This is a genomic window from Streptomyces humidus (assembly GCF_014649655.1).
Taxonomy (GTDB): Bacteria; Actinomycetota; Actinomycetes; order Streptomycetales; family Streptomycetaceae; genus Streptomyces; species Streptomyces humidus.
The window spans coordinates 1-55,974 of sequence record NZ_BMTL01000005.1; the positions used below are offsets into that span (position 1 = coordinate 1).

General features: G+C 71.8%; 50 protein-coding genes and 5 pseudogenes. 25 read left to right on the forward strand and 30 right to left on the reverse strand.

Translation table 11 applies throughout. The annotated features are described in order from the left end of the window. A pseudogene (locus tag IE239_RS06695) lies at positions 1-122 on the forward strand (LacI family transcriptional regulator); the annotation flags it as partial. Positions 123-194: 72 nt separating this feature from the next. Continuing rightward, entirely contained in the window at positions 195-1,064 is an 870-nt protein-coding gene (locus IE239_RS06700; RefSeq protein WP_190148336.1) for an SCO6745 family protein, read from the forward strand. Positions 1,065-1,151: 87 nt separating this feature from the next. Here IE239_RS06700 and meaB read toward each other — a convergent pair whose 3' ends face one another. Genes meaB through IE239_RS06715 form a run of 3 tightly spaced genes read right to left on the reverse strand, consistent with a single transcriptional unit; the run spans position 1,152 to position 6,156 of the window. Next, positions 1,152-2,165, reverse strand: coding sequence for a methylmalonyl Co-A mutase-associated GTPase MeaB (gene meaB, locus IE239_RS06705; RefSeq protein ID WP_190148337.1), 1,014 nt, complete (start codon positions 2,163-2,165; stop codon positions 1,152-1,154). 5 nt (positions 2,166-2,170) lie between these two features. Next, positions 2,171-4,345, reverse strand: coding sequence for a methylmalonyl-CoA mutase (scpA, locus tag IE239_RS06710; protein ID WP_190148338.1), 2,175 nt, complete (start codon positions 4,343-4,345; stop codon positions 2,171-2,173). Then, positions 4,345-6,156, reverse strand: coding sequence for a methylmalonyl-CoA mutase subunit beta (locus IE239_RS06715; protein WP_190148339.1), 1,812 nt, complete (start codon positions 6,154-6,156; stop codon positions 4,345-4,347). The genes scpA and IE239_RS06715 overlap by 1 nt, the downstream gene beginning before the upstream one ends. Positions 6,157-6,295: 139 nt before the next feature. Here IE239_RS06715 and IE239_RS06720 point away from each other — a divergent pair, with 139 nt between their 5' ends. Beyond that, a complete protein-coding gene (locus IE239_RS06720) occupies positions 6,296-6,526 on the forward strand; it encodes a VOC family protein (RefSeq protein ID WP_190148340.1) in 231 nt (76 codons plus the stop codon). A 69-nt stretch (positions 6,527-6,595) separates the two neighbouring features. Here IE239_RS06720 and IE239_RS06725 read toward each other — a convergent pair whose 3' ends face one another. The 8 genes from IE239_RS06725 to IE239_RS06760 form a co-directional block, all read right to left on the reverse strand. After that, entirely contained in the window at positions 6,596-7,345 is a 750-nt protein-coding gene (locus tag IE239_RS06725) for a BlaI/MecI/CopY family transcriptional regulator (protein ID WP_190148341.1), read from the reverse strand. 217 nt (positions 7,346-7,562) lie between these two features. Continuing rightward, a complete protein-coding gene (locus tag IE239_RS06730; RefSeq protein WP_190148342.1) occupies positions 7,563-7,991 on the reverse strand; it encodes a GvpU-like protein in 429 nt (142 codons plus the stop codon). Between the two features lie 99 nt (positions 7,992-8,090). After that, positions 8,091-8,540: a response regulator gene (locus tag IE239_RS06735; RefSeq protein ID WP_190148343.1), complete on the reverse strand. Its 450-nt coding sequence runs from the start codon at positions 8,538-8,540 to the stop codon at positions 8,091-8,093. 1 nt (position 8,541) lies between these two features. Then, positions 8,542-10,179: a sensor histidine kinase gene (locus IE239_RS06740; RefSeq protein ID WP_229877918.1), complete on the reverse strand. Its 1,638-nt coding sequence runs from the start codon at positions 10,177-10,179 to the stop codon at positions 8,542-8,544. Between the two features lie 109 nt (positions 10,180-10,288). Then, positions 10,289-11,524, reverse strand: a complete 1,236-nt coding sequence (locus IE239_RS06745; protein WP_229877861.1) for a PP2C family protein-serine/threonine phosphatase — start codon at positions 11,522-11,524, stop codon at positions 10,289-10,291. A 231-nt stretch (positions 11,525-11,755) separates the two neighbouring features. Next, complete coding sequence (locus IE239_RS06750; protein WP_229877920.1) at positions 11,756-12,934, reverse strand: sugar ABC transporter permease; 1,179 nt, start codon at positions 12,932-12,934, stop codon at positions 11,756-11,758. Positions 12,935-13,095: 161 nt separating this feature from the next. Next, a complete protein-coding gene (locus IE239_RS06755; RefSeq protein ID WP_190148346.1) occupies positions 13,096-13,875 on the reverse strand; it encodes an ATP-binding cassette domain-containing protein in 780 nt (259 codons plus the stop codon). Between the two features lie 34 nt (positions 13,876-13,909). Continuing rightward, the gene (locus IE239_RS06760; protein ID WP_190148347.1) at positions 13,910-15,043 is read right to left on the reverse strand and encodes a sugar ABC transporter substrate-binding protein; all 1,134 of its coding nucleotides are present in this window, start codon (positions 15,041-15,043) and stop codon (positions 13,910-13,912) included. Between the two features lie 252 nt (positions 15,044-15,295). Here IE239_RS06760 and IE239_RS06765 point away from each other — a divergent pair. From IE239_RS06765 to IE239_RS41860, 3 genes and pseudogenes are all read left to right on the forward strand, one after another. Further along, a pseudogene (locus tag IE239_RS06765) lies at positions 15,296-15,853 on the forward strand (alcohol dehydrogenase catalytic domain-containing protein); the annotation flags it as partial. Positions 15,854-15,987: 134 nt separating this feature from the next. After that, positions 15,988-16,350 carry a bifunctional 3-phenylpropionate/cinnamic acid dioxygenase ferredoxin subunit gene (locus tag IE239_RS06770; protein WP_190148348.1) on the forward strand — a complete coding sequence of 121 codons (363 nt, stop codon included), beginning with the start codon at positions 15,988-15,990 and terminating at the stop codon, positions 16,348-16,350. Between the two features lie 226 nt (positions 16,351-16,576). Continuing rightward, positions 16,577-16,845, forward strand: a pseudogene (locus IE239_RS41860) (SRPBCC family protein); the annotation flags it as partial. Between the two features lie 12 nt (positions 16,846-16,857). On the opposite strand, the gene IE239_RS06775 reads toward IE239_RS41860, so the two are convergent. Beyond that, positions 16,858-17,604 carry an IclR family transcriptional regulator gene (locus tag IE239_RS06775; RefSeq protein ID WP_190148553.1) on the reverse strand — a complete coding sequence of 249 codons (747 nt, stop codon included), beginning with the start codon at positions 17,602-17,604 and terminating at the stop codon, positions 16,858-16,860. A gap of 154 nt (positions 17,605-17,758) precedes the next feature. On the opposite strand from IE239_RS06775, the pseudogene IE239_RS06780 reads away from it, so the two are divergent. Further along, positions 17,759-17,979: pseudogene (locus IE239_RS06780) on the forward strand (sarcosine oxidase subunit gamma); the annotation flags it as partial. A 196-nt stretch (positions 17,980-18,175) separates the two neighbouring features. Here IE239_RS06780 and IE239_RS06785 read toward each other — a convergent pair. Both IE239_RS06785 and IE239_RS06790 read right to left on the reverse strand, forming a co-directional pair. After that, positions 18,176-18,538 carry a GntR family transcriptional regulator gene (locus IE239_RS06785; RefSeq protein ID WP_190148349.1) on the reverse strand — a complete coding sequence of 121 codons (363 nt, stop codon included), beginning with the start codon at positions 18,536-18,538 and terminating at the stop codon, positions 18,176-18,178. 1 nt (position 18,539) lies between these two features. Next, a complete protein-coding gene (locus tag IE239_RS06790; RefSeq protein WP_190148350.1) occupies positions 18,540-19,490 on the reverse strand; it encodes a DUF1648 domain-containing protein in 951 nt (316 codons plus the stop codon). 135 nt (positions 19,491-19,625) lie between these two features. On the opposite strand from IE239_RS06790, the gene IE239_RS06795 reads away from it, so the two are divergent. Next, complete coding sequence (locus IE239_RS06795; RefSeq protein ID WP_190148351.1) at positions 19,626-20,072, forward strand: winged helix DNA-binding protein; 447 nt, start codon at positions 19,626-19,628, stop codon at positions 20,070-20,072. A gap of 84 nt (positions 20,073-20,156) precedes the next feature. Here the strand turns inward: IE239_RS06795 and IE239_RS06800 are convergent, their stop codons facing one another. The 4 genes from IE239_RS06800 to IE239_RS06815 all read right to left on the reverse strand — a co-directional run bounded on the left by IE239_RS06800 (position 20,157) and on the right by IE239_RS06815 (position 23,880). Next, entirely contained in the window at positions 20,157-21,188 is a 1,032-nt protein-coding gene (locus tag IE239_RS06800) for an ABC transporter ATP-binding protein (RefSeq protein ID WP_229877922.1), read from the reverse strand. Positions 21,189-21,371: 183 nt separating this feature from the next. Next, positions 21,372-22,247, reverse strand: coding sequence for a molybdate ABC transporter permease subunit (gene modB / locus IE239_RS06805; RefSeq protein WP_190148353.1), 876 nt, complete (start codon positions 22,245-22,247; stop codon positions 21,372-21,374). Next, on the reverse strand, positions 22,244-23,071 hold the full coding sequence (gene modA, locus IE239_RS06810; RefSeq protein WP_190148354.1) for a molybdate ABC transporter substrate-binding protein: 828 nt from the start codon (positions 23,069-23,071) through the stop codon (positions 22,244-22,246). Before modA ends, modB begins: the two co-directional genes overlap by 4 nt. A gap of 410 nt (positions 23,072-23,481) precedes the next feature. Beyond that, positions 23,482-23,880, reverse strand: a complete 399-nt coding sequence (locus tag IE239_RS06815; RefSeq protein WP_190148355.1) for a TOBE domain-containing protein — start codon at positions 23,878-23,880, stop codon at positions 23,482-23,484. Positions 23,881-24,006: 126 nt separating this feature from the next. Between IE239_RS06815 and ligA the strand changes: the two genes are divergently transcribed. Then, positions 24,007-26,130, forward strand: coding sequence for an NAD-dependent DNA ligase LigA (ligA, locus tag IE239_RS06820; protein ID WP_229877864.1), 2,124 nt, complete (start codon positions 24,007-24,009; stop codon positions 26,128-26,130). Between the two features lie 198 nt (positions 26,131-26,328). Here the strand turns inward: ligA and IE239_RS06825 are convergent, their stop codons facing one another. After that, a complete protein-coding gene (locus IE239_RS06825) occupies positions 26,329-26,682 on the reverse strand; it encodes a cytochrome C oxidase subunit I (RefSeq protein ID WP_190148357.1) in 354 nt (117 codons plus the stop codon). A 19-nt stretch (positions 26,683-26,701) separates the two neighbouring features. Then, entirely contained in the window at positions 26,702-28,387 is a 1,686-nt protein-coding gene (gene ctaD / locus IE239_RS06830; RefSeq protein WP_190148554.1) for an aa3-type cytochrome oxidase subunit I, read from the reverse strand. Between the two features lie 229 nt (positions 28,388-28,616). Between ctaD and IE239_RS06835 the strand changes: the two genes are divergently transcribed. Beyond that, positions 28,617-29,378: a ZIP family metal transporter gene (locus tag IE239_RS06835; RefSeq protein WP_190148358.1), complete on the forward strand. Its 762-nt coding sequence runs from the start codon at positions 28,617-28,619 to the stop codon at positions 29,376-29,378. 73 nt (positions 29,379-29,451) lie between these two features. Here the strand turns inward: IE239_RS06835 and IE239_RS06840 are convergent, their stop codons facing one another. Further along, positions 29,452-30,012, reverse strand: coding sequence for a hypothetical protein (locus IE239_RS06840; RefSeq protein WP_229877865.1), 561 nt, complete (start codon positions 30,010-30,012; stop codon positions 29,452-29,454). Positions 30,013-30,390: 378 nt separating this feature from the next. Between IE239_RS06840 and IE239_RS06845 the strand changes: the two genes are divergently transcribed. Then, positions 30,391-30,882: a hemerythrin domain-containing protein gene (locus tag IE239_RS06845; RefSeq protein WP_190148359.1), complete on the forward strand. Its 492-nt coding sequence runs from the start codon at positions 30,391-30,393 to the stop codon at positions 30,880-30,882. 155 nt (positions 30,883-31,037) lie between these two features. On the opposite strand, the gene IE239_RS06850 is transcribed toward IE239_RS06845, so the two are convergent. Continuing rightward, positions 31,038-32,756 (reverse strand): SpoIIE family protein phosphatase, encoded by a 1,719-nt coding sequence (locus IE239_RS06850; RefSeq protein WP_190148360.1) that lies wholly within the window; start codon positions 32,754-32,756, stop codon positions 31,038-31,040. A 339-nt stretch (positions 32,757-33,095) separates the two neighbouring features. On the opposite strand from IE239_RS06850, the gene IE239_RS06855 reads away from it, so the two are divergent. Beyond that, positions 33,096-33,947, forward strand: a complete 852-nt coding sequence (locus tag IE239_RS06855; protein WP_190148361.1) for a restriction endonuclease — start codon at positions 33,096-33,098, stop codon at positions 33,945-33,947. Positions 33,948-34,290: 343 nt separating this feature from the next. After that, positions 34,291-35,823 carry an MFS transporter gene (locus IE239_RS06860; RefSeq protein ID WP_190148362.1) on the forward strand — a complete coding sequence of 511 codons (1,533 nt, stop codon included), beginning with the start codon at positions 34,291-34,293 and terminating at the stop codon, positions 35,821-35,823. 341 nt (positions 35,824-36,164) lie between these two features. On the opposite strand, the gene IE239_RS06865 is transcribed toward IE239_RS06860, so the two are convergent. Then, entirely contained in the window at positions 36,165-37,205 is a 1,041-nt protein-coding gene (locus tag IE239_RS06865; RefSeq protein WP_190148363.1) for a glycoside hydrolase family 10 protein, read from the reverse strand. A 66-nt stretch (positions 37,206-37,271) separates the two neighbouring features. Next, on the reverse strand, positions 37,272-38,876 hold the full coding sequence (locus tag IE239_RS06870) for a glycoside hydrolase family 43 protein (RefSeq protein WP_190148556.1): 1,605 nt from the start codon (positions 38,874-38,876) through the stop codon (positions 37,272-37,274). 491 nt (positions 38,877-39,367) lie between these two features. Between IE239_RS06870 and IE239_RS06875 the strand changes: the two genes are divergently transcribed. Then, a complete protein-coding gene (locus tag IE239_RS06875; protein ID WP_373308070.1) occupies positions 39,368-40,633 on the forward strand; it encodes a CE1 family esterase in 1,266 nt (421 codons plus the stop codon). A gap of 465 nt (positions 40,634-41,098) precedes the next feature. Beyond that, a complete protein-coding gene (gene msrA, locus IE239_RS06880) occupies positions 41,099-41,611 on the forward strand; it encodes a peptide-methionine (S)-S-oxide reductase MsrA (RefSeq protein WP_190148365.1) in 513 nt (170 codons plus the stop codon). A gap of 345 nt (positions 41,612-41,956) precedes the next feature. On the opposite strand, the gene IE239_RS06885 is transcribed toward msrA, so the two are convergent. The 5 genes from IE239_RS06885 to IE239_RS06905 all read right to left on the reverse strand — a co-directional run bounded on the left by IE239_RS06885 (position 41,957) and on the right by IE239_RS06905 (position 46,923). Next, positions 41,957-42,592 carry an RraA family protein gene (locus IE239_RS06885; protein ID WP_190148366.1) on the reverse strand — a complete coding sequence of 212 codons (636 nt, stop codon included), beginning with the start codon at positions 42,590-42,592 and terminating at the stop codon, positions 41,957-41,959. Between the two features lie 219 nt (positions 42,593-42,811). Next, positions 42,812-43,843 carry a LacI family DNA-binding transcriptional regulator gene (locus IE239_RS06890; RefSeq protein ID WP_190148367.1) on the reverse strand — a complete coding sequence of 344 codons (1,032 nt, stop codon included), beginning with the start codon at positions 43,841-43,843 and terminating at the stop codon, positions 42,812-42,814. Positions 43,844-43,918: 75 nt separating this feature from the next. Beyond that, entirely contained in the window at positions 43,919-44,755 is an 837-nt protein-coding gene (locus IE239_RS06895; RefSeq protein ID WP_190148368.1) for an ATP-binding cassette domain-containing protein, read from the reverse strand. Continuing rightward, the gene (locus tag IE239_RS06900; RefSeq protein ID WP_190148369.1) at positions 44,752-45,747 is read right to left on the reverse strand and encodes an ABC transporter permease; all 996 of its coding nucleotides are present in this window, start codon (positions 45,745-45,747) and stop codon (positions 44,752-44,754) included. The genes IE239_RS06895 and IE239_RS06900 overlap by 4 nt, the downstream gene beginning before the upstream one ends. A gap of 153 nt (positions 45,748-45,900) precedes the next feature. Then, positions 45,901-46,923 (reverse strand): sugar ABC transporter substrate-binding protein, encoded by a 1,023-nt coding sequence (locus IE239_RS06905; RefSeq protein ID WP_190148370.1) that lies wholly within the window; start codon positions 46,921-46,923, stop codon positions 45,901-45,903. Positions 46,924-47,181: 258 nt separating this feature from the next. Here IE239_RS06905 and IE239_RS06910 point away from each other — a divergent pair, with 258 nt between their 5' ends. The 10 genes and pseudogenes from IE239_RS06910 to IE239_RS06955 all read left to right on the forward strand — a co-directional run. Beyond that, on the forward strand, positions 47,182-48,144 hold the full coding sequence (locus tag IE239_RS06910) for a carbohydrate kinase family protein (RefSeq protein ID WP_190148371.1): 963 nt from the start codon (positions 47,182-47,184) through the stop codon (positions 48,142-48,144). A gap of 273 nt (positions 48,145-48,417) precedes the next feature. Beyond that, a complete protein-coding gene (locus IE239_RS06915; protein WP_190148372.1) occupies positions 48,418-48,720 on the forward strand; it encodes a putative quinol monooxygenase in 303 nt (100 codons plus the stop codon). A 200-nt stretch (positions 48,721-48,920) separates the two neighbouring features. Further along, positions 48,921-49,232, forward strand: coding sequence for a hypothetical protein (locus IE239_RS06920; RefSeq protein WP_190148557.1), 312 nt, complete (start codon positions 48,921-48,923; stop codon positions 49,230-49,232). A gap of 72 nt (positions 49,233-49,304) precedes the next feature. Further along, a complete protein-coding gene (locus IE239_RS06925; RefSeq protein WP_190148558.1) occupies positions 49,305-49,889 on the forward strand; it encodes an ArsR/SmtB family transcription factor in 585 nt (194 codons plus the stop codon). A 14-nt stretch (positions 49,890-49,903) separates the two neighbouring features. Then, entirely contained in the window at positions 49,904-50,110 is a 207-nt protein-coding gene (locus IE239_RS06930; RefSeq protein WP_190148373.1) for a hypothetical protein, read from the forward strand. Between the two features lie 760 nt (positions 50,111-50,870). Continuing rightward, complete coding sequence (locus IE239_RS06935; protein ID WP_037751662.1) at positions 50,871-51,074, forward strand: cold-shock protein; 204 nt, start codon at positions 50,871-50,873, stop codon at positions 51,072-51,074. A gap of 721 nt (positions 51,075-51,795) precedes the next feature. Further along, complete coding sequence (locus IE239_RS06940) at positions 51,796-52,323, forward strand: GtrA domain-containing protein (RefSeq protein ID WP_190148374.1); 528 nt, start codon at positions 51,796-51,798, stop codon at positions 52,321-52,323. A 94-nt stretch (positions 52,324-52,417) separates the two neighbouring features. Further along, positions 52,418-53,035, forward strand: a complete 618-nt coding sequence (locus IE239_RS06945) for a TOPRIM nucleotidyl transferase/hydrolase domain-containing protein (RefSeq protein ID WP_190148375.1) — start codon at positions 52,418-52,420, stop codon at positions 53,033-53,035. Positions 53,036-53,224: 189 nt separating this feature from the next. Continuing rightward, positions 53,225-53,986, forward strand: coding sequence for a LamG domain-containing protein (locus tag IE239_RS06950; RefSeq protein WP_190148376.1), 762 nt, complete (start codon positions 53,225-53,227; stop codon positions 53,984-53,986). A gap of 300 nt (positions 53,987-54,286) precedes the next feature. Continuing rightward, a pseudogene (locus IE239_RS06955) lies at positions 54,287-54,862 on the forward strand (dehydroquinate synthase/iron-containing alcohol dehydrogenase family protein); the annotation flags it as partial. Positions 54,863-54,887: 25 nt separating this feature from the next. On the opposite strand, the gene IE239_RS06960 reads toward IE239_RS06955, so the two are convergent. Then, complete coding sequence (locus IE239_RS06960) at positions 54,888-55,793, reverse strand: NAD-dependent protein deacetylase (RefSeq protein ID WP_190148377.1); 906 nt, start codon at positions 55,791-55,793, stop codon at positions 54,888-54,890. Positions 55,794-55,974: the final 181 nt, after the last annotated feature.

Here is a 55,974-nt window from a genome sequence, read left to right on the forward strand (position 1 = left end):
TCGACCTCCTCGTCGAGCGGCTCGAGCACCCCGACGCCCCGCCCCGGCACCACCTCCTCACCCCACCCGTCTCCCTGCGCGCCAGCACCGGCCCCGCCTCCGCGTCCGCGGCCGGCGACTGACATCAGCGCCCGCCGTCGGACAGGCGAGCCCCGGGAACACAGACATAACGACCGGTCGGTAATCTGCCGGGCATGACTACTTCCGCCCTCGGACCGCGCGCCGGTCGACGCTGTCACAACCCGCTCAACTCCCTGCACGCAGCGCACTACTTCTCACCCGACCTGGGGCGCGAGCTGGGCGTGCTGGGGATCACCCGTCCGCGGGCCGTCAACCTCGCCGTGCGGGCGGCCGCGCTGGGGCCGGTCGGGGCGGGCGCCGTGACGGCGACCTTCTTCAACTACAAGCACGAGCTCGTGGCCCGGCACGTGCCCGCGGTGTGGTCGATCGCCGGCCCCGCCGACGTGCTCGCCGCCCGGCTGCGCGCCGTCGACGCGACGCTGCGACGGCTGCTGGGGGAGGAGGCCGTGGCGTCCGCGGAGATGGCGGAGGCGGCACAGCTGGCGTTGCGCGCCGCCGAGGCCTGCGGGCGCGGCGCCCGGCCGCTGTACTCGGCGCACGCCGATCTTCCCGTCCCCGAGGAGCCGCACCTCGCGTACTGGCACGCCGCGACCCTGCTGCGCGAGCACCGGGGCGACGGGCACCTGGCCGTGCTGACGTCCGCGGGCCTCGACGGGCTGGAGGCGGTGGTCACCCACACCTCCACCGGCCGGGGCATGACGCCGAAGTGGGTGCTGGCCACGCGCGGTTGGACCGAGGACGACTGGAACGCGGCGGCCGGTCGCCTGCGGGAGCGCGGACTGCTGGACGCCGAGGGCGAGCTCACCGGGCGGGGCGTCGCGCTCCGCGAGGACGTAGAGCACGAGACCGACCGCCTCGACCTGGCCCCCTACGAGCACCTCGGCGCGGAGGGCGTGGCACGTCTGACGGCCCTCGCCTCGGAGTTCGCCGCAGCCGCCGCGGCCGCCGGGGCCTTTCCGGCGGATCTCGTCGGCAAGCACTGACACGTCCGGGCGGCCGGGTGGGGCGACGCCGCGACCCCCGCCCGCCCGGGCCGGCAGGCGACGAACACCCTTACGGCGTCGCCGCCTTCACCGCCGGTCCCGGTCGGCGCGCCGGTCGTCGCCGGGCGTGCTGAAGGCCTCCAGGATGCGCTCGGCGGCCAGCGTCGCCGTGAGCTCCCCGTCCCGCACCCGCTGTTCGAGGTCCGGGGCGAGAGCCCGCACCGACGGATCGGCGTGCAGACGGCCGAGGAGTTCGTCGCGGACCATGGACCACGTCCAGTCGACCTGCTGCTCGCGCCGCTTGGCGGCGAGGCGGCCGCTGGAGTCCAGCAGCGTGCGGTGCTGCTCCAGACGCTCCCACACGGTGTCCAGGCCCGCGGACTCCCGGGCGCTGCAGCTCAGCACCGGCGGCGACCACGCCGCGTCCCTGCCGTGCATCAGGCGCAGCGCGCCCGCCAGTTCCCGCGCGGCGGCGCGCGCGTCCCGCTCGTGCGGGCCGTCCGCCTTGTTGACGGCGATGACGTCGGCCAGTTCCAGGACGCCCTTCTTGATGCCCTGAAGCTGGTCGCCGGTGCGGGCGAGGGTGAGCAGCAGGAAGGAGTCGACCATGTCGGCCACCGCCGTCTCGGACTGGCCGACGCCGACCGTCTCGACGAGGACGACGTCGTAGCCGGCCGCCTCCATCACCACGATCGACTCCCGTGTCGCCTTGGCGACCCCGCCGAGGGTGCCGGCGGTGGGGGAGGGCCGTACGAAGGCCGCCGGATCGACGGCGAGGCGCTCCATCCGCGTCTTGTCGCCGAGGATCGAACCGCCCGTGCGGCTCGACGACGGGTCCACCGCGAGCACCGCCACGCGATGCCCGAGCGAGGTCAGCATCGTGCCGAACGCGTCGATGAACGTCGACTTGCCCACGCCCGGCACCCCGCTCACACCGATCCGCCTGGCCCGGCCGCTGTGCGGCAGCAGTGCGGTCAGCAACTCCTGCGCCAGCGCCCGGTGCTGGGGGCGGGTGGACTCCACGAGGGTGATCGCGCGGGCGACCGTCGCCCGCTTGCCGTCGAGCACGCCCTTCACATAGGTGTCGAGGTCGATCGCCATGGGCTTCAGCGGTCGTGCCCGAGGTCGTCCGACAGCCGCTTCACGAGGTCGTAGGCCGCGTCCGGGATGACCGTGCCCGGCGGGAAGACGGCCGCCGCACCCATCTCCAGGAGCGTGGGCACGTCCTGCGGCGGGATGACGCCCCCGACGACGATCATGATGTCCTCGCGGCCCTCCTCGGCCAGCTGCTCGCGCAGCGCCGGTACGAGGGTGAGGTGTCCGGCGGCCAGCGAGGACACCCCGACGATGTGCACGTCGGCCTCGACGGCCTGCCGGGCCACCTCGCCCGGGGTCTGGAACAGCGGGCCGACGTCCACGTCGAAGCCGAGGTCGGCGAAGGCGGTCGCGATCACCTTCTGGCCGCGGTCGTGTCCGTCCTGGCCCATCTTGGCGACCAGGATGCGCGGGCGCCGGCCCTCGGCCTCCTCGAAGGCGGAGACCAGCTCGCGGGTGCGGTCCACGGACGGGGACTCGCCTGCTTCGTTGCGGTACACGCCGGAGATGGTACGGATCTGGCTCGCGTGGCGCCCGTACACCTTCTCCAGGGCGTCCGAGATCTCGCCGACGGTGGCCTTCGCCCGGGCCGCGTTCACGGCCAGCTCCAGCAGGTTGCCCTCGCCCCCGGCGGCCCGGGTCAGCGCCTCGAGCGCGTCCCGGCACGCGGCGTCGTCCCGCTCCTCGCGCAGCCGCCGCAGCTTCTCGATCTGCTGCGTGCGCACCGAGGAGTTGTCGACCTTGAGGACGTCGATCTGCTCGTCGCTGTCCACCCGGTACTTGTTGACGCCGATCACCGGCTGACGGCCCGAGTCGATACGGGCCTGCGTACGGGCCGCGGCCTCCTCGATGCGCAGCTTGGGGATGCCCGCGTCGATGGCCTTGGCCATGCCGCCCGCCTGCTCGACCTCCTGGATGTGCTGCCAGGCCCGGCGGGCCAGGTCGTACGTCAGCTTCTCCACGTAGGCGCTGCCGCCCCAGGGGTCGATGGCCCGGGTGGTGCCGGACTCCTGCTGGATCAGCAGCTGGGTGTTGCGGGCGATGCGCGCCGAGAAGTCGGTCGGCAGCGCCAGGGCCTCGTCGAGGGCGTTGGTGTGCAGCGACTGGGTGTGCCCCTGGGTCGCCGCCATCGCCTCGACACAGGTGCGCGTGACGTTGTTGAAGACGTCCTGCGCGGTCAGCGACCAGCCAGAGGTCTGTGAATGGGTGCGCAGAGAAAGGGACTTGGCGTTCTGCGGGTCGAACTGCCGCACCAGCTTGGCCCACAGCAGCCGCGCCGCGCGCAGCTTGGCGACCTCCATGAAGAAGTTCATGCCGATCGCCCAGAAGAACGACAGCCGCGGCGCGAACGCGTCCACGTCCAGGCCCGCCTCACGGCCCGCGCGGATGTACTCCACACCGTCGGCGAGGGTGTACGCCAGCTCCAGGTCGGCCGTCGCACCCGCCTCCTGGATGTGATAGCCGGAGATGGAGATGGAGTTGTAGCGCGGCATCCGCTGCGAGGTGAAGGCGAAGATGTCGGAGATGATCCGCATCGACGGCTTCGGCGGATAGATGTAGGTGTTGCGGACCATGAACTCCTTGAGGATGTCGTTCTGGATGGTCCCGGCCAGCTTCTCGGGCGGCACACCCTGTTCCTCGGCGGCGACGATGTAGAGCGCCAGCACCGGCAGCACGGCGCCGTTCATCGTCATCGACACGGTCATCCGGTCGAGCGGGATCCCGTCGAACAGCTGCCGCATGTCGTAGATCGAGTCGATCGCCACGCCCGCCATGCCGACGTCACCGGTCACCCGGGGGTGGTCGCTGTCGTAGCCGCGGTGCGTCGGCAGGTCGAAGGCGACCGACAGGCCCTTCTGTCCGGCCGCGAGGTTGCGCCGGTAGAAGGCGTTGGACTCCTCGGCGGTGGAGAATCCGGCGTACTGGCGGATCGTCCAGGGCTGGTTGACGTACATCGTCGGGTAAGGGCCGCGCAGATACGGCGCGACGCCCGGGTAGGTGCCCAGGAAGTCCAGGCCCTCCAGGTCCTGTCCCGTGTACAGCGGCTTGACCCGGATGCCCTCCGGGGTCTCCCAGAGCAGGTCGTCCCCGCCCGCCGCCTTCTTCACGGCCGTGCGCCATGCGTCGGCGCCGCCCTCGGCGACCGGGGTCCCCAGCTCGATCCCGGAGAAGTCGGGGATACCCATCAGGACTCAACTCCCATGCGGTCGAGGGTGGCGGACAGCACGGCGACGGCGTCACAGCCCGCGAACACGTACGCGTCGACGCCCGAGTACGACGCCGGACGCCCGGCGAGGAACACGTGCGCGGCGCCGGCGGCCCGCAACCGCGCGGCCTCCGCCTCGGCCTGCTCCTCGTACAGCGCGTCGCTGGAGCACAGGCACACCTCGGTGGCGCCGCTGTCCTCGAAGGCGCCCTCGGTGACGGGCTCGACACCGCCCGCCTGGAACAGGTTGGCGGCGAACGTCAGCCGCGCGGTGTGCGCGGCGGCCGGGCCGATCGTCGCCAGATAGATCCGCGGGCGGGAACCGGTCGCCGCGAGATGCGCGTCGGAGCGTGCCCGCAGCGCCTCGTAGGCCTCGTCCCGACGCACTCTCGGCAGACCGCCGGACGGCGGCTCGGGCTTGCTCTCGCGCACCACCGGCTTCTCGGCGAGGAACGGGAACTCGCTGACGCCGGTGACGGGTTCGCGCCTCTTGGCGAGCCTGGCGCTGCGGGTCTGCCAGGTGTCGGCCAGGGCCTGCCGCAGACGGCCCGAACGCAGGACGGCCGCCTGTCCGCCGTCGCGCTCGATCCACTGGAAGAACTCCCAGCCCGCACGGGCCAGTTCGTCCGTCAGCCGTTCCACGTACCAGGAGCCGCCGGCCGGGTCGATCACCCGGGCCAGGTGGGACTCCTCGATGAGGATCGTGGAGGTGTTGCGGGCGATGCGCCGCGCGAACGCGTCCGGCAGCCCGAGCGCGTCGTCGAAGGGCAGCACGGTGACCGCGTCCGCCCCGCCCGCCCCCGCCGCCAGCGTGGCGATGGTGGTGCGCAGCATGTTCACCCAGGGGTCGCGGCGCGACATCATCACCGCAGAGGTCACCGCGTGCTGGAGCTGCGCGCCGGCGCTCGGCGCCCCGCACACCTCGGCGACCCGGGACCACAGCCGGCGCGCGGCCCGCAGCTTGGCGATCGTCAGGAACTGGTCCGCGGTCGCGGCGTAACGGAACTCCAGTTGCTGACAGGCCTGTTCGACGCTCAGTCCGGCCGCGGTCAGCTCCCGCAGATACGCCACACCGGTCGCCAGCGAGGCGCCCAGCTCCTGCGCCGCCGAGCCGCCCGCCTCGTGGTAGGGCAGCGCGTCCACCGTCAGCGCCCGCAGCCCCGGATACTCCTCGGCGCATCGCCGGGCGAGACCGGCCGCCGGAGCGAAGTCGCCCGCCCGGCCCGTGCGGGCCTCGTGACCGAGCGGATCCGCGCCCAGGTTGCCGCGCGCCGCATCCGCGGCGACGCCCCGCTGCGCGTACAGCCGCAGCAACTCCCGTGCGGCTTCCTCTACTTCGGCGCCCGCGTCCAGCACGACGGGCGCCAGGTCGAGAAGGACGCCGTCGAGGACCTGTTCGAGTGAGGCCGCGGGGACGCCGCCCCGGCCGACGACCAGCCAGAGGGAGGTGACGCCGTTCTCCAGGTCGGCGAGCACGGCGCCGCCGTCGGCCGCCGCGTGCCGCTGCCGTACGTCCCACCCTCCGGCGGTGTTGCCCTCCGGCCTGCCGCCCCGCACGTACGGAGCGAACCCGGGGTAGCCCGGCTCGGGCGCGCTGTCGTGCGCGGTGTAGAGGGGACGGGTGCGCAGCCCGTCCTCCAGCGCGGTGGACAGGGCTTCCTCGGCCTGAGCTCCCTCGACGTCCTTGCCCGACTTGCGCAGCACGCCCGCGATGAGGCGCTGCCACTGCTCGTGGGTGGCGTCAGGGAACTCGCCGGCCAGCTCAAGCCCGTCGTCAGGCAGGACCGTCATGCTCGGATGCTAGGGCAGATACGGAGAGGAACAGGAGAGGGCATGGCTGTGACCTTTCCCTCCCGGACATTGTGACCTGCCCCTCGCCGCGCCGTCCTGGCCGGAAAACGGGCCCGGCGCGGCATCCATGGAGAGTCCCGTGGACACCGCGCGCTCCCTGGAGTCCTCGATGAACGCCCGCCGTGTCGTGCCCGTCCTGCGGTCGGACGCGGTGCCGGAGAGCCGGGAGTTCCACGGCCTGCCGGGCTTCGAGGCGGTGATGAACGACGGCTGGATCACGACGCTCGCCCCGCCCTCGGCTCCGGCGGGCCGGCGGTCCGGATCAGCCTCGTCACGGACGACCGGACCGCGCCCGCCACACCGGGCCTGAGCGTCGCCGTGGACGCCGTCCGGGCGGCCGGAGACCCAAGGGCGTGCCGCTGTCATCGACCGGCGGACGTCATGCGTCGGCGGTGGCGGGCTCCTTCTCGGCCTGCGCGGGCGCCGTCGCCTCCGATGCGTCGGCTGCCGTGTAGAAGACGGAAGAGCCCTGCTTGGTGCGCTGCACCAGGGCTTTGGCGACGAGGCCTTCCAGGGTGGTGCGGACCACGGTGGTCTTGACGGTGCGCTCGGGGTGCGTCTCGCCGAGGGCGGTGGCGATCTCGGCGGCCGAACGGGGTTCGCTCTGCTGGGCGAGATGGTCGCGGACCAGGCCGACCAGGGTCGGCTGCGCGGTCGCCGCCGCTTCCTCGTGTGCCGTTTCCCTGCGCGCCGTGTCGGTGGCGGCGGTGTCCTTCTTCGGGGCGGTGTCGTTCTTCACGGCGGCGCGCTTGCGGGCGGCGGGCTTCTGCGCCGAACGGGCGGGCGGCTGCGAGGCGGACTTCTTCGGCTGCGCCCGCTTACGGCTGCCCGACGCGGCAGAGGACTTCTTGCGGGGGGCGGGCACCGCGACGCTCCCGGCGGGCCCGGCCGCCTCGAGGGGCTCGACCGCTTCGAGGGGCTCGGCCGTCCTGACCGGCGTCGGCGCCGAGCCGATGGCCTGCCGAATGCTGACGAGCACGCCGTGGTCCCGTTCGAGTGCCGCCAACTGCTCTTGCAGGGCGGCGATTTCGGCGCTCACGCGGTCCTGTTCCTTGGCGTTGCGTTCGAGATCGGCGGTCACCTGAGCGGTGTAGTGGGAGGTGAGTTCGGTGGAAGCGTTCTCGGACATGAAGCACACGACCTTTCCTCGATGGGAGGCGGCAGACGAACGGGCCTGCCCCAGTTGCCGCCGGCGGCATGCCGTCGCCCCGGCGAGCCGTTGCCCACCGGTCGGGCGGCGACAGTTCCCCGAGTACGGCACTGCTGGAGAGATAGTACGGACAACTGGAGTAAATGGTTCCTCGAGCGTGCCGCTGTGACGCTCGCTCCGACGGCCGCCGCGTCACTCAGGCCGGCCTGCCCAGCGACCAGCCCGTCACGTCCGCGAGCCGGCCGCGCCACAGAGGCATGACGACGGGCCTGCCCGGGCCGGCGACGGTGGCGTCGCGCAGATGGATCCACTGGGGAAGCCGCTGCGGGCCGGGGCGCCCCTGCCTGTCGGCGACGGCCTGGTCCACCTCTTCGGGGAAGTGCTTCAGGAGCTGTGCGCCGGGCCCGTCGAAGCCGCGCAGGCTGTGCGCCCACTCCGCCGTCCAGGCCTCGTGCGAGATCAGTTCTCCGTGGAGGAAGCCGCCTCCGACGGTCAGCGTGATCGGCAGGGCGGCCTCCGGGTCCTGCCCGATCAGCCGTACCAGCATCTGGAGTTGGACGTCCGGCGCCGGTTCGGTCACGACCGGGGCGGCGGGCTGGTGAAGGGGATCGTGCTCGGTGGTCATGGCCGGCGGTCCTTCGACGTCGGGGGCGGGACGAACGTCTCCTGCCCGCGCCGTGCGCGGGCATGTCCGCCCCGACGGCGTGGCGCGGCAGTGCTGAACTCAGGCCCCGCTGCGCGGGAGGCGTACGACCTGGACGAAGAAGTCGTCGATCTGGCGGACCGCGGCGATGAACTGGTCGAGGTCGACGGGCTTGGTCACGTAGGCGTTGGCGTGCAGCCGGTAGCTGCGCAGGATGTCCTCCTCGGCCGCCGAGGTGGTGAGGACGACCACGGGGATGTGCGAGAGGTCCGGGTCCGACTTGATCTTCTCCAGCACCTGACGGCCGTCGTACTTGGGCAGGTTGAGGTCGAGGAGGATGAGGTCGGGCCGAGGCGCGTCCGGGTGGCCGGCGCGCCGGTAGAGGAAGTCGAGCGCCTCCTCGCCGTCCCGCACCACATGCAGGGTGTTGCCGATCTTGTTGTCCTCGAACGCCTCGCGGGTCATCAGCTCGTCGCCGGGGTCGTCCTCGACGAGGAGCACGTCGATGGGGGTGGCGGAGGGGAGGGACATGTCAGGCCTTCTTCTCGTTGTGCGTGCGGGTGGCGGCCGTCGCGACGGCGGCCGTGACGGAAGGGGCCGTCGTGCCGGCGGCCGTGGTGGATGACGCGGCCGTGGTGGCGGTGGTCGCGGTGGCGGTCGTGGTGACGGTGGTGGCGATGGTGGACGGGAGGGTGAAGCAGAACCGGGCGCCCTCGGTGTGATCGGTGTCGAGCCAGATCCGGCCGCCGTGGTACTCGACGATCTTCTTGCACAGGGCCAGGCCGATGCCGGTGCCTCCGTACGCGTCCCGGCTGTGCAGCCGCTGGAAGATGACGAAGACCTTCTCCGCGAACTGTGCCGGGACGCCGATGCCGTTGTCGGTGACGGACAGCCGCCAGGCGTCCGGGTTCCCGGGGTCGGGTTCGCAGGTGACACGCACGTGCGGGGCGCGGTCCGGGTGGCGGAACTTGAGCGCGTTGCCGGCCAGGTTCTGCCACAGCATGGTGAGCAGCGTCGGGTCGCCGACGACCTCGGGCAGGTGTTCCGGCCGGTCGACGCGAGCGCCGGACTCCTCGACGGCCGTCGTGAGGTTGGTCAGCGCCTTGTCGAGCGTCTGCTCGAGGGCGACGGGCAGCTGGGCGTCGTTGACGCGCCCCACCCGGGAGAAGGTGAGCAGGTCGTTGATGAGGACCTGCATGCGTTTGGCGCCGTCGACGGCGAAGTCGACGTACTGCAGGCCCCGTTCGTCGAGCTTGTCCCCGTACCGCTTCTCCAGGAGCTGGCAGAAGGAGGCGACCTTGCGCAGCGGCTCCTGCAGGTCGTGCGAGGCGACGTAGGCGAACTGCTCCAACTCGGCGTTGGAGCGCCGCAGTTCGACGGCCTGGGCGTCCAGGTCGGCGGCCTGCCGGGTGAGGGCGTCCCGCTGGCGGCGGGAGGCGTCCAGCTCGGCGACGATCTGCTGGCGCATGCCCTCGACGTCCGCGGCCACCGCGGCCAGGTCCGTCGGGCCGTCGGCGCTGATGACATGGCCGAAGTCGCCGCCGGCCACCTGCCGGGACGCCCTGCGCAGCGCTTCCAGCGGGCGGGTCACGAGCATGCGGACGAGTACCGCGAGGACGAGGCCCGTCACCAGGAAGACGGCGACCATGCCGCTCAGGACCGCGTTGCGCAGCTTGCGCTCGTGCGACAACTTGGCCCGGCCGTCGCGGACGGCCTCCGCCAGGTCCGTGTTCTGGTGCGTCCACAGGGCGCGGAGGTGGTCGAAGGACTCCTTGCCGCGGTCCGCGGTGCGCTGGTCGACCGGCTGAGGACGGCCCGGGGTGACCGAGGCGGCGAGCGGTTCGGCGTAGGCGCTCCGCCAGTCCGCGGCGCTCTGCTCGACCGCCTCCAGGTCGGCGAGGAGCGCGGGACGGTCGGCGACGAGGGCGCGCAGCCGGCCGGCCGCCACCGCCTCGTCGTGCTTGCCCCTGGTGTACGGCTCCAGGAACTGCCGGTCCGCGGCGCTCGCGTACCCCCGGACCCCGGTCTCCTGGTTCACCAGGGCCGCCTGCAGGCGGTACGCCTCGGTCTGCGCCGGCTGCATCCGCCGGAGGAGCTGGTCGCTCACCTGCGCCGTCCGGTCCAGCATGTTCGCCCCGACCACGGTGCCGACCACCACCACCAGCATCATCAGCGCCAGGACCAGGTAGAACCAGCTCTGCACCGTGAGCCGGCGGCCCGTCCAGGTCCTGCGCGTCACGTCCGTCATCCTTCGTTCCGACACCGCTCGCCCCGCTCGTTCAGTTCCAGCTCAGGTGGACCAGGGCCACGTCGTCGGCCAGGCCGCCCTGCGACTCGGCCAGGCCCCCGACCCGCTCGATCAGCCGGTCGACGAACGGCTCCGGCGCCAGACCGGCTCCCTCCCGGGCCAGGGCCAGCAGTCCGGCCTCGCCGAGTCGCTCGGCGCCGCGGCCGACGTGCCCCTCGAACAGGCCGTCGGTGAAGAGCACCACGCCTGCTCCCGCGGGCACCTCCAACTCCGCCACCGGCCGGCGCGCACCGCCGGGCACGACGCCCAGCGCGGGGCCGCCGGGCGGCTCCGCCCACTCGATCCCGCGGCCGGTGCGCAGCAGCAGCCCGTGGTGGCCCGCCCGGACGAGCCGGGCGCGTTCCTCTCCCGGCACTGCGGTGAGACTGACGAGCGTCGCGAAGACGTCGCTCCGGGCGCGCTCCGCCAGCAGGATCTCCTCCAGCCGCTCCACCTGCTCGGCGCCGGTGACGTCGCAGAACACCAGGGTGCGCCAGGCGATCCGCAGCGCGACGCCGAGGGCGGCCTCGTCCGGACCGTGCCCGGAGACGTCCCCGACCAGCGCGTGCACCGTGCCGTCGCGGCTCTGCACGATGTCGTAGAAGTCGCCGCCGAGCAGAGCCTGCGCCCGCCCGGGAAGATAGCGGGCCACGACCTCGACGTCGTCGCCGCGCAGGAGGGGGCGCGGCAGCAGCCCGCGTTCCAGGCGGGCGTTCTCCTGTGCCTGCATCTGGCTCGCCTGGAGGGCCACGGCGGCCTGCTCGCCCTGCTTGCGCTGGATCGCGTAGCGCACCGCCCGCCCGAACAGCTCGGGCTCGACCCGCCCCTTGACCAGGTAGTCCTGCGCGCCCCCGGCGACCGCCGCCAGCCCGGTCAGCTCCTCGGCCAGTCCGGTGAGCACCACGATCGCCACCTGGTCGGCATGGGCCTTGATCCGGGAAACCGCCTCGAGGCCCTGGGCGTCCGGCAGGTGCAGGTCGAGCAGCACGCAGTCGGGTATCTCGGTCCCGAGCACCTCGGCGGCCTCCGCCATCGAGCGCACCCACCGCAGGCGCATCTTCAGCGCGCTGTCGGCGACCAGCTCCTCCACCAGCAGGGCGTCGCCCGGGTCGTCCTCGACCAGGAGGACGGACGGTTCCCACCACTCCCACTCGGCGACGCCGTCCCACGGCGCGTCCGACGGCGCATCCGACGGTGGTGCCGCATCCCCGGCGTGCGACGACATCATGGTCCCGACCTTCCCGCCCGAACGCGCCGCAGTTCTCAACGATGTTGTCGAATGACAACAGTCGAGAGGATACCCGTACGGGTGGGTAGCTCCGCTGCGGGCGCACGAGGGGTGCGGCGTCCTACGGTCGGACGCCCTGGGCTGAGCGGTAACTCCCTTGATTCCCATGGTAGTTCGCTGGGAAAGAAAGCGTGCCGGGCCGGACGCCCGCATCTCGCTCCGGCGTTCGGGTCAGGGGCGCCCGCGCGCGACCGCCGCCCGCCGTGCCAGCGAGTCGAGGACGACCGCGACGTACAGCACCCCGCCGGTCACGATGAACTGGATCGGAGGCTCGACGCCCAGCAGCGCCATGCCCGAGGCGATCGACTGGATGATGAGCACTCCCAGCAACGCGGACCAGGGCGAGCCCCGCCCGCCGAACAGGCTGGTGCCGCCGATGACGGCGGCCGCGATGGCGTTGATCAGCAGCATGCCGGAGCCCGGAACCTGGCTCGCCGAGGTGAGCCGTGAGGCGACGAACAGACCGCCGACCGCCGCCAGTGTTCCTGACGCCATGAACACCGCGATCCGCACCCGCGTCACGTCCACGCCCGCCCGCCGGGCCGCCTCCGGGCCGCCGCCCAGCGCGAGGACCCGCCGGCCGTAGGGCGTGCGGCGCAGAAAGAGGTCCGAGGCGACGATGACCGCGAGGAAGATCAGAAGCGCCAGCGGCACGCCTGCGAACCGCCGCAGGACGTGGACGGCGGTGAACGCGGCCACCGCCAGGAGCGCGGTGCGCACCCAGATCCGGGTCATCGGCCCGTACGGCATCCCGGCCGCGGCGCGCCGTCTGCGGTCGCGGCAGGAGACGAGGAGGTACGCGGCCGTGGCGAGCGCGGCCACACCGTAGGTGGCGACGACGGTGTCGAAGTAGCGGCTGGTCAGCGTGGCCACCAGCCCGGTCTCGCTGAAGTTGATGGAGGTCTCCGTCCCCAGCAGGTAGAGCATCACACCGTTCCAGGCCAGCAGGCCCGCGAGGGTGACGACGAACGCCGGCACGCCGATCTTGGCGAACGAGAACCCGTGCAGGCACCCGGCGGCCGCGCCGCAGGCCACCGCGACCAGCACGGCGAGCCACTCGGGCATCCCGAGATTCACGTTCAGCGACGCGAACACCGCGCCCGCCAGACCGGCGAGCGAGCCCACCGACAGGTCGATCTCGCCGATCAGCAGCACGAAGACGATGCCGACGGCGATGATGCCGGTCCCGACGATGTCCACGCTGAGGACGGAGAGGTTGCGCGGCGAGAGGAAGCGGGGGTTGAGGCCCTGGAAGACCGCCCAGGTCACCGCGAGGGCGAGGAGGACGGGGACCGGGCCGAGATCGCCTTCGCCCAGTCTGCGGCGCACCGCCCGGGCGTGTGCCCCCAGCTGCTCGGTGAGGCTTCGGCGGCCGGCGGACTCCCGGGAGTCGGACCGGCCGGAGTCCGGCGGGTCGGACGAGTCGGACTGTCGCGAGTCGGACCGTGGCGAGTCGGTGGGCGGTGTGTCGGCGGCGCGGGTCCGGGTCGGCCGCCCCCACCCTCGGCCCCTCACGGCCAGGTCTCTTCGGGGTGGGTGGTGCGCTGGGCCACGGAGTTGTCCGCCGCGCCGGTGATGGAGGAGATGATCTGTTCCTGCGAGGCCGTGTTCACGTCGAAGAGGCCGTTGTTGCGTCCCAGGCGCAGCACGGCGACCCGGTCGGCGACGGCCTTGATGTCGCCCATGTTGTGGCTGATGAGAAGGACTCCGAGGCCGCGGTCGCGCAGCTCCTCGATGAGGTCGAGGAGCTGGCCGGTCTGCTCGACGCCCAGGGATGCGGTGGGTTCGTCGAGCAGGAGCAGCCTGGGCTCGCCGAGCAGCGAGCGGGTGATCGCGACGACCTGGCGCTGGCCGCCGGACAGGGAGGCGACCGGAACCCGCACGTCGGGGATCCGGATGGACAGGGTGTGCAGCAGCTCGCGGGTGCGGCGCTCCATCTCGACCTCGTCCAGAACGCCGAGCCGGTGGATCTCCCGGCCGAGGAACAGGTTGCCGACGACGTCGAGGTTGTCGCACATCGCGAGGTCCTGGTAGACGGTCGCGATGCCCAGGACGTGGGCGTCCTGGGGTCGTCTGATCTGGATGGCCCTGCCCTGCCATTCCATGACGCCCTTGTCGGCGGGGCCGACCCCCGAGATCACCTTGACCAGGGTGGACTTGCCCGCGGCGTTGTCGCCCATCAGGGCGACCACCTCACCGCCGCTGATCTCCAGTTCGACGTCCATCAGTGCCTGGACGGCGGCGAACCGCTTGGACACGCCGCGCAGCGTCAGCAGGGGCTGAACCGGCACGGGACCACCTCCTTCTCGGCTCCGGCCGTGGCGCTCACGGCGTGAGCCCTGCCTTGGCGCAGGCGGACCGCAGGTTCGGGGGGCAGATCTGACCGATGGTGTACACACCGTCCTTCACCAGGGTCTTCTTGATGTCACCGACCGTCACCGGGACCGACGGGAGCAGGACGGTGGGGATGTTCTTGGTGGTGGCGTTGTCGACGGTCCCGGTGGCGATGGACGACACCGACTTGCCGCGCCCCAGGGCGACGGCCATCTCCACGGCGGCGTCGGCGGCCGACCTGTAGGGCTTGTAGACGGTCATGTACTGGTCGCCCGCGACGATGCGCCGCACGGCCGCGAGGTCGGCGTCCTGCCCGGTGACCGGGGGCAGCGGCCTGACCCTGGTGGCGTTGAGGGCGGAGATCACGGCGCCGGCGAGACTGTCGTTGGCGGCCAGGACCCCGTCGATGCGGTCCGTGCCCAGGGCGGCGATGGCGGCCCGCATGTCGGCGAAGGCGTTCTCCGGCCGCCAGCCGACGGTGTCGTAGGACTTGCCGATCTTCACCTTGCCGGCGAGGACGGAGAGGGCCCCCCGCTTGAACCAGTCGGCGTTGGGGTCGGTGGTGGCGCCGTTCATCATGACGATCTGGCCGCCGTCGGCCTTCGCGCCCATCGCCTTGAGCAGCGCCTCTCCCTGCAGCTTGCCGACCTTCGCGCCGTCGAAGGTGACGTATCCGGAGATCGGGCCCTCTGCGAGCCGGTCGTAGGCGACGACCGGGATGCCGGCCCGGTGGGCGGCCGCCACCGAGGGGCGGAGCAGTTGCGGGTCGACGGCGGCGATGATCAGGACGTCCACCCCTCTGGTGATCATGGATTCGAGCTGCTGGCGCTGTACCGCCGGGTCGGGGGTGGCGGCGAAGGCCCTCGGGCAGCCCGGGCACAGTTCCCCGAGCTTCTTCTCGATGAGGGGCTTGTCGAACTGTCCGAAGCGGGAGGCGCCGCCGCCGGGGAGCAGCAGGCCGACGGTGGGGTTTCCGTTGCCGCTCCCGCTCCCGCTCCCGCCGCCGTTGTCGCCGCCTGCGGTGCAGGCCGTGGCCAGGGTCAGGGCAGCGGCGATCGCGACGGCCGTGCACGCACGGGCGGGGGACCTGCGTTTCACGGCTCGGAGGCCGAGACCGAGACCCATCTTCGGTTCCTTAGGAATTGTCCGGTTCCTTCATAAATGAGTATTCCGCTGCCAAGGGTAGCCAAGCCGCCGCTCTCGTTCCGTCCGGGGTGGCGCGCGCGGCGGTTCGCCCTGACGTCACCGGCTCCGGCGGGTGCGCGCCGAATCCTTGACCGGGCCCGGCGCTCCCCGGTGTCGTGTTGCGGCAAATGGAATACGTACCGCTATGAGCAACGCCATCTCTCCGATTTTGGTGTCAGTCGAGGAGTGGCCGTGGCTCGTCAGGCCTGTGCTGTCGTCGCGCGGGGCAAGGGCGCCCCCGTCGGTGTGGAGACGATCGTCGTGCCCGACCCCGGGTCCGGCGAGGCGTCGGTGAAGGGTGGCGTGCGGGGTCTGGCACACCGATCCGCACTACCGCGAGGGCGGCCTCGGCGACGACTTCCCCTTCCTGCTCGGCCATGAGGCGGCGGGCGTCGTGGAGGCGGTGGGGGAGGGTGTCGCCGACGTCGCGCCCGGTGACTTCGTCATCCTCGACTGGCGTGCCGTCTGCGGGCGGTGCCGGGCGTGTCGTCGCGGCCGTCCCTGGTAATGCTTTGCCACGCACAGCGCCGGGCGGAAGATGACCCTGCCCGACGGCGCCGAACTCACCCCGGCCCTCGGCATCGGGGCCTTCGCCGAGAAGGCCCTGGTGGCCGGTCAGTGCACCAAGGTCGGCCCCGCCGCGTCGGCCGCCGCCGGCCTGCTGGGCTGCGGCGTGACGGCGGGCATCGGGACGCGGTCAACACCGGCGCTGTCGGGCGCGGCGAAGGTCATTCCGCAGGTGGTGCGGGCGTTTCGAACTGTGTTCCGCCAGGTCTGCGACGGCCGGCGATGCAAGGCCTTGGACGCCTTGACAGGGTTCTGGGCCGCCTCCAGACTGATGTTGCGCTTACCGCAATCCGTTTCGCTATATGCACCGAGGTGTCATGATGATTCCCGCGTGCCGTCTCGCGGATCTCCCGCGAGGCGAGGCCTTCCGGCTCGACGTCGACCCGCCGGTCTCGGTGTTCCACACCGACGACGGCGAGGTCTTCGCCATCGACGACACCTGCACCCACCAGGACGCCTCGCTCGCCGACGGCTGGCTGGAGGGCTGCGAGGTGGAATGCCCCCTGCATGCCTCCAAGTTCGACCTGCGGACGGGGGTCGTCGACGCGCCGCCCGCGAAGCTCCCGGTCCGCACGCACGGGGTCCTCGTCGAGGACGGCATGATCTACGTCCGGGTGTCCACGTCGACGCCCAACCTGCCGCCCTGTGTCACGGCCAGACTCGCCGGAGGCCCCGCGTGAGGACCGTCGCCGCGGTCGGCGCCTCGCTGCCCGGCCTGTCGGCGGCACGCTCCCTGCGCAGGCAGGGCCACGGCGGACGGCCGGCCGTCGTCGGCGACGAACCCCACTGCCCGGCAAGCGGGTCGCCGCGCCCGACCTCACCGAGATGCCCGACGTCGGCCGTACCGGGTACGGCCTGGTGAGCGTGGCCGTACGTGAATGGCCCGGCCATGTGCGGGTCTGTTCGGCGGACGACCGCACGATCGTCGAGATCGTCGAGTGCGACCGGCTCTACTCCCCGCACCTCGTGGAGAGCGGAAGGGACGTCAGCCGGTCGGTCGAGCCCTTCGACCGGGTCGGACCGCCAGGACTTCGAGGCCTGGGCGCGCACCCAGCCCGGCATGAGCTCCCGGATGTGCACCGGGGGGAGGGGTGCTGGTGTCCAGCGAGCACCGCATCGGCGCCTTCCGCGACTGGGTGAACGGGCGCCTGGGCACCCGGCAGTCGTCGCGGTAGCGGCCGGGGCGCTCAGCCCAGGAAGCCCATCCGGTGGCTGATGTCCTCCGCGCCCTTCAACAGGACCGGCGAGAGCTCGTGCAGACGTTCCTCGGTGAGCCGGTAGGAGGGACCGGAGGCGCTCAGCGCGGCGATGACCCGGCCGTCCCGGTCGCGGACCGGCGCGGCCATGGCGTGCAGGCCGATCTCCAACTCCTCCAGTGTCCAGGCGTAACCGCGCTCACGGGCTTCGGCGAGGTCCTTCTCCAGCTTCGCCTTCGCGGTGATGGTGTGCGGGGTGACCTTCTTCAGGCCGGCCTCGGCCAGCAGCGCGGCGCGTTCCTGGGCGGGCAGATGAGCCAGCAGGATCTTGCCGCTCGACGTGGCGTGCAGCGGGGTCAGCTCGCCGACCCAGTTGTGCGCGGTGACAGCCCCCGGGCCGCGGACCTCGTAGAGGTTGATCGCGTAGTGCTCCTGCATGACGGCGATGTTGACCGTCTCGCCGATCTCCTCGGCGAGCCGCTCGCAGACGGGGCGGCCCTGCTGCGTGATGTCGATGCGCCCGGTGACCGCGCCGGCCAGGCGGACGATGCCGAACCCGAGCCGGTACTTGCCGCGCTCGCCCGCCTGTTCCACCAGGCCGCGCGCCTCCAGGGCGCCGAGCAGCCGGAACGCGGTGGACTTGTGAACGTCGATCTCGGCGGCGACCTCGCTGACGCCTGCCTCGCCCCGCTGGGCCAGTATCTCCAGGACGCTGATGGCACGGTCTACCGACTGCACCCCGCCGGCCTGCGAACTGGTTGTCTCGGTGTCTGCGCTGTGGTTGCTCACAGCGAAACTATACGCGTAGTAAAAAACGCCGAGGCAAGTAACGCGGGCGAATCCTATGGCGCGAGCGGGACGAGGCGCCATGGCTCCCCTGCAGTACGACTTCGTCATGGACGGCCCGCGCGCCCGCGACCTGCCGGCCCACGGCTGCGCGCTGGATCTCCACCCGTACGCCTTCGGCGCGGGACGCTGCGTCCGGAAGACGCCGGCCCGCACCCTTGTCGTCCAGGTCGCCCGGACGACCCCGGCTTCCGGGTGCTGGTCCGCTCGTCCTTCGCCGGCTGCCTGACGGACCGACTGCTGGACGCGGCGGCGGAATACGGGTGAGGGCGCACGGGGCTCCCGCCCGGCCACCGCCCGCTCGGCCGCCCCTCCAAGCCCTTCCGTGCGCCGGACCTCTCCGTGCCGGGCGAGCGGACCGGCGTCCGTGCCCGCCGGGCCGACGTGGAGATCCGGACACCTCGGCACGACGCACGACAGGCGCCGGCCATGCCGAGGACCCCAAGGGCCGGCCAACGGCGTGTCAGGCTCCGCTGCCCCTGAGGCCGTCGCGCACCAGGTCGACCACCTCGTCCTCGGAGAGTCCGAGGGCGTGCGCCTCGGACACGAGGGAACGCACCTGTTCCAGAAGGCGGGCGCGGGCCGGGGTGCCCTCGAGCACCATCGCCCCGCGCCCGCGGCGCAGCTCGATCAGCCCTTCGTCGCGCAGCGCCTGGTAGCCGCGCAGCACGGTGTGGAGGTTGACGCCGAGCGATTCGGCGAGTGCGCGGGCGGGCGGAAGTCGCTCGCCCGGGGAGATCTCGCCGTCGGCGACGGCCCGCCGTACGCGCGCGGCGATCTGGGCGCCGAGAGGCACGTTCGAGCCGGGGTCGACGCGGATCAGCACCTCAGTGCGCCTCTCGCCGGGCGATCAGGGTGTTGAGCAGCGCGGCCGCGGTAGCCGGGTCGTCGACCGTGACGGCGAACTCCCGCCCGCCCGCGCGGCGTACGACGAGCGTCGGTCCGGAGCGCAGGATCACCCCCGAAGCGCCGGGGCGGATCCGGTAACCCCAGCCCCCGAAGTCGCCGAGGGCGTCGACATGCCGGTGCGAGGCGCCGGTCATCGACTCCAGCGGCAGTCGGATCCGGGGCCAGGGCAGCCGGCCCGGGGTCACGGTCAGCCCCTGACGGCCCACGGTGACGTACAGGCGGGCGAAGCAGAGGCAGGGCAGACCGCCCACCAGGAGCGGGGTGGCGGCGGCCGGACCGGTGAACGGGAGCAGTGCCAGGGCCGCGGCCGTCAGCGCCAGACCCAGGGCGCCGAGCGGCCGGGAGCCGGTGGCGCGCGCCCAGGCTGCGAGTTCGCCGTCGGCGAGACCGAGGCGCGCGTGGTCCGCGGCAGGGGAGTGCGGACCTCGGGAGGGAAGGGTGCGGGCGAGCAGCAGCCCCGCCCCGGCGCACACCGCCGCCACCACGACCGCGAAGGCCAGGTGCCATGGGGAGAGGCGGACGGTGGAGGCGTCGCCGTGCGCGTCGTGGTTGACGAGCTGCACCGAGACGAAGAGCGAGCCCATCAGCCCGGCGACGGCGTACGCGGTCACGAGGATCCACCCGCTCCGGTGGGCCGCCCGGCTGACGAGGACGGCCATGATCGCGGCGACCCCCGCGAGCAGCAGCCCGCTCGTCGCCATGAAGACGCCGCGCCCGGTGAACCCGTCGGCTGTGCCGTCGAGTCGGAAATGGGTCGCCATCCGGTCGGGCAGCTGACGGCGCGTCATGACGAAGAGGGCGGCGTCGGCGGCCAGGGCGACGAGGCAGGGGAGCGCGGCGAGGGCCGGGCCGCGACCGGAGCGCTTCATGGGGACTCCCGTCGTCGAGTTGTTTGCCTTTCAGTAGAACAATGTCTCAATCTCAAAACAATAGCCATGTACATAGTCGCCATGTACAGTAAATGCAGTGAGTCCCTGAACGACCTGTGACGAGAAGGAGCAGTCATGACGACGTACACGCCCGCGGTCGACGGCCGGATCATCGCTCTGGCGCACTACGCGGCGCGCGCCCTTCTGGAGGGTGTGCTGACCCGCCACGACGTGACGTTCCATCAGAACGTGGTGCTGCGGGCCGTCGTGCTCGCGGGAGAGTCCACGGGCCGCGACGAACTCGTCGCCGACGTCACCGGATCGCTGAAGGCCGGCCCTTCGCTCGTGCGCGACGTGATCGGGAAGTTGACGGCGCAGCGGCTTCTGGAGGAGGACCCGGCGCAACCGTCACAGCTACGACTGACGGACGCCGGGCGGCGGTTGTACGAGAGCACCGCCGCCGAGACCGCAGAGATCTCCGCCCGGCTGTACGCCGGCGTCCCCGCCGCGGACCTGGCCGTCGCGGGCCGTGTGCTGACCCTCGTCACCCAGCGGGCCGACGCCGAACTGGCCGCCATGTGAGGACGGATCGGCTTCGGCGCGTGGGGTGCGTGGGCGCGAGGGGTGCGGTCGGGGCGGGCGGATACGTCGGAGCCTCTCGCCCGATCAGACCGGGTAGGCGTGCGTCTGCGTGGCCTTGACCGTCGCCCAGACCTCGGCGCCCGGACGCAGATCGAGTTCGGCGGCGGCGACCGTCGTCAGATCCGCGGCGAGCGGAAGCTCCCCCGAGAGGTCGGCGCGCACCAGGTCGCGATGGGTCTCCAGCCCCGCGACCTCGCAGCGCCACAGGTTGCGGGCGCTGGCACCGGCCGGACGCTCCCGGTACAGCGTCACCGCGCTCGGCGGGAACGCCACGAACACCGGGCCGGACAGCACCTCGGTGGTGGTGATGGACGGACCGGCGCCGAGACGGACTACATGGCCGTCGGAGTCGCCCCGGTAGAGGTTCAGCCCGACCAGCCGGGCGATGTAGTCCGAGCGCGGATGGCGGGCGATGTCGGAGGGAGCGCCCTCCTGGACCACCCGGCCGTCCTCGACGACGACCAGACGGTCGGCCAGCACCATCGCGTCCAGCGGATCGTGGGTGACCAGGACGGCGACGGCCTCGAACTCGGCCAGGTGACGGCGGAGTTGGGCCCGCACCTCCAGCCGGGTGCGGGCGTCCAGTGCCGCCAGAGGCTCGTCCAGCAGAAGCAGCCGGGGCCGGGTCGCCAGCGCGCGGGCCAGGGCGACGCGCTGGGCCTGCCCGCCGGACAGCCTGCGCGGCTTGGCGTCGGCATGGTCCGCGAGACCCAGCCGGCGCAGCCACTCGGCGGCCCGGGCCCGGGCCTGCGCCCTGGTCGCGCCCTGGCAGCGCGGCCCGAAGGCCACGTTGTCCAGAGCGCTCAGATGCGGGAAGAGCAGGTAGTCCTGGAAGACCACGCCGACCGGACGGGACTCCGGCGGCACATCCTCCAGCGCGGCGCCGTCCAGCCGCAGACGTCCGCCGGTGAGCGTGGTCAGTCCGGCGAGCGCCCGCAGGGCCGTGGTCTTCCCGGCGCCGTTGGGGCCGAGCAGGGCGGCGACCTCGCCGGGGGCGACACGAAGCGCCACGTCGAGGCGGAAGGCCCCGCGCTCGACGACGAGACGGGCGTCCAGGCCCTCCTTGAAGGCCTCGACTGCCGCGGGGGCTTCGCGAGCCTCGGAGGACCCGAGGGCCTGGTAGGCATGGGAGGCCTCGGAACGGACGGCGGGAGCGGACTTCCGGCCCGCGGCCGTCCTGCGGTCATCCACCTGCGCTCATCCCCTCGTCGTCATCCACCGGTCGTCATCCCCCCGCCGTCATCCACCGGTCGTCATCCACCGGTCGCGCAGGCCGGCCAGCACCGCCACGGACACGGCCAGCAGGACCAGGCTGAGCGCCATGGCCGCCTCCGGATCGCTCTGCAGCGCCAGGTACACGGCCAGCGGCATCGTCTGGGTCCGGCCCGGGAAGTTGCCCGCGAACGTGATCGTGGCGCCGAACTCGCCGAGCGCCCGGGCCCACGCCAGGACCGCGCCGGCCGCGATGCCCGGCATGATGAGCGGGAGGGTGACCCGGCGGAACGCGGTGAAGCGGGACGCGCCGAGCGTGGCGGCGGCCTCCTCGTAGCGCGGGTCGGCGGCGCGCAGCGTGCCCTCGACGCTGATGACGAGGAACGGCATCGCCACGAACGCCTCGGCGATCACGACCCCGCCGGTGGTGAAGGGAAGCGTGATCCCGAACCAGGAGTCCAGCCACCGGCCCACGACGCCGTTGCGGCCGAGCGCCGTCAGAAGGGCCACACCGCCCACCACCGGCGGCAGCACGAGCGGCAGGGTGACAAGGGCGCGCACGAGCCCGCGTCCGGGGAACCTCACGCGGGCCAGCAGCCAGGCCAGCGGCACGCCGAGGAGCAGGCTCACCGCGGTCGCCGCCGTGGCGCAGAGCAGCGACAGCCGCAGCGCCTGCCACACCTCGGCGCTGGTCAGCTGTCCGGGCAGGCTGCGCCACGGGGCCCGTACGAGCAGGGCGACGAGCGGCACGATCAGGAACGCCAGGCCGATCAGCGCGGGCACCAGCAGGGGAAGCGGCGCCCCGCCGCCCCCGCGGAACCGCCGACCGGGCGTACCCCCGCGCAGCGAGCCGGTCGTGGCCTCGGACGCCGTCTCGGGCTCGGGTTCGTCGAAGAGGGTCACGGCTCGAGGAACCCCGCCTCCGTCAGGACCTGCCGGCCCTCGGCGGACCGCACCAGCGCGATGAACGCGTCGGCCGCACCGGCGTTGTCGGCGCCCTTGAGCCGGACGATCGGGTACGCGTTGACCGCCTGGGCGGACTCGGGGAACTCCACACCCTTCACCTTGCCACCTGCCGCGTGCACATCGGTCCGGTAGACGACGGCCGCGTCGGCCTCCTTCAGCTCGACCTTCGTCAGCGCCGCCTTGACGTCCTGCTCGTAGGAGACGGGCTCGAGCTCGAGCCCGCCCGCGGCGAGCGCCTTCTGCGCGGCGGCCCCGCAGGGCACCGTCCTGTCGCACAGGACGACCTTCAGGCCGGACCTGGTCAGGTCGGCGAGCGAGGCGATCCTGTCGGGGTTGCCCGGCAGGGTGGCGATCTCCAGCTGGTTGCGGACGAAGGCGGCGGGCGTTCCGGCGGCGTCCCCGGCGTCGGTGACGATCTTCATCGTCCCGGGGCTGGCCGAGGCGAACACGTCCGCCGGCGCACCGCCGGTGATGCTCGCGGCGAGGGAGTCGCTGCCGCCGAAACTGAAGGTGACCTTCGTGCCCGGGTGGGCCTTCTCGAACGTCTCGCCCAGGGTCGTGAAGCTCTCCTTCAGGGAGGCCGCGGCGAACACGGTCACCGTGCCGGACAGCTGGTCCGCCGAAGACGCGGACGCCGAGGTCGGCGACTCCGCCGCCGAGGAGTCGCCGGACGACGAGCAGGCGCTCAGGACCAGCAGCGCGGCGGCCCCTGCGCCGGCTGCCTGAAGGGTCCGCTGCATCCGGCGCGCGGTAAGGGTCATCACGGGGCCACTCCCTTTCGGTCCTCACGGACACGACACCCTGACCAGGCCGTCCGCGGTGTCGGCGCTGACACCGACCTGGTCGGCAGACAGGTGTGCGTGCGCTGATGATACTGCCGCAGATGCGAGGTGAAAGAAACAAGTCGCTTGGCACAAGCCGGGGAACCGAACCCGTTGCTTGGCATGTGCGTTCCCGCCGACCATCGGCCGAGCCGTGGGAGAGGGCACGCCGAGCCCCGGCGCCGAGCCACGGGGCCGAGCTCCGGCGCCAAGTCACGGCACTGCGCGGCACGGCACGGCATGGCGCCGGCGCGGCGAGTCAGGACGCCGGAGCGTCGCGGCCCCTTGCAACTGCTCGCCCTCCGGCCGCAGGAGAACGGCCCGGGTCGTCGATGCGGCGCGGGGCGAGGTCAGGCGCGGTCGATGTGCACGTTCGTCGACTTCACCCGCGCGGTGGCCTCCACCCCGACCTCCAGCCCCAACTCCTCCACGGCCTCCCGCGTCAGCAGCGACACCAGCCGGTGCGGCCCGGCCTGGATCTCCACCTGGGCCGCGACGTCACCGAGCTTCACGGCCGTCACGATGCCGGGGAAGGCGTTGCGCACGGAGGTGTACGAGGCGTCCTCCCCGACGGCGCCGCCGCCCGCGGCCAGTTCCACGGAGAAGGCGGCCAGGTCCCTGCCGTCGATGAGGCGACGTCCGCTCTCGTCGCGGTGGGTGGCCACCCGGCCCGCGTCGGCCCACCGTCGCGCGGTGTCGGGACTCACGCCGAGGAGCCGTGCGGCCTGGCCGATCGTGTAGGACTGCATAGGCGCCAAGATAGGCGATCGACGCGGGAGCGCCCCCGGACGGCCCGCGGCGGCTTCCCTGTCCGCACGGGGCGGCGTCACTCGCCGCACGGGGCGTTGTCAGTGGTGGCAGGCAGGATGTCGGTCATGACGACACCAGGTGCAGTGATCGCGGACGCCCTCGCCTACGCGCAGGCGGTCGAGGACGCGGTGAAGGCTTCGGCCGCCTACTACGAGGCCGGCACGTCGGCGCTGGACGACGACTCCTACGACCGGCTGGTGCGCGCCATCGCGACATGGGAGGCCGAGCACCCGGACGGAGTGCTGGCCGGCTCGCCGACCGGGAAGGTGGCCGGCGGCGCCGTGCAGGGCGACGTCCCGCACACGGCGGCGATGCTGAGTCTGGACAACGTGTTCTCACCGGAGGAGTTCACGGCCTGGACGGTCTCGCTCGCCCGCCGTCTGGGCCGGGACACCGCGCGCTACAGCGTGGAGCCGAAGCTGGACGGCGTGGCGATCGCGGCACGCTACAGCCACGGCCGCCTGACTCGGCTGATCACCCGGGGCGACGGGACGGCCGGGGAGGACGTCTCGCACGCGATCGGGACGATCGAGGGCCTGCCGGCCGAACTGGCGGAGCCCGTCACGGTGGAGGTGCGCGGCGAAGTCCTGATGACGACCGGTCAGTTCGAGCACGCCAACGAGGTGCGCACCGCGCACGGCGGAGCGCCGTTCGCGAACCCGCGCAACGCCGCGGCCGGCACCTTGCGCGCGAAGGAACGCGCCTACACGGTGCCCATGACGTTCTTCGCCTACGGTCTGCTGCCGCTGGCCGACACCGAGCCCGCGCAGGCCGAGACGCTGGGGGAGTGCGCGCACAGCGACCTGATGGCCCGGGCCGCCGCATACGGGGTGAACACCACGGCCGCCACCGCCGTGCCCGGCGTCACCGCGAGCACCGTGGAGGAGGTCCTGGACCGCGTGTCGGAGATCGCCGCCCTGCGGCCGTCGCTGCCCTTCGGGATCGACGGGATCGTCGTCAAAGCGGACCTGGCCGCGGACCAGCGCGCCGCGGGATCCGGGTCACGCGCCCCGCGCTGGGCGATCGCCTTCAAGCTGCGCGCCGTGGAGAAGATCACCCGGCTGCTGGCGGTCGAGTGGAACGTGGGCCGCACCGGCATCATCGCCCCCCGGGCCGTCCTCGAACCGGTGGAGATCGACGGCTCCACCATCACCTACGCGACGCTTCACAACCCGGCCGACATCACCCGCCGCGACCTGCGGCTCGGCGACCGGGTCATGGTCCACCGGGCCGGTGACGTCATCCCCCGCATCGAAGCCCCCGTGGCCCACCTGCGCACCGGCGACGAACAGCCGATCGTCTTCCCCGAGGCGTGTCCGCGCTGTGGATCGGGCATCGACACCGGCGAACAGCGCTGGCGCTGCGAGAGCGGCCGCAACTGCCACCTCGTCGCCTCCCTCTCCTACGCCGCCGGCCGCGACCAGCTCGACATCGAAGGCCTCGGCCACACCCGCGTCGTCCAGCTCGTCGAAGCCGGCCTGGTCCAGGACCTCGCCGACCTGTTCACCCTCACCCGCGACCAGCTGCTCGGCCTGGAGCGCATGGGGGAGACGAGCAGCGACAAACTGCTCGCGGCGCTCGCCGCGGCGAAGGAGCAGCCGCTGTCGAGAGTGCTGTGCGCCCTCGGCGTCCGCGGCACGGGCCGCTCCATGTCCCGCCGGATCGCCCGGCACTTCGCCACCATGCACCACCTGCGCGCCGCCGACGCCGAGGCGATCCGGCAGGTCGACGGCATCGGCGCCGAGAAGGCCCCCTCGATCGTCGCCGAACTGGCCGAACTCGCCCCGCTGATCGACAAACTGGCCGCGGCCGGGGTGAACATGACCGAGCCCGGAGCTCTGCCTCCCGCCCCGACGACAGCCGCGGCGGACGACGACGCCCGGAGCGCCGACGACGGCGCGGAGGCCATGAGCGCAGTGGGCGGCGGCCCGCTGGCGGGGATGACCGTGGTCGTCACCGGTGCGATGACAGGCGCGCTGGAGAAGCTCAGCCGCAACGAGATGAACGAGCTCATCGAACGCGCCGGCGGCCGCGCGTCCTCCAGCGTGTCGAAGAGGACGACGCTGGTCGTCGCCGGAGAGGGCTCCGGAGCCAAGCGGGCCAAGGCCGAGGCGCTCGGCATCAGGCTGGCCGACCCCGACGAGTTCGCCGCACTGGTCGCGGACCACCTCGCGACGGCCGCCGTGTAGCGGGAGGCCGGGGCCCGCGCTGTCCACGGCGGGATGCCGCACGGCGCGCCCGCCCGACGGGCGACCCACCCGGCGACCCACCGGGCGCCCCACCGGGCGACCCGACGAGCGAGGACCCGGTCGGGCGTACGCCCTCGAACACGCCGCTGACGACCGGACGGAACGCGCCGGCCGCCAGCGTCACTGCCACCGTCACTGTCACCGGATCAACGACAGTGCGGCGGCCACCGAGGCGAGGCACGTGCTGACGGCCACGGCCCAGCCCACACAGCGCAGCCGCAGTTCCCGGTAGCGCCGCTCGTACTCGCCGCGCAGCGAACGGCAGCGGGCCGCGATCCGTTCCAGATCCCCTCGAGCGTGGTGGAGGCTGTCGGCGACGTACCGCTGTTCGACGTCGGCGCGCTGCGAGGTGGTCAGCCACTCCATGGGCTCCACGAACGCCTGCGCCCTCTCCTGGGCCACCGCGATCGTGGCCTGCCACAGCAGGTACCCCTCCACTTCGTCCCCGAGCCCGCCGGCCCGCGCGGCCCCCTGCCTCGCCGTCTCGCTCATCGCCGCCTCCGGCCGGTCGTCAACGAATTCCCTGGGCCTCGGCCAGGGCGATGTCGGGGTGGTGCAGGTCGAAGGCGGGAGACTCGCTGCGGATGCGCGGCAGGGTGGTGAAGTTGTGGCGCGGCGGCGGGCAGGAGGTGGCCCACTCCAGGGAACGGCCGTAGCCCCACGGGTCGTCGACGGTCACCGGCTTGCCGTACCGGGCCGTCCTCCACACGTTGTAGAAGAACGGCAGCATGGAGAGACCGAGGAGGAAGGAGCTGATCGTCGAGATGGTGTTCAGGGCCGTGAACCCGTCCGCGGCCAGGTAGTCCGCGTAACGGCGCGGCATGCCCTCGGCGCCCAGCCAGTGCTGGACCAGGAAGGTGCCGTGGAAGCCGACGAACAGCGTCCAGAAGGTGACCTTGCCGAGGCGCTCGTCGAGCATCCTGCCGGTGAACTTCGGCCACCAGTAGTGGAAGCCGGCGAACATCGCGAAGACGACGGTGCCGAAGACGACGTAGTGGAAGTGCGCCACCACGAAGTACGAGTCCGACACATGGAAGTCCATCGGCGGCGAGGCCAGGATGACGCCGGTCAGACCGCCGAAGAGGAAGGTGACCAGGAACCCCGCCGCCCACAGCATCGGCGTCTCGAAGGACAACGACCCCTTCCACATCGTGCCGATCCAGTTGAAGAACTTCACGCCGGTCGGAACGGCGATGAGGAACGTCATGAAGGAGAAGAACGGCAGCAGCACGCCTCCGGTGACGAACATGTGGTGCGCCCACACCGTCACGGACAGACCCGCGATCGAGATCGTCGCGGCCACGAGGCCCATGTAGCCGAAGATCGGCTTGCGGGAGAAGACCGGGATGATCTCTGTGACGATGCCGAAGAACGGCAGGGCGATGATGTACACCTCCGGATGGCCGAAGAACCAGAAGAGGTGCTGCCACAGAAGCGGGCCGCCGTTGGCCGCGTCGAAGACGTGGGCGCCGAACTTGCGGTCCGCCTCCAGCGCGAACAGCGCGGCGGCGAGGACGGGGAAGGCCAGCAGGACCAGGACGGCCGTCAGCAGCACGTTCCAGGTGAAGATCGGCATGCGGAACATCGTCATGCCCGGAGCGCGCATGCAGATGATCGTGGTGATGAAGTTGACCGCGCCGAGGATGGTGCCGAAGCCGGAGAAGGCCAGACCCATGATCCACAGGTCGGCGCCGAGCCCCGGGGAGCGGACCGCGTCCGAGAGCGGGCTGTAGGCGAACCAGCCGAAGTCGGCGGCGCCCTGCGGGGTGAGGAAGCCGCCCACCGCGATCGAGGATCCGAACAGGTAGAGCCAGTAGGCGAACATGTTCAGCCGCGGGAACGCCACGTCGGGCGCGCCGATCTGCAGCGGCATGATCCAGTTCGTGAAGCCGGCGAACAGAGGTGTCGCGAACATCAGCAGCATGATCGTGCCGTGCATCGTGAACGCCTGGTTGTACTGCTCGTTCGACACGATCTGCAGGCCCGGACGGGCCAGCTCGGCGCGCATGAGAAGCGCCATGACGCCGCCGACGATGAAAAACACGAACGACGTGATCAGGTACATCGTGCCGATGGTCTTGTGGTCGGTGGTCGTCAGCCACTTCACCACGACGTTGCCGGGCTGTCTGCCCCTGACCGGCACCTCGGTGTCGTAGGCGGCGGCAGCCGAGCGGTCCGGGTCGTTCAGAATCGTCACAGCCAGTTTCTCCAGGTGTCCGCGGTCCGTCTCGGCCCGTGCGTGAGTCAGGGTCATCCTCGCGATGCGCGGCGGCGGGCGGAGCCCGGCGGAGGCCGACACGCGCCCGATCGGGCGGTTGTCACACCCGACTGGAGCAGTCGGCCCCGGCATGTCGTCCGCGGCCGGCCGCCCCGGCGCATCCCGGACGCCCGTTGATCCACATCCAGAACGGGGTAGACGGGTCGGCATGGCTGAAGTCGTACAGGCGGGACTGTGGGGTTCGGTGGCGGGCTCGGCCCTGCTGATCGGCGCTGCGCTGGGGTACGGGCTGCGGGTGCCGCAGAAGGTGATCGCCACGGTGATGGCCTTCGGCGCAGGCGTGCTGCTGTCGGCGGTCTCCTTCGAGCTGGTGGGGGAGGCGTACGACGAGGCGGGGCTCGCTCCCGCGGCCGTCGGCACCCTCGCGGGGGCGCTGGCCTACACCGGGGGCAACATGTGGCTGGCCCGCCGGGGCGCGCGCTATCGCAAGCGCTCGGGTCACGCACGGGCGGAGGCGCAGCCCTCGGAGACCGAGCAGAGCGGGTCCGGGACGGCGCTCGCGCTCGGCGCCCTGCTCGACGGGGTGCCGGAGTCCGCGGTGATCGGCGTCAGCCTCCTGGACGGGGGCGCGGTGAGCCTGGTGACGGTGGCCGCGGTCTTCATCAGCAACATCCCCGAGGGACTGTCCAGTTCGGCGGGTATGAAGAAGGCCGGCCGCACCAGGAAGTACGTCTTCGGCGTCTGGGCGGCCATCGCGGTGGCCAGTACCGTGTCGGCCGTCCTCGGCTACACCGTCGTCGGGTCCTTCTCGCCCGCCGTGATCGCCGCGGTCACCGCGGTGGCGGCCGGGGCGATCCTCGCCATGATCGCCGACACGATGATCCCCGAGGCGTTCAACGACGCCCATCTGGCCATCGGGCTCATCACCGTGTGCGGTTTCCTCGTCTCCTTCGCCCTCTCCCACACCTGACCCCCAGTCCCCTCCCGCACCTGACCGAAGGGAGGGCAGGACGAGTCTCCGGCGCGCAGCACCCCACCGATCCTCAGGACCCGTCCTCGGCTCCCTCGTCCTCCTCCTCGTCCTTGAGGGCGTCCCGCAGACGTCGCAGCTCGTCCGCGGGCCTGCCCAGGCCGTTCAGCTGCAACCGGGCCGCCTCGGTGCGGGCGTCCGTGTGCACCCGGTAGGCGAGGTCCGCCGACTGGCGCACCATCCACTGGCCGTAGGAGAGCAGCCGTCCGGCGTACGCCTGCGCCCGGACGAGGTCGACGTCGGTGAGCGGCAGCTCGATCAGCCGGGCTCGCAGCCGGAGAAGAGCCGAGGCGGCGTCGCCGCAGGCCCGCGCGGCCCGGTCCGGGACCGGGCCGGGCTCGCCGCACGCGGCCACCGCCGCGTCGGTGGGGCGCTGGGCGGCCACCGCCTCCTCCAGCACCGAGAGCAACGCCCGCACCTGGGCGGCGCGCGGCGCGCGGACCGGGGCGGGAGGAGCAGACAGCGGGCGGCTGCGCAGGCCCAGACGCTCGAGGAGACGCAGGCCCGGCCGCTCCCCGTCCCGGCCGGAACGGGTCGGCGCGGGGGCGGGCACAGGGCGGCTGGTCGAGGGCATGTCTCCTCCTGGGAAGGGGAGGCGAGGGCGGGCGCTCCCTCTCAGTGTCCCGCTCCGAGGCCGATCGGCGCCCGGCGCGGCGGCGGGTGATACCGCACGCCTGCCGGACAGCGGTCCGGGTCGGGTAAGGGCTCGGCCGGCGGGCCGGCCCCGAGGCGGGGAAAGACGATGCGGCAGGGCGGTGGAACCCGGTTCCTGCCGGGCCCCGGCACCGACACGGGTCGTCGAGTACGCCATGGTTGTCCGGTGCGCCCGGTGCGCCCGCTGCGCCCGGACGGGCGAAGAGGACGGGCCCGACGCATGCCTGACCACTGAACGCGGCAGGGCGGGGTAGACGGATCCGGCAAGGTCCCCTCGTACGAAAGTGATGCCGGTTCCATGGCCGAGACACGAGACGTCGTCGAACTCATTCTTCAGGACCACCGGAGAATGGAAGATCTCTTTCGCCTGATGCGCAGCGTGGAAGCCGACCGGGCCGCCGCCCTGAAGGAGTTCGCCGACCTGCTGATCGCACACGCGCTGGCCGAAGAGGCGAAGGTGTACCCCGCGCTCAAGCGCTACAAGAAGATCGAGGACGAAGAGGTCGAGCACGGCGAGGAGGAGCACGAGGAGGGCAACAAGGCGCTCCTCGAACTCCTGGAGGTCGACGAGGTCGGCTCCGAGGAGTGGGACGAGAAGCTGGAGGAGCTCGTCGAGGCCGTGGCGCACCACGCCGACGAGGAGGAGCGCACCATCCTCAACGGGGCACGCGAGAACGTGCCCATGGAACGACGCGAGGAACTGGGCGGGGAGTTCCTGGAGGAACGGGAGCGCCGGCTGAGGGAAGGCTGCGGCGCGGTGGACAGCGTGCGCCGCATCGTCCACTCCTGACCGGCGACGGCGACGGCGTTGTCCTCGTGCGGCGCGGACCGCCCGCGCCGCACGGGAGAACCGGCAGGGCGGCGTCCCGCGTGGCGGAAGCCCGTCCCACCCTTCGTGGGGCGGGATTCCGCCACGCCGGACGCGTGGTCACCGGAGCGCGCGGGTCAGTCCCGGGTGGGCGCACGCAGGGCGAGGAGGGCGACGTCGTCGTCGTTGGCGGCGGGGCGGACCCGTCGCAGCAACTGGTCGGTGAAGAAGGCCAGGGGCCGGTGCGCGAGGGCGGCCGCGTGCCGGCGCAGGCGGTGCAGACCCTCGTCGAGGGTGTGGCCGGGTTCCTCGATCAGACCGTCGGTGTACAGCAGGAGAGTGGATCCGGGCGGAAGCAGGACCGTGGCGTCGATGCGAGGTCTGCGAGAGCCGGTGCCCAGCAGGATGCCATGACCGTCGGTGAGGTACTCGGCCAGGCCGTCTCGTCTGATCAGCAGGGGCGGCGGGTGGCCGGCGTTGGTCCAGGTGAGTTTCCATCTGCCCTGGTCGGCCTCCTCGAGCTTGCCGAGGACCAGGGTGGCCATGTCGACGTCGGTGACGTGCATGACCGCCTCGTCGAGGCGGTCGACGATCCGGCTCGGGGGCTCGCGAAGGGCCCAGGCGTAGGCGCGCAGCATGTTGCGCACCTGCGCCATGCCGGCCGCCGCCTCCAGGTCGTGGCCGACGACGTCGCCCACGGCCAGCGCGGTGGACCCGTCGGACAGGGAGAAGGCGTCGTACCAGTCGCCCCCCACCTGCGAGGCGTCGGGCGCGGGCAGGTAGCGCACCGTCATCTGCAGCCCGGGCACGCGCGGCATCTGGGGCAGCAGATGATTCTGCATGGTCTCGGCGACCTTGCGCTGACGCTGGTAGAGCCGGGCGTTGTCCAGGGCGAGACCGGCACGGCGGGCGACGTCCTCGATCAGGGGGAGGTCGGCGGGATGGTAGTCCCCGGGCTGTTCCGCGCGGCCCAGGGTCAGGGCGCCCAGGACCGCGCGGGTGCTGCGGATGGGGGCGATGGCCGCGGAGTGGATTCCGCTGGCGTCGAACAGACGACGCTGCTCGACCGCGATGCCGGAGTCCGGCGCCCCCTGGTAGGTCTGCGGACCGGCCAGGGTCGCGGCGACCCCACGCAGAGCCCTGGACAAGGGCATGGGCGACTCCTCGGGGACCGCCGGCATCGGGCCCTGCAGCTCGTCGTGGCGTACCAGGAAGTCGCCGTCCGCCTCGACGACGACGGTGCGCCACACTTCGTCCCGCTCGGTGATGAGGTCGATGACGATCCAGTCCGCCAGCCGTGGCACGACCAGGGTCACCAGGCGTCGCAGTGCCTCGTCGACGTCCAGGGTGGCGGTCAGCTGCGTGGTGGTCGCGGCCAGCAGGGCGAGCCGTTCGAGTTCCGGCAGCAGGGCGCCGGCGGGCTCCGGCGGCGTGTCCGTCCCCGCCACGCGCCGGGTGTGGAAGATGACGAGCGTGCAGCGTTCCAGGCCGGCGAGCTCGAAGGGCGTGATCAGCCATGCGATGGGCAGTACGGAGCCGTCCCTGTGCGCGAAATGGTCCTCCTCGGCCTGAGCGGGACGCCCGGCGTGGAAGGCCTGCCGCATGCGGCACTGGGTCCTCGGCAGGGGCTGACCGTGGGCGTCCCGGTGCAGCAGGTCGTGCGCGTCGTGGCCGAGGAGATCGCCGCGGGTCCAGCCCAGGAGGTCTTCCGTCCGGGAGTTCACCGCGATGACGCGGCCCTGCTCGTCCACCACGTAGGCCCCGGTCCCGATGACCTCCAGCGCTTCCGTGAGCGGGATGGCAGGCGCCCCCGGACGCCGCTTGCCGCGGTTCTCCGAATGCTCCGATGCTGCCATGCCCATGATCTCCCTGCTCGACTGGAGGCATCCCCGGTGGGCGATGTCCGCTTTCCCGACTGCCCAGCAGCCCGGAAACGAAGCCGCCGAGCGAAGTCGCCCGGATTGTGCCGGAGCCCGGAACAGATTCCCCACCCGGGGCCTCGGCGCGGCACGCGGTCCCAGGAGACGGTGACGCCCGGCCGTGAACCGCGCTCATGGCCCTGTCCGTCGCGGGCATGCCGCCTCCTGCCCGCCGTCGGCCGGTGACAGAGATGATCACACCGGTTCGATAGAACCTCCCGTACCTGGGAAGACGCTTGTCGATCTTCGTTGGCGTCCTCGGGAGGAAGCATCACCATGGCCGTTCCCGTCCGTGCTCCGCGCTCCGCGCGCCGCTCCCGTCGGTTCGAACTGCGGGCGACAGCCCTGTACTTCACCCTTCTCGCCGTCCTCCTGACGCTGGTGGGCACGGTCGCGCGTACCGCGGCGGCCGCCGCCGGGCACTGTCCCGCCTGGGCCGCCGCGCTCGTCCTCGTCGGCGCCGGCAGCGTGGCGGCCGGCCGGCGCGGAAGGCGCCGGATATCGGCGGCGAGACTTGCGCGCCGCGCCGCCAGAGCCCTGGACGAGGCCACGAGGACGGCGGTCGACGCCCTCGACGCCCCCGCCCCGGCCGCTGCCCCTGCCATGGCATTCGCCCCTGCCGCCGTTCCCGGGGCGGCCGGAGCGCGGCCGTGCGGCGGAGACCTCGACGTGGAGCGCACGGTCGCCCTCGTCGATCCCCGGGACGACGCCTGCGCGGAGACCGGGGAGGCCGACTACGAGGCGCTGGACCCCTACGAGTTCGAAGAGGCGATAGCCGAGCTGTGCCGACGCGACGGCTGCCTCGACGTGGACGTGGTCGGCGGAGCCGGCGACCTGGGCGCCGACGTCGTGGCGAGGACACCTGACGGCCGGCTGCTCGTCGTCCAGTGCAAGCGGTACTGCGACACCAACCGGGTGGGGTCCCAGGACATGCAGCGGTTCGGCGGCACCTGTTTCACCGTGCACGGGGCCGACGTCGCCGTCGTGGTCACCACCAGCGACTTCACCGCCCCCGCGGTCGAGTACGCAGAGCAGTGCGGCATCGTCTGCGTGGACGGCGGGGAACTGCTGCGCTGGCAGGACGGCGTGGGACCGCGACCGTGGGATCCGCAGCCCGCGGCAGGCTGAGACGGTCGGTCCGCGGCGCCGACCGGTGTGCCGGGAGGACGAACGGCGCCGTCGTCACCGGCCCCTGAGCCGACGTCACCCGGCCGACTCGCGCAGGCGGCACGCGCGTGGACGGCCCTGGCGACGGGACGTCGGCCGAGGTCACCGCACACGCCCGCGAACGGAGGCTCCCGACGGCGGCGGACGCCGGTCGCGCCGCCGAGCGGATCGCGGGAGCGGCGGCGTGTCCCCCGTCACTGCGTGAGTCCCGCCGAAGCGGGCAGCAGAGTCTTCACGCACGGAAGGCACCTGGCGCCTCACTGTGCGCACAAGGCATCTCACGCAAGACGAGTTAGGAACTGCAGTGGCTGACGTACTGACCGACGGGCAGCCCGAACCACCTCGGTCCGGGCCGGTCGAGACCACCGGACTGCCCACCCAGGTCCGCCAGGATCTGACGCGCAGGCTGAGGCGGAACAGACGTCCCTTCCGCGACGAGGACGTACAGGTCGTCGAGTCGCCACTGCTCCGGCGGGCGGTCGGCGCCTCGGCCCTCGGCAACTGCATGGAGTGGTTCGACTTCGGCGTCTACAGCTACCTCGCCGCCACCCTGGGCAAGGTCTTCTTCCCCGGGGCGTCTCCCGCCGCGCAGGTGATCTCGTCCTTCGCCACCTTCGCGGCCGCCTTCGTCGTGCGCCCGCTCGGCGGACTGGTCTTCGGGCCCCTCGGGGACCGCCTCGGCCGGCAGAAAGTGCTCGCCACCACCATGATCATGATGGCCGTCGGCACCTTCGCCATCGGCCTCATCCCCACTTACGCCACCATCGGCATCGCCGCACCGATCCTGCTGCTGCTCGCCCGTATGGTGCAGGGCTTCTCCACCGGCGGCGAGTACGGGGGCGCCACGACGTTCGTCGCCGAGTACTCACCCGACCGGCGTCGCGGGTTCCTCTCCAGCTGGCTCGACTTCGGCACGTTCGTCGGCTACGCGCTGGGCTCCGCCCTCGTCACCACGCTGAACCTCGCCCTCAGCGACGCGCAGATGCTGTCCTGGGGCTGGCGGATCCCGTTCCTGATCGCGGGCCCGCTCGGCGTGATCGGCCTCTACATGCGTCTCAAGCTGGAGGAGTCGCCCGCGTTCCAGCAGCAGCTCGACGAGCACGAGCAGAGCCTCGCCGAGGAGTCGGCGGGCACCGAGTTCAGGACCATCGTCAAGGACCACTGGCGCGCCCTGCTCATCTGCATGGGACTGGTGCTGCTCTACAACGTCACCAACTACATGGTCACGGGCTTCCTGCCCACCTATCAGACCGAGACCCTCGGTCGCTCCAGCAGCTCCGCGGACGTGCTCGTGCTGGTGGGCATGGTGTGGATCGTGCTGCTGATCACCTTCCTGGGCCGCCTCAGCGACCACGTCGGCCGACGTCCTCTCTACGGCTACGCGGCGGCGGGCATGATCCTGCTCGCCGTCCCCTCCTTCCTGCTGATCAAGGCGGACGGGACCTGGCCGCCGATCCTGGGCGTGCTGATCCTGTCCACCCTGCTGGCGTGCTTCGCCGCGCCGAGCGCCGCGACCCTGCCCGCGCTGTTCCCGACCGCCGTGCGGTACGCCGCGATGGGCATCGGCTTCAACTTCGCGGTGGCCGCGTTCGGCGGCACCACCCCGCTGTTCACGGAGGCGCTGGTGAGCGTCACCGGAAACGACATGGTGCCCGCGTTCTACCTCATGGCGGCCGGCGTCGTCGGGCTGATCACCGTCCGCTTCCTGCCGGAGAGCGCCCAGGTCTCCCTGAAGGGCTCGCGGCCGATGGTGGGATCCAAGAAGGAACGACGTGAACTGATCGTCGCCTCGGAGGAGTTGTACCGGGCCGGCCGCGAGGTGTCCGGCCGCCGGTGAATCCCTCTCCGCGGGTGTCACGCGGCGCCCGGTGTCACGGGGTGGCATGGAGGTCCTCGGGCGCTGCGGCGGGCGGACCGTCCGACGGTGACGGCGGACGTGACGGCGCCTCGCCCGCGGCCCTGCTGACGGCTGCGGGCCCCCGTGTGTGACGGGGGCCCGCTCCGAGCGTCAGGCCGAGGCCTGTCAGCAGGTCGTGCTGGAGTCCACCACCGTCCGGTCCCTGATGCCCGCGATGTCGTGCGTCGAGTCCGGTTTCGGCTCGATCAGCGGGCCGTTGGAACCCAGGAGGAGCCGGACGGCAGTGCCGCGGCGGACCTGGTCGCGAGGGCCGTGGGCTTCTACGCCGTGGGCGTGCCGCCCAGTGCGGTCAGCGCCGCCCCGTAGGCCGCCTTCTTGTTGCCGTTGCGGTCGAACAGCAGCGGGTTCTCCCCCGAGCGCCAGGAGTCGCTGTCCCGGATGCCCCAGACGGTGATGCCGGTGCAGCGCGAGACGTTCATACAGGCGCGCACCGTGTTCGTGTACGCGCCGGCCGGAGCCTGCGCGATGTCCAGCTCCGTGAGCTGCACGTCCACGCCGAGGGCGGCGAAGTTCGACAGTGTCGTCTGGAAGTTTCCGGGAGGTCCGCCGGCGCCGAAGTGGGACTGGAAGCCGACGCAGTCGATGGGCACGCCGCGCGACTTGAAGTCGCGGACCATGCGGTAGACGCCCTGGGTCTTCGCGGAGTTCCAGTCCTCGATGCTGTAGTCGTTGTAGCAGAGCTTGGCCCCCGGGTCGGCCGAGCGGGCGGTGCGGAAGGCCTCCTCGATGAAGCCGTTGCCGAGCACGTCCTGGAACACCGAACTGCGGTGCTGGCCGCTGCCGTTGTCGGCGAAGGCCTCGTTGACCACGTCCCAGGCGTAGATGCGGCCCTTGTAGTGGTTCGCCACGGTGGTGATGTGGTTGTTCATCACGCTGCGCAGGGTGTTCGCGTCCCGGATGGAGCCGACCCAGCTGGGCAGCTGGGAGTGCCACACCAGCGTGTGGCCGCGCACGCGCTGGCCGTGGGACGACGCGTGGCTGACGATCTGGTCGCCGGGGCCGAAGTTGAACGAGCCGCGGGAGCGTTCGGTCGTCTCCCACTTCATCTCGTTCTCGGGGGTGACCGAGTTGAACTCGCGGTCCAGGATACCGCTGTAGGTGCCGTCGCCGAGCCGGCCGGCGGCGACCGCGGCTCCGAAGTAGCGTCCGGACTGGGCGGCCTGCGCGCCGAGTGTGGAGGCCCGGACGGCGCCGGAGGCGTCGGGTGCGGCGTTCGCGGCCGCCGGTGTGACCAGGGCGGTCACGGCGAGCAGCGGTAACACCGCGGCGCGGCGTCGGCCGAGCCTTTTCAGCGGGTTCATGTCTCTCCTAGTACGGTCGGGTGCGGGTTGGACGGTGCGGGTGGGACGGTGGGGGGACGGGTCGATTCAGGGGACGGACAGCTCGAATCGCGTGACGCGGACCGCTCCGCCGAGCGCCTGCGTGGCGTGGTTGAACAGGGCGAACCGGTAGCCCATGAAGAAGCGCCAGTCGTTGCCCATGGAGAAGGCGGGGCCCAGGCGGGCGAAGGTGGAGCCGTCGGTGCTGTAGGAGAAGGTCGCGGTGCGCGCCGCGCCGGGACGGATGTCAGCGGTGGCGCGCAGCCGGACGCGGGTGCCGGCCAGGGACGCCGCGGCGACCTCGACCCCGGTGCCGGTGGTGTTCCAACTGCCGTCCATCGTCAGGTTGTTGACCATCACCAGCCGCGTCACGCCGCCGTCGCGCTTGACGCCGATCCAGGCGGAGGAGTCGCGCAGCAGGGCGAGTCCGGCCCGGTCGCCGTCCCGCATCGCGGAGACGTCGAGGTCCACCGTGGCGGTGGAGGTGGGGCCCTGGATGCGGTGGGTGAGCGTGTTGCGGGCCCAGTAGAGGTCGTTGGTGACGGTCGCGGTGCGCAGGGTCAGCCCGTCGGCCACCGTGTACTTGGTGGTGTCCGGGTTGTGGTTCCACTCCCACCTCGGCTTGAGCTTCGTCCCGTCGAAGGTGTCGACGCCGGTCATGGGGGTGACCTGGCGGGGCGGCGCGGGCAGCGCCGGCGAGGGGTACGAGGCGCCCCACGCGCCGTTCACCGTCTGGACGACGGGCCAGCCGTCCGAGGTCCAGGTGACCGGGGCCAGGACCGGCACCCGGCCGCCGGGGTAGGCGTCGACGAAGGCCATGTAGTACCAGGCGCCGGTCTGCGTCTGCACCAGTCCGCCCTGGTGCGGGACGCCGCCGCCGGAGATCGGGCCACGCAGGTCGAGAAGGACCTGGCGCATCGTGTACGGACCGAACGGACCGCCCGACGACTTCAGGACGTACTGGCCGTTGGCGGGGCGTGTCAGGAAGATGTAGTACTGCCCGTTGATCTTGTAGAAGCGGGAGCCCTCGAGGGTGCCGACGCTCGACGGTGTGCTGAACACCTGCTGGGTGCGCACCTGTCCGCGCCCGTCGGGCGAGAGCTGGGCCACGCTGATGGTGGTGTTGCCGTACGCCACGTACAGGGTGTCGTCGGTGTCGACGAGGAGTCCCGCGTCGTAGTACGGCGTGCCGATCGTCGTGAGCCGGCTCCAGGGCCCTTCGGCGGCGGTGGCCGTGTAGACGTACGTCCTGGCGAAGTCGATCTGGCCGAGCCAGTAGAAGGTCCTGTTGCTCGGCCGGTAGGCCAGCGACGACGCCCAGACACCCCGGACGTAGCCACGGGCGCCGTTGAGGTCGTACTTGGCGCCGAAGTCCAGGGTGGGCACCGAGTGTCCGGCGATCTCCCAGTTCACCAGGTCGTACGAGCGCAGAACGGGGGCGCCGGGCGAGTAGTGCATCGTCGACGCGGAGGCGTAGTAGGTGTCTCCGACGCGGATGACGTCGATGTCCGCGAAGTCCTGCCAGATCACGGGATTGGTGAAGGACGACGCGGCCGCGCGGGCCGGGGTGAGCGGAAGCATGGCGCCGGCGGCGAGACCGGCGGCGGTGGCCAGTACCCGGCGACGGCCCAGAGGTTGATCAGGGCATGACATAGGCATGTGTGGATCTCTCTGCGAAGGGGGGCTGCGTCGGGAGAGATGCTTCGGGGGTGTGGGGGTGTGGGGGTGACGCTTCGGAGATGATGCTTCGCTGTTCGATATTGCGAACGCCAATCGGTTTACCGAGCAATCAGGATGATAGGAGGTCGACAGCTCCCGTCAATACGCCTCGCATGATTCGGTCACCTACTCGAAATGTTTCGGTGCTCGGCGTGCTTCGACCAGCGACGAAAGGGGCTTGAATGTGCCCTGTGGCATCGGCTCGTATGCGTCGGCGCGCTCAGCCGGTCGCGCAGGGTTGACAACCTGCGGAGTCTCTCTAGCCTCCGTAGGGCCGACGATCCGAAATCGTATCGAAATTTCGAACATTCGCCGACTGGCATATACGTGACGTCCATCGATCCGTACGCCGGACATCCCCTGTCCGGCGCGACCAGGGGAGTCGCATGACACCGAGGCCGAGGTTCCGCTTATGGGCCGCCGTGATCGCGGCGCTGCTCGTCCCGACCGCGGCAGGCACCGCCATGGGCGCCGGCCCGGGCCCGGCCGCCGCGCACACGGCCTCCGGCGCCGTGGCCGCGCACGACGACGCCGGCGCCGTCGCCCCGACCTCCGGATGCGGCAAGGCTCCCACCCTGACCAGCGGCACGTACACGATCCAGAGCAACGGCAAGAACCGGACCTTCATCCTGAAGGTCCCGGACCGTTACGACCGCAACCACCCGTACCGACTGGTCTTCGGGTTCCACTGGCTGGGCGGCACCGCAACCGACGTCGCGACGGGCCGGACGGTGGAGACGGGGGCCTGGGCCTACTACGGACTCCAGCGACTGGCGGACGAGAGTGCCGTCTTCGTCGCTCCCCAGGGCTTCGACAACGGCTGGGCCAACGCCGGCGGAGAGGACGTCACCCTCGTCGACGACATCATCAAGCGGGTCGAGTCCGACCTCTGCGTCGACACGACACAGCGGTTCGCCGTGGGCTTCAGCTACGGCGCCGCCATGTCCTACGCGCTCGCCTGCACCCGGGCGACGGTCTTCCGGGCGGTCGCCGTCCAGAGCGGCGGGCAGCTCAGCGGCTGCAGCGGCGGCACACAGCCCATCGCCTACCTCGGCGTGCACGGCATCCGGGACAGCGTCCTCGGCATCGCCGGCGGCCGGGCGCTGCGCGACCGGTTCGTCAGGAACAACGGCTGCGCCGCCCAGAACCCGCCCGAGCCGGCGCAGGGAAGCCTGACGCATCGGGTCACCGCCTACTCGGGATGCTCGGCCGGGCATCCGGTCGTCTGGGCCGCGTTCGACGAGGGGCACATCGCCGCCCCGCAGGACGGGGCCCCCGGGGACAGCGGCTCCCGGACCTGGCTGCCGGCCGAGGTGTGGAAGTTCTTCTCGCAGTTCCAGACCTCCACCCCGCCACCGGACGACGCGACCTGCCGGGTCAGCGGAGTCGTCAGCGCGTGGAACTCCGGTCTGACAGCGAACATCACCGTCACCAACACGGGCGCCACGACGATCGACGGCTGGTCGCTGGTCTTCACCCTGCCCGGCGGGCAGACCATCACCTCCGGCTGGAACGCCGCCTATGCACCCGCGTCCGGCCGGGTGACGGCCCGTAACCTGTCCCACGACGCGGCCATCGCCCCCGGCGCGTCCGTGACCATCGGCTACCAGGCCACTCACACCGGCGACACCGCAGCGCCGGACGCGTACACCCTCAACGGCACGACCTGTGCCGTCACGGGAATCCGGTAGGCGAGACCGGAGGCATCGGGACCGAAGACGGCTGCCGTACGACGCCGGGCGGCACCACGCCTGCCCGGCGCCGCTCGTGTCCCACGCCGGGCGTACCGCCGTCCCACCCTCCCACTCTTCCCCCCCCCGCCGTCCCGGCGGCCACACGGCGCGGCGTCGCGGAGGCGCGCCGCACCCCGGGCGCCCGGCGGAGCCGTGAGAGCATCCCGAGCCGCCTGTCGCGGCGCGGGCCGCGGTCGGTCACCGGTGCCGGGGGGCCTCCGACCGGCGGAAGGGGCGCGGTCGGTCACCGGCTCGGGCCGGCGGTGGCGGACCGAGGCCGAGGGTGCGGAATTGCTGAGGGGCCGTGCCGGTTGTACGCGCTGTAGCGACAGAGGCCGAGAGGCCGAGGGCGTGCGCGAGAGCGCAGGATGGCCCGGGCCACCGGCACACGGTGGCCGCGGCCACGGAAGGGAAGGAGCCGACATGGCAGCGCAGACGCAGAGGGCCGTGCTTGCGGGGGGATGCTTCTGGGGGATGCAGGACTTGATCCGCCGGCTCCCGGGCGTCACGGCGACCCGGGTCGGATACTCCGGGGGCGACGTGCCGAACGCGACGTACCGTAACCACGGCACCCACGCCGAGGCCATCGAGATCCACTTCGATCCCCGGCAGACCGACTACCGCGCGATCCTGGAGTTCTTCTTCCAGATCCACGACCCGAGCACCAAGAACCGCCAGGGCAACGACATCGGCCTCAGCTACCGCTCCGCGATCTACTACGTGGACGACGAGCAGAAGCGGATCGCCGAGGACACCATCGCGGACGTGGACGCCTCCGGACTGTGGCCGGGCAAGGTCGTCACCGAGGTCGAGCCGGTCGGCCCCTTCTGGGAGGCCGAGCCCGAGCACCAGGACTACCTGGAGCGCTACCCCGACGGCTACACCTGCCACTTCCCGCGCCCGGGATGGCGACTGCCCAGCCGCTCGGAGGGCTGAGCCGCTCCGCCGCAGGCTCGGGACGGCAGGCACGCGAGCCCGTGACCGGCGGCCTCGGCGACGCCGTCCCGACCGGACTCCTCCCGATCCGTCCGGAGGAGTGCCGGCGGAACCCCACGCGGAGATGATCACGGGACGACGCGATCGGCTGACGGAAGCCGATCCCGTCGATCCCGTCTGTCCCGTCGATCCGCTCGGTCCGTCGCAGCGGACAGGGACGGGGACTGCGGGGGACGTTGAGGGGACGGCGAGGAGGTCACGGCGCGGCCGGCGGCGGCCGACCCGCCCCCACGCCCCGGCCGTTGGGCATCGTCGGGGCCGCGCGACAGCCGGCGATGGCAGGTCTCAGCCCTCGAAGCCCCGGGCGTGCAGGATCTCGTCGATGCGCGTGCGGTGGGCCTTCTCCCAGTCGTCGAGGGTTTCACCGGCCTCCTCGGCCAGCTTGGCCCGGGCGGCGGTCAGGGCGTCCCCGGCGCGGGCGGCGGGGACCACGACGACGCCCTCCTCGTCGGCGACGACCATGTCACCGGCGTTCACGGTGACCCCGGCGCACCGCACCGGCGCGTTGAGCGGCTCGACCGCCTTCTTGCTTCCGGGAATGGGGATCACCCCTCGGGCGAACACGGGGAAACCCAGGTCCCGCACCTCGGCCAGGTCGCGGATGACCCCGTCGGCGACGAAGGCCGCGACGCCCCGGCGCTGTGCCACGGCGCACACGTTGCCGCCGGCCAGCGCGTGGTCGAGGTCGCCCGATTCCACGACGATGACGGCGCCCGGTTCCGCGCGGTGGACGGCCGCGTGCAGCATGAGGTTGTCACCGGGAGGGCACCGCACGGTGAACGCCGGCCCGGCCACGCGCGGCACCGGCGACCACAGCGGGCGTATCCCGATGTCCATGACCTGGTCGCGGCCCACGGCGTCGGCGAGAGTGGTGACCGGGATCTCCGCGAACGCGGCGGCTGTCTCGGGGGCGTCCGTCATGTCCTGTCTCCTTCACTGTCGGCGCCGAGCCGGCGCGAATGGACCGCTTCGCCGTCGAGGACGTGCTCGGCACCGATGATGTTGCCAGCCACGGTGGATCAAGGAGCGGGCTTCCCGTTCGTTCGCTGACGCCTCGGAGGGCCGGGGGTTTCGAAGATGAATGGCCGTCACATGCGGTGCAGGGGGAGGGCGTTGCCGCAGAGTGCTGCGGGGTGTCCGTCAGGCCTCCAGCAGCACGCCGACCGGGAGTTCGCCCGAGCCCCGGACGATGAGCCGGGTGGGGACGGTGATGGTGCGCGCCCGGGAGCGGTCGCCGTCGAGTCGGCTCAGTGCGGTGATCGCCGCCGTTCTGCCGAGTTCTTCCGGGTCCTGCGCGACGACGGTCAGCGCCGGTTCGAGCGCCTCGGCGAGCGAGACGTCGTCGAAGGCGACGACGGCGACCTCCTTGCGTCCGCTGCGGGCCAGTTCGGCCACGATGCCCAGCGCCATGATGTTGTTGCCGGCGAAGAGGGCGGTGGGCGGATCGGGCAGGGCGAGGAGCCGGGCCGTCGCGGCTTCGGCGCCCGGCTGGTCGTGGGCGTTGGTGACGAGCGTCCTGTCGTGGGGGATGCCGGCCTCCTGCAGCGCCGAGCGATAGCCGGCCAGACGTTCCCGACGGGTGTACAGCTTCGGGGGCAGGTCGCCGACGAAGCCGATGCGCCGGTGCCCGTGGGCGACGAGGTGCGCGACGCCGTCGTGGGCTCCGGCACGGTTGGAGCTGACGATGCTGTCGGTGACGAGTCCGACTCCGGGCCGGTCGAGGAAGACGACCGGCAGGCCCGCCGCGCGGTGGGACTTGAGGTGGGAGTGGTCGGCGCCGACGGACGGCACGACGATGAGGATGCTGACACGGCGGGCCAGGAACTTGTCCGTCAGGGCGCGTTCACGGTCGGGCTCGTCCGCGGAGGAGCCCATGAGAAGGGTCAGCCCGCGCTCGCGGACGGTGTCCTCGATGGAACGCGCGACGGCTCCGAAGAAGGGGTTGGCGAGGTCGGGAATGACCAGGCCGATGGTGGTGTCGGGTCCGCCGACGCGGATGTTGCGGGCCATGAGGTTCGGCTGGAAGCCGAGCTTGGCCACGGCGGCCAGTACCTGTTCCCTGGTCTGAGCGGAGGCGGGTCCGTCCTCGTTGAGGACCCGGGAGACCGTCTTGGCGCTGACGCCCACTTCGCGGGCGACGTCGGCCAGGGTGGGGCGGCGGTTCGCTGCCATGGAGGAAACCGTCTCCTGAGGGCTCTCGGTTCCGGCCTCGGCCTCGGCCGGAAACGGTGAGAGCGGGTCGAGCTGTCAGGTGGCCTGGACTCCGGCGGCCTTGGCGGCCTCGGAATCCGCTATGACAGTATCTCCGGCCGCGTCGACGGTGAGAGCGCCGGTCATGATGGCGACGACCTCGGCCATGGAGTAGTCGGCCGGCTTGATCACGGCGGCGCGCCGGCCCAGCCGGTGCACGTGGATCCGGTCGGCGATCTCGAAGACATGCGGCATGTTGTGGCTGATCAGCACGACCGGCATGCCCTTGTCGCGGACCCGGCGGATGAGGTCCAGGACCTGGCCGGACTCCTTGACGCCGAGGGCGGCGGTGGGCTCGTCCATCACGACGACGGAACGCGCCCAGGCGACGGAACGGGCGACGGCGACGGCCTGGCGCTGTCCGCCGGAGAGCGTCTCCACCGACTGCGTCAGCGAGCGCAGACCGATCTTCAGGTCGGCCATGTGCTCCGCCGCCTCCTGACGCATGCGCTTCTTGTCGAGCATGCGGAAGACGTTGCCGAGGACGCCCGGCCGGCGCAGTTCGCGGCCGAGGAACATGTTCGAGGCGATGTCCATGGAGGCGGCCACGGCCAGGTCCTGATAGACCGTCTCGATTCCGTGCGCGCGTGCGCTCTGCGGGCCCGAGAAGGTGATGGGCTCGCCGTTGAGGCGTATCTCGCCCGCGTCGGGGGCCACAGCGCCCGTGAGGGCCTTGATGAGGCTGGTCTTGCCGGCGCCGTTGTCCCCGATGACGGCGAGGACCTCACCGGGCATCAGGTCGAAGTCGGCGCCGTCGATGGCGGTGACGTGTCCGTACCGCTTGACCAGACCGCGGGCCTGCAGCACGGGCGTGGGGGAGGAGGGGGCGCTCATCGGGCCTTCTTCCGGGAGATCTGGTCGACGGTCACCGCGAGGATCACCAGGACGCCGGTGATCAGGGTCTGGTAGATGGAGGCGACGCCCATCAGCTGCAGGCCGTTGCGGAACACGCCCACGATGAGGACGCCGATGAAGGTGCCCAGGACCGAGCCCCGGCCGCCGAAGAGGCTGGTGCCGCCGAGGACCACGGCGGTGATGCTGTCCAGGTTGTCGGTCTGCCCGGCCTGCGGGTCGCCGACCCCGGTGCGGGAGATCAGCAGGAGGGCGGCGACGCCGTAGAGGAGGCCGGCCACCGTGTAGATGCCGATGGTGAGGCGGGAGGTGCGGATGCCGTTCAGCCGGGCAGCCTCGGCGCTGTTGCCCAGGGCGTAGACGTGCCGGCCCCAGCCGGTGCTGCTCAGGGCATAGGCGAGGAGGAGGAAGAGGGCGATGGTGACCAGGGAGCCGTAGGTGATGTCCGTGTGCCCCATCGGGAAGGTCTCCCCGAGCGCGGTCAGCGGGCCGGGCAGGCTGGTGACCGTCTGTTCCGCGGAGTAGATGTGGGTCAGCGCGAACGCCACGTTGAGCATGCCGAGGGTCACGATGAACGGCGGCAGCGGGATCTTCTGCACGAGGAACCCGTTGAGCAGTCCGAAGCCGCCGCAGACGGCGAGGCCGAGCGCGATCGCCACGAGCGGCGGGACCGAGCCCTCCGCGGCCGTCTTGGCGATCACGATGCTGCCGAAGGCCATCACCGCCCCGCACGACAGGTCGATCCCGGCCGTGAGGATGATCAGGGTCTGCCCGATGGCGAGGGTGCCCACGACCATGACCTGCTGCACGATCAGTGAGAAGTTCCCGCCGGTCAGGAACTGGTCGGACGAGAAGGAGAAGAAGGCGCAGGCCAGCAGCAGGGCGGCCAGGGGTCCGGTGGTCGGCGCCGTGAGCAGTCTGCGGGCCGCGGTCGGCGCCTTGAGCTCCGAGTACGGCGTGGTCGTGGCTGTCATGCGAAGTCCTTGTCGGAAGACAGATGTCCTTGGCGGAGGACGAGGGCCGAAACCCCCGCCGCCGGGACGAGGGGGGGCGGTCGTCCCCGGTCGGGGAGGCGGGCCGACCGCCCCGCCGAGGGGAGTGACGGTGTCGTACGGTCCGGTGGGGGATCAGCCCCAGCAGTTCTCCAGGCCGTATCCGGTGTCCTTCGACGTGACCCCGGCCTGTGCCTTGTCGGTGATCAGGGTGACGCCGGTGTCGGTGTAACCGGACGCCTTCTTGCCGTCCTTGGCGTACGTGACGACGGCCTTGACGCCCTCGGCGGCCATCTTCAGCGGGTACTGCTGCGACGTCGCGGCGATCTTGCCGTCCTTGACGGCCTGGGTGCCGGTGCAGCCGCCGTCCACGGAGACGATCAGCACGTCCTTCTCCCGGCCCTTGGCCTTCAGAGCGGTGTACGCGCCCAGGGCGGCCGGCTCGTTGATGGTGTAGACGACGTTGATGTCGGGCGACTTCTGCAGGCAGTTCTCCATCGCGGTCTGCCCCTTGGCCTGGTCGCCGGCGGTGTCCTGGGCGCACACGACGTCCTTGTCGGTGGCGCCGAAGCCCTTGAGGAAACCGTTGTGCCGCTGGACACCCACCGAGACGCCGGGAGCCAGGTCGAGGGCGGCTATCTTCGCCGTCTTGCCCTTCATGGCGGCCTTGGCGTACTCGCCGATCAGCTGACCGGCCTTGAGGTTGTCGGTGGCGAAGAGGGCGTCGACGGCGCTCTCCGGCTCGGTCGGCGTGTCCAGCGCGATGACCAGGACGCCCTTGGCGCGGGCCTTCTGGATCGCCGGCACGATCGCCTTGGAGTCGCTCGGGGTGATCAGGATGCCCTTGACCCCGGCGGCGACCATGTTCTCGATGGCCGTGACCTGCCCGGCGTTGTCCCCGTCGAACTTGCCTGCGGCGGTGGACAGTTCAGCGCCGTTCTCCTTGGCGGCCTTCTCCGCGCCCTCCTTCATCTTCACGAAGAACGGGTTGGTGTCGGTCTTGGTGATCAGACCGACCTTCACGCTGCCCGAGCCGGAACCGGAGGAGCCCGAGCCCGAGCCGGAGCCGGACCCGCAGGCCGTCAGGGTGAGGGCCGCGACGCCCGTGACCGCGGCTGCTCTGAGGAGGGAGGAGGACAGGCGAGTGGTGCGAGACATGATCGACTCCTGTGAGATAGCGGGCGGCACGGGGGTTGGGATGAGAGCGTGCCGCCCGGGGTGTCATCGTTGACTTATGTCATCGTTGACACTGCCTGGCGAGGATGATGGACTCCGGATCCCGGCAACGTCAATGCCTTCCACTCGTCACAAATCGGCAACGTCCGTAGCCGCCGCCCCCGCGCAGCCGGCCAGGGGCCGTGTCACCGCGCCGCGTCCTCGCCCGGTCTTTCCAGCCCTTTCGAGAGAGAGCAGCCCATGAACCCGCGTCAGATCACCGTGGTGGGAGAGTGCGTCGCGGACGCCTTCACCGAAGCGGCGCCCGCCGCGAACGAACTCGCCCTGCGGGTGCTGCCCGGCGGCGGACCCGCGAACACGGCAGTGGCCCTGGCCCGGCTCGGCACGCAGGCCCGATTCCTCGCGCGGCTGTCCGGCGATGTCTTCGGCCGCCTGTTCCGGGTCCACCTGGAGGCGTCCGGCGTCGACCTGTCGTACGCCGTCGACGCCGCCGAGCCCAGCACGCTGGCCGTGGCCGAGCTGGATCCCGCCGGGCAGGCCGCGTTCTCCTTCCACGCGCAGAACACGGCCGACTGGCAGTGGACGCCGGCGGAACTGGCACGGACGGATCTGTCCGGCACGGCCTGTGTGCACACCGGCTCGCTGGCACTGATCCGTGAGCCCGGCGGGGCGGTGGTGGAGGAGTTCCTGGCGGCAGCGGCTCCACGGGCCACCATCAGCATCGACCCCAACGTCCGGCCGCTGCTGGTACGCCCCGAGACGTACCGCGCCCGGCTGGCCCGCTGGTGCGCCCTCGCCGACATCCTGCGCCTGAGCGCGGACGACCTGGAACTCCTCCTGCCCGGCGTCGCACCCGAGCAGGCGTGCGACCTCTGGCATGCGGCGGGGGTCCGGCTCGTCGTGATCACCCTCGGCTCCGACGGCGCACTGGCCTCGCTCGACGGCGAACGGGTGCGGGTGCCCGCGGTGACCGCACAGGTCGTCGACACGGTCGGGGCGGGAGATTCCTTCACCGCCGGCCTGCTGCACCACCTCGGCGCCCACGGCCTCCTCGGCGGCCGGCTGGACGACCTCACTCTCGGCGAGGTCGCGGAAGCCTGCGCGTTCGGCGCCCGGGTCGCAGCCCTGACCTGCTCGGTCGCCGGTCCCAATCCGCCGTGGCGGGACCAGCTGGAAGAGCTCACGGCGACTGGCGGCGCCTGACCGCCCGGGCGGCCGCACCGGCGAAGGGCCCGCACCGACGAAGTCGTCCGCACCGACGAGAGCGCCCGCGCCGACGAGAGTGCCCGCGCCGACGAAGTCGCCCGCGCCGTTGACGCCCGCGCGGCGCCGCATCCATGATCGGGCCGCGCGATGTCATCGATGACATAGGTCGGCCAGGGCGCCCCGCGTCACGATCAGCGCCGGTCCCGGTCCGGTGCGCGCCCCTGCCGGCCCCTTCTCGACCCATTCTCGAACGATCAAGGACACGACACCATGAAGAAGACCCTGCTCGCCGAGTTCACCGCCCGCGAGGGAGCACAGGACGAGGTCGCCCGCCTGATCGGCGAGTACGCACGGAAGGTGCGCCAGGAAGAGGGCAACATCCTCTTCGACGTGTACACCAAGGAAGCCGCACCCCGCGCCTTCTGGATCTTCGAGGTCTACCGGGACGAGGAGGCCTTCAAGGCGCACCTGCACGCCCCGTACGGCAGTCCTTTCAACGCCGCGCTCGTCCCGCTGATCGAAGAGGATGCCTCCGTGCTGACGTTCCTGAACCCGCTGACCACGCACTCGTGACGCCCCGTCCACGCGTACCGCGCACCCCGCATCCCGAAGCCGCCCGGCGGGACCGGGGGCGTGGGGTCGTGCGGCGCCTCACTCGGCGGTCGACGCACGCCCTGCCCTCGCGGAGATATCCCTTTGTGGGGCCAGGAGTGCGACCGTAGGGTCCCGGCATGTCTCTACGTGTTCTCATGCGTCAAGCCCTTCCGGAAGCGATGCGCGCTCGCGACAGGACCGCGGTGAGCGCGCTGCGCGCGACGCTCGCCGCGCTGGACAACGCGGAGGCGGTGCCCGTGGACGACGCCCGGCTGCGCGGCGCGGCCCTCGAACGGTCACCGGTGGGCGTCGGGGCCACCGAGGCGGCCCGACGTGAGCTCAGCGAGGGTGAAGCGGCGGACATCGTGCGCGCCGAGGCCGCCGAACGGCTGGAAGCCGCAGCGCACTTGACCGCTCCGGCGCACGCAGACCGAGCCGCACGACTCCGCGCCGAGGCCGCCGTTCTGCTGCGCTTCCTCGACCCTGCTTGATCCCCTACTTGCAAAGAACCCCTTGCAAAGAAACCGTTGCAAGGGGTTCTTTGCATGAGTATCGTCGTCCTCATGAACGAGCCCCAGGACCCACGGGTCCGCAGCCTCGACGCCCGCTCGCTGCGCGGGCTCGCCCACCCGCTGCGTATGCAGCTGCTGGACGCCCTGCGCTTCGGCGGCCCGGCCACCGCGTCCCGACTGGCCGAGAAACTGGGTGAGTCGAGCGGTGCCACCAGCTACCACCTGCGACAGCTCGCCGCGCACGGCTTCATCGAGGACGCCCCCGAGCGGGGCAAGGGGAGGGAGCGCTGGTGGAAGGCCGCCCATCAGGGCCTGCGCTTCGACGACGCCCTGCTCACGGACGCCAGTCCGGATGTACGCGGGGCCGCCGACACGTACCTCCATGAGGTCGCGACCACCCAGACCCGCGATCTTTCGACCTGGCTCGGCAACCGGCACACCTGGCCGGAAGAGTGGAACAGCGCCTGGGACATGAGCAGCGACACGCTGAGGCTGACACCCGAACTCACCCGGGAACTGGTCGAGAAGATGCACGCGCTCGTCGAGTCCTACCGCGACCGTGCGGTGGACGAAGGCGACGCCGACGCCGCTCGAGTACGCGTCCACACCCGCACGTTCCCCTTGTCCTCGGAATGAGAGGCCGTCGCCCGATGCACCCCGAGACCCACCTCGCCCTGCACCGCGTCCGCGCCCTCGAGCTTCGGGCCGAAGCCGACGCCCACCGTCTCGCCGTCACCGCCCGTCCCGCCGGCGGCCCTCACGGCCTCGGGAATCTCCGCACCCGTCTCGGTTGGACCCTCGTGGAGGTCGGTCTCCGGCTGGCTGCCGCGCCCCGGACGAGCGCCGCCGCTCCCTAGCCCGGGTCGGAGTGCCGGACCGGCGGTGCTCGCGATGTCCGGGTCCGGGTCCGAGACCGACTGTGTCGGACCCCGCGCCCGGCAGACCACGACCGTGTGGCACACGTTCGGCGCCTTCCGGTGCATCGCGCCAAAGGCGCTCGGCGCGCTCGGCGCGCTCGAGCCGCCTGATCACGCCCATGGGTTCCCGCCGATGGAAGCAGAGCTGCGATCCGTCGCACGGGAAGCGAAGAGTCCCCGTCCGCCCGACCTTCGCGCAATGCCGGATCGCGCGTGCCCGGAATGCTGGACCACTCGAGCCCGGAACGGCCGATCGCTCACGCTCGGAACGGTCGGTCACCGACCGATCGGGTGACCGCCGACTATTCCGTGAGACGGGATCGGTCGGTCCGCCCTTGCAGCCGGGCGTGCGGGACGTCTTCGGGGCGGACCGGCTCGCGAGGCGTGCGGAAGGGGCCCGAACCCGCCTCGCCCGGGCCCGGTCCGGTCGGGCCGGGCGGGGTGACAGCCGCTCCCACCCGACGCCTGATACACGGTCGATTCTGCCCCGACCGGACCTCCGGTGTCGCACAGGCGGCGGATCATGGCCGTTGCTCTCTGGTGGGGGCCGCTTTCGCCGTGTAGCGTCGTCGTCAGCTGTCGTGGTTCGCAGTACCTGCCCGCGCCGTCGCGTGGGCGTTTTGCTGTGCAGTGCCGGACCAGGGCGATCACCTCCGGGGCCGCGCGGTGCGGTTCCCGACAACAACTGGGAGGCACCAGCATGGCCAGCGGAACTGTGAAGTGGTTCAACGCCGAAAAGGGCTTCGGCTTCATCGCTCAGGACGGCGGCGGACCGGACGTCTTCGCCCACTACTCCAACATCAACGCCTCCGGCTTCCGTGAGCTCCAGGAAGGCCAGGCGGTCACCTTCGACATCACCCAGGGCCAGAAGGGCCCGCAGGCCGAGAACATCACGCCTGCCTGATCTCGGACACCGTCAGGCCCCGGAGCGCTTCCCGCTCCGGGGCCTGACGCATGCACGGCCCCTGACGCGGACCGGCCCGGGCAGGAAGAGCCCTCGGCAGGATCCCGGCGTGACCGCAGTCGCCCGATTCGAGCAGGCCGAACTGCGACGCCGCGTAGGGACGTTGACGCGTCACCGCAACCTTCTCCGCAAGGAACCGATGCTCTCGAGTCTTCGTCGCCGACGTCACCGGGGTCGTTGCCGTAGCGCTGATGCTCTGTCAGGTGGAAGGGTGTCGGCGGCATGGGCAACGGCAACGGCGCGCCGCAGAGGTCGAGTTCGTCCAGGCGGGGGCGGTCGGCTGATGAGCCGGGGGACCGCCACGACGAGGTCGTGGTGGCTGACGAACCGCAAGGCGGTGGCGTGGGAGGCGGCGGCCGCCGCCACGTGTCGTCTCCTGCCCCCGGCCTTCCGCTCCCCCCTGCCGACAGGTGTGTGACCTCCTGCATCATTGCAACGTTGGAGGATCTTGAGGATCGCAGCGTTGCGTTATCCGTGGAGTCGTTGCAACGAATTCCACTTCTTCATCTGCGAGTTGGAGAAACGGCCCAATAAACCGGTCGCTGAAGGCGTCAAGGCAACGTAGCGTTTCCCCAGTCAGAAACTGCGGGATCTGCGGGCCGCGGGCCTCGCCGAGAGGAAGGCCTCGATCCGCAGACGGGGGCGTTCACAGGGGCGGGGCATGAAGGCAGTGCGGAGTGGGCAACGCGCGGCGCCCGGCGGGGTCATGGCGTTCGCCCGCTTCCTGCTGTGCGGCGGGGGAGTGGGCGTGGCCTCCAGCTTCGCCGTGGCGGCTCTGGCCTCCCGGGTTCCCTGGGCCCTGGCCAACGCCCTGGTCACCGTCGGCTCGACCCTTGTCGCCACCGAACTCCACGCGCGCTTCACCTTCGGCGTGGGCGGACGGGCGACATGGCGTCAGCATGCTCAGTCGGCAGGGTCCGCGGCGGCCGCGTATGCCATGACCTGCATGGCGATGATCGCCCTGCGTGCGTCGGTGGAGTCGCCCGGCGCGGTGTGCGAACAGGCCGTGTACCTGTCCGCCTCCGCGTTCGCGGGCGTGGCACGGTTCGCGGTCCTGCGCCTGATCGTCTTCGCGCGCGGTGGATCCCAGGGCGCGGACGCCGTTCACGCCCACCCTCCCGTGCCCACGACCCGCACCGCGCGCACCGCGCCACCGACCGACCCGAGGTCGCTCTGCCATGCCGCCTGAACGACCCGCGGAGCGCCCCGCGACGTGGCGGCACCGGCGTGTGCCGTCGAATATCGCGTGCGTCGTCGTCGGTGGACGTAGCAGACTTCCCTGTATGGCCGACATGCGGACGCTCCGGGACGAGGTCGCGGGCTGGGTGGGCGGTGACCCCGATGGGCCGGCCGGTGCACCGGCCGGACTGTCGGGAGTGCACACGGCGGTCCTGGTGGAAGGGCTGAGCGACCTCGCGGCCGTCGAGGCGCTGGCCGCGGGCCGGGGTCGTGACCTGGCGTCCGAGGGGGTGTGCGTGATGCCGATGGGCGGGGCGATGAGTGTCGGACGTTATGCCGCGCTCCTGGGGCCGGCCGGTCTCGGCCTGCGGCTGGTGGGTCTGTGCGACGAGCGCGAGAAACCTTTCTTCGACCGGGGCCTCGACCCGTCCTGGACGCCGCGGCCGGAGGTCCACGTGTGCACGGTGGACCTGGAGGACGAACTCATCCGTGCGCTGGGCCCCGCGCGGGTCGAGCAGATCGTCGAGGCCGAGGACGAACTGCGCGCCTGGCGGACCTTCGTACGGCAGCCGGCCCAGCACGGCCGGCCGCGGGAACAGCAGTTGCGGCGGTTCATGGGCACCAAGAAGGGGCGCAAGATCCGTTACGGACGGGTCCTGGCCGAAGCTCTCGCCCCCGACCGGGTCCCTGCCCCGCTGGACGACCTCTTCGCCGCCCTGTGACTTCTCTCCGGCCCGTCCGCCCAACTCGTGCGTGAGGTGCAACAGTTCGAGGGCGGCGTCTGCTCGGGGACGTGCGCGGTCCAGAGGCGACGGGCTGTTTTCCGGCGCGAGTTCACTCGTCAGGGTTGTCTTTTCCCCCGTTTTCTCCTCATCCGCATGCCGAGGTCATATGCGGAGCAGCATCCGCGCATGGAGAATCCTGCATGCGACGGAACACCGTCGGCAGAAGGGGTCGGGACCGGTCCCGAGGTCGTTTTCACAGCTGACTTCACCTCCACCCGTCAGTGGGTGGCGGGGCGGTCGTGGGCGTATCCGAACGGCGGTCCCGTCAATCCCGGCGACAACAAACTGGATCACCTGACCGCGAATCCCGCCTACAGCCGCTCGGGCACCTTCCGCGCCACCCTGCGCAAGGACGGCCGTTGGGACACGGGTCTGCTCACCACGGAAGGGAGCGAGGAGGACTTCACCGTCCGCACGGGAGACGTGCTCGAGGCGCGGGTGAGACTGCCCCACGAGGCCGGAGCCTGGCCGGCCATCTGGACCTGGCGGGACGGCGATCAGGAGATCGACGTCTTCGAGTACCACCCCGACAACCCCGACCTGCTGGAACTGACCAACCACGTCCGCGACAGCAACTTCTACTATCGCGACCCTGCCGTCCGCCCGGGCGGATGGGTGGATCTGCGCGTCCAGTTCGGCTCACGGTCCGTGGTCTGGTGGGTGAACGGCAGCAAGGTGTTCGCCGACCGACGGGGCGTCGGACGTTCCTGGCACGCCTACCTCATCGTCAACCTGTCGGTCTGCGCGGGCCGTTACCACCCGCCGCCGGCCCCCCACGTCAAGGAGATGTCGTACGAGGTCCAGGGCCTCGTCGTGAGACGGCCCCCCACGCTCTCGGAGACGGAACCCGACGAGCCCGAGGCGGTGACCGACGCCGAGGGGCTCTGAGAGGCCTCGGGCCGGGGAGAGAGCTGGGCGCGGGGAGGGAGCAGACCGTCCCTGCGCGCCGCAGGCCACGGCACCAGGTGAGCGGTGGCGTGCTTCGCGTGATCCGGTTGCCGTCCGGGCTCCGCGGTACCGTGCCCGGCCGGACATTCGTAGGGTCGCCCCGAGCGGTCGGACACGGACGTCCGACGGGCCGCCGCACAACCCCGGCCGGAGAACGCCCGTCCCACTGGAGGTACGTCATGCCCGGCACCGACGAAGCCGCCAAGGCCCTCACCGCCGCGCACCGGTGTCGGTGCTGTAGACCCGGCGCTCACCCTGAGCCTGCCCGCGGACGTCTCCGTGACCAGCGGCACGAACGCGATCGCGCACGCGGTCGAGGCCCTGTACGCGCCCGACGCCTCGCCGATCATCGACCTGATGGCCGAGGAAGGCGTGAGGGCGCTGGCCGCCGCGCTCCCGGACGTGGTCGCCGACGGCGCGAACCTCGACGCCCGGTCCCGTGCCCAGTACGGCGCCTGGCTGTGCGGCGCCTGCCTCGGGGCCACCACCATGTCACTGCACCACAAGCTCTGTCATGACCTCGGCGGCACCCTCGGTCTTCCGCATGCACCCACCCACACCGTGGTCCTTCCGCACGCCCTCGCCTACAACCAGAGCGCGGCGCCCAAGGCCGTCGCGGCCCTCTGCCGCGCCCTGAACGCCGGACGGCTCGGCGCCCCGCGGTCCCTGCGGGAGCTGGGCATGGCGGAGGACGACATCGACCGGATCGTCGAGGTCACGCCGGCCGACCCCTACGCCAACCCCCGCGAGGTGACCGCGGAAGGCCTCCTCCCGCTCCTGCACGCGGCCTGGTCGGGACGACCTCCGACCCCCTGAGTGCTCGCCGGGCGCAGCCGACGTCTTACAGGGGTGGCTGAGGCCGTCCGTCGAGGGGGACGCCCAGCCGGTCGGCCACGGCCCCGAGGGCCGCTCCCAGCGGCAGCTCGACGCGGGTGAGGGCGTGCCGGTCGCCGCGGGTCGGGTCCCGGTTGACGATCAGCACCGGCTTCCCGGCCAGGGCCGCCTGGCGGACGAACCGCAGTCCGGACATCACCGTCAGCGAGGAGCCCAGGACCAGGAGGGAGGTCGCCCGCTCGACCAGTTCGCGACAGGCTGCGACGCGCGCCGGCGGGACGGCTTCGCCGAAGAACACCACGTCCGGTTTCAGGACGCCGCCGCAGACCGTGCAGGGCGCCACGACGAAGTCGCCGACCTGTTCGTCGGTGAGGTCGGCGTCGCCGTCCGGATTCATTCCCGCCGCCACCGGGTCGAAGCCCGTGTTCGCCTGCGTCAGCCGCCGGGCGAGCTCCTGTCGTGAGCAGCCCGCACCGCAGGAGAGACAGACGACCCGCGCCAGGCTGCCGTGCAGTTCCACGACGTCCTGACTGCCGGCGGCCTGGTGCAGACCGTCGACGTTCTGGGTGATGACGCCCGACACCAGTCCGTGCCTGCCGAACGCCGCCACGGCCCGGTGTCCGGCATTGGGCCGGGCCTGGCCGAAGGTGCGCCAGCCGAGATGGCTTCGCGCCCAGTACCGGCGGCGGGCCTGCGGGGCGGCTGTGAAGTCCTGGTAGGTCATCGGGGTGTGCCGGCTCAGGCTGCCGCCCGCGCCTCGGTAGTCGGGGATGCCCGATTCCGTGGAGATGCCGGCCCCGCTGAGCACCAGCACGCCGCCGCTGCTCAGAGCTTCGGTGACCTGTCGAAGATCCGTGGTGCCCGGCAGCGGGTCCCCGGCCGGGGTCCAGCTCAGAGTGGGGCGCATGCGCATGGGGCCAGGGTACGGAACAGCCGCCCCGGCGGCCTTCGTGCCGGTGGCGCGGGGGCTCACCGCGGACGAGCGGGCGTCATGGGGAGGGCGCCGACTCCTCCTCAGGGAGGAGGCCGAACGCTGCTCCTCCTGCACTCCCGGCGTCGGTCCCTTCCTACGGCCGATGCGGCGCCGGGGCGGT

Bases quoted from the DNA above. Each gene is read 5' to 3' on its own strand.
- IE239_RS06865 (WP_190148363.1), bottom strand. From the start codon at position 37,205: ATGAACCCGCTGAAAAGGCTCGGCCGACGCCGCGCCGCGGTGTTACCG.
- meaB (WP_190148337.1), bottom strand. From the start codon at position 2,165: ATGGCGATCGACCTCGACACCTATGTGAAGGGCGTGCTCGACGGCAAG.
- IE239_RS06835 (WP_190148358.1), top strand. From the start codon at position 28,617: ATGGCTGAAGTCGTACAGGCGGGACTGTGGGGTTCGGTGGCGGGCTCG.
- IE239_RS06760 (WP_190148347.1), bottom strand. From the start codon at position 15,043: ATGGGTCTCGGTCTCGGCCTCCGAGCCGTGAAACGCAGGTCCCCCGCC.
- scpA (WP_190148338.1), bottom strand. From the start codon at position 4,345: ATGGGTATCCCCGACTTCTCCGGGATCGAGCTGGGGACCCCGGTCGCC.
- IE239_RS06905 (WP_190148370.1), bottom strand. From the start codon at position 46,923: ATGTCTCGCACCACTCGCCTGTCCTCCTCCCTCCTCAGAGCAGCCGCG.
- msrA (WP_190148365.1), top strand. From the start codon at position 41,099: ATGGCAGCGCAGACGCAGAGGGCCGTGCTTGCGGGGGGATGCTTCTGG.
- IE239_RS06735 (WP_190148343.1), bottom strand. From the start codon at position 8,540: ATGTCCCTCCCCTCCGCCACCCCCATCGACGTGCTCCTCGTCGAGGAC.
- IE239_RS06950 (WP_190148376.1), top strand. From the start codon at position 53,225: ATGGAGAATCCTGCATGCGACGGAACACCGTCGGCAGAAGGGGTCGGG.
- IE239_RS06960 (WP_190148377.1), bottom strand. From the start codon at position 55,793: ATGCGCATGCGCCCCACTCTGAGCTGGACCCCGGCCGGGGACCCGCTG.
- IE239_RS06745 (WP_229877861.1), bottom strand. From the start codon at position 11,524: ATGATGTCGTCGCACGCCGGGGATGCGGCACCACCGTCGGATGCGCCG.
- IE239_RS06920 (WP_190148557.1), top strand. From the start codon at position 48,921: ATGCGCGCTCGCGACAGGACCGCGGTGAGCGCGCTGCGCGCGACGCTC.
- IE239_RS06825 (WP_190148357.1), bottom strand. From the start codon at position 26,682: ATGAGCGAGACGGCGAGGCAGGGGGCCGCGCGGGCCGGCGGGCTCGGG.
- IE239_RS06790 (WP_190148350.1), bottom strand. From the start codon at position 19,490: ATGAAGCGCTCCGGTCGCGGCCCGGCCCTCGCCGCGCTCCCCTGCCTC.
- IE239_RS06915 (WP_190148372.1), top strand. From the start codon at position 48,418: ATGAAGAAGACCCTGCTCGCCGAGTTCACCGCCCGCGAGGGAGCACAG.
- IE239_RS06700 (WP_190148336.1), top strand. From the start codon at position 195: ATGACTACTTCCGCCCTCGGACCGCGCGCCGGTCGACGCTGTCACAAC.
- IE239_RS06930 (WP_190148373.1), top strand. From the start codon at position 49,904: ATGCACCCCGAGACCCACCTCGCCCTGCACCGCGTCCGCGCCCTCGAG.
- IE239_RS06925 (WP_190148558.1), top strand. From the start codon at position 49,305: ATGAACGAGCCCCAGGACCCACGGGTCCGCAGCCTCGACGCCCGCTCG.
- IE239_RS06890 (WP_190148367.1), bottom strand. From the start codon at position 43,843: ATGGCAGCGAACCGCCGCCCCACCCTGGCCGACGTCGCCCGCGAAGTG.
- modA (WP_190148354.1), bottom strand. From the start codon at position 23,071: ATGACCCTTACCGCGCGCCGGATGCAGCGGACCCTTCAGGCAGCCGGC.
- IE239_RS06795 (WP_190148351.1), top strand. From the start codon at position 19,626: ATGACGACGTACACGCCCGCGGTCGACGGCCGGATCATCGCTCTGGCG.
- IE239_RS06740 (WP_229877918.1), bottom strand. From the start codon at position 10,179: ATGATGCTGGTGGTGGTGGTCGGCACCGTGGTCGGGGCGAACATGCTG.
- IE239_RS06770 (WP_190148348.1), top strand. From the start codon at position 15,988: ATGATGATTCCCGCGTGCCGTCTCGCGGATCTCCCGCGAGGCGAGGCC.
- ligA (WP_229877864.1), top strand. From the start codon at position 24,007: ATGACGACACCAGGTGCAGTGATCGCGGACGCCCTCGCCTACGCGCAG.
- IE239_RS06895 (WP_190148368.1), bottom strand. From the start codon at position 44,755: ATGAGCGCCCCCTCCTCCCCCACGCCCGTGCTGCAGGCCCGCGGTCTG.
- IE239_RS06885 (WP_190148366.1), bottom strand. From the start codon at position 42,592: ATGACGGACGCCCCCGAGACAGCCGCCGCGTTCGCGGAGATCCCGGTC.
- IE239_RS06845 (WP_190148359.1), top strand. From the start codon at position 30,391: ATGGCCGAGACACGAGACGTCGTCGAACTCATTCTTCAGGACCACCGG.
- IE239_RS06935 (WP_037751662.1), top strand. From the start codon at position 50,871: ATGGCCAGCGGAACTGTGAAGTGGTTCAACGCCGAAAAGGGCTTCGGC.
- IE239_RS06815 (WP_190148355.1), bottom strand. From the start codon at position 23,880: ATGCAGTCCTACACGATCGGCCAGGCCGCACGGCTCCTCGGCGTGAGT.
- IE239_RS06730 (WP_190148342.1), bottom strand. From the start codon at position 7,991: ATGACCACCGAGCACGATCCCCTTCACCAGCCCGCCGCCCCGGTCGTG.
- IE239_RS06945 (WP_190148375.1), top strand. From the start codon at position 52,418: ATGGCCGACATGCGGACGCTCCGGGACGAGGTCGCGGGCTGGGTGGGC.
- IE239_RS06850 (WP_190148360.1), bottom strand. From the start codon at position 32,756: ATGGCAGCATCGGAGCATTCGGAGAACCGCGGCAAGCGGCGTCCGGGG.
- IE239_RS06940 (WP_190148374.1), top strand. From the start codon at position 51,796: ATGAAGGCAGTGCGGAGTGGGCAACGCGCGGCGCCCGGCGGGGTCATG.
- IE239_RS06900 (WP_190148369.1), bottom strand. From the start codon at position 45,747: ATGACAGCCACGACCACGCCGTACTCGGAGCTCAAGGCGCCGACCGCG.
- IE239_RS06725 (WP_190148341.1), bottom strand. From the start codon at position 7,345: ATGTCCGAGAACGCTTCCACCGAACTCACCTCCCACTACACCGCTCAG.
- IE239_RS06715 (WP_190148339.1), bottom strand. From the start codon at position 6,156: ATGACGGTCCTGCCTGACGACGGGCTTGAGCTGGCCGGCGAGTTCCCT.
- IE239_RS06840 (WP_229877865.1), bottom strand. From the start codon at position 30,012: ATGCCCTCGACCAGCCGCCCTGTGCCCGCCCCCGCGCCGACCCGTTCC.
- IE239_RS06870 (WP_190148556.1), bottom strand. From the start codon at position 38,876: ATGTCATGCCCTGATCAACCTCTGGGCCGTCGCCGGGTACTGGCCACC.
- IE239_RS06910 (WP_190148371.1), top strand. From the start codon at position 47,182: ATGAACCCGCGTCAGATCACCGTGGTGGGAGAGTGCGTCGCGGACGCC.
- IE239_RS06855 (WP_190148361.1), top strand. From the start codon at position 33,096: ATGGCCGTTCCCGTCCGTGCTCCGCGCTCCGCGCGCCGCTCCCGTCGG.